Source organism: Pseudomonas cremoris (genome assembly GCF_014230465.1).
Map to the genome: position 1 here is coordinate 1 of NZ_JAAXCY010000013.1, position 54701 is coordinate 54701.

60 protein-coding genes (1 of these 60 running past the window's edge) are annotated in these 54701 nt (G+C 61.7%); 27 read left to right on the forward strand and 33 right to left on the reverse strand.

The annotated features are described in order from the left end of the window. From HF257_RS27270 to trmB, 4 genes are all read left to right on the forward strand, one after another. On the forward strand, positions 1-145 hold a 145-nt coding region (locus tag HF257_RS27270), incomplete at its 5' end, for a DUF423 domain-containing protein (protein ID WP_185712129.1). A gap of 71 nt (positions 146-216) precedes the next feature. Further along, complete coding sequence (gene thiS, locus HF257_RS27275; protein WP_185709125.1) at positions 217-417, forward strand: sulfur carrier protein ThiS; 201 nt, start codon at positions 217-219, stop codon at positions 415-417. Between the two features lie 59 nt (positions 418-476). After that, on the forward strand, positions 477-1271 hold the full coding sequence (locus tag HF257_RS27280) for a thiazole synthase (protein ID WP_181282511.1): 795 nt from the start codon (positions 477-479) through the stop codon (positions 1269-1271). 9 nt (positions 1272-1280) lie between these two features. After that, the gene (trmB, locus tag HF257_RS27285) at positions 1281-2006 is read left to right on the forward strand and encodes a tRNA (guanosine(46)-N7)-methyltransferase TrmB (protein WP_185709126.1); all 726 of its coding nucleotides are present in this window, start codon (positions 1281-1283) and stop codon (positions 2004-2006) included. A 142-nt stretch (positions 2007-2148) separates the two neighbouring features. On the opposite strand, the gene HF257_RS27290 is transcribed toward trmB, so the two are convergent. The 9 genes from HF257_RS27290 to HF257_RS27330 all read right to left on the reverse strand — a co-directional run bounded on the left by HF257_RS27290 (position 2149) and on the right by HF257_RS27330 (position 8740). After that, positions 2149-2472 carry a DUF3392 domain-containing protein gene (locus tag HF257_RS27290; RefSeq protein WP_016972961.1) on the reverse strand — a complete coding sequence of 108 codons (324 nt, stop codon included), beginning with the start codon at positions 2470-2472 and terminating at the stop codon, positions 2149-2151. Positions 2473-2490: 18 nt separating this feature from the next. Continuing rightward, a complete protein-coding gene (gene hemW / locus HF257_RS27295; protein WP_233081515.1) occupies positions 2491-3693 on the reverse strand; it encodes a radical SAM family heme chaperone HemW in 1203 nt (400 codons plus the stop codon). Further along, on the reverse strand, positions 3690-4286 hold the full coding sequence (gene rdgB, locus HF257_RS27300) for an RdgB/HAM1 family non-canonical purine NTP pyrophosphatase (protein ID WP_105697147.1): 597 nt from the start codon (positions 4284-4286) through the stop codon (positions 3690-3692). The genes hemW and rdgB overlap by 4 nt, the downstream gene beginning before the upstream one ends. After that, positions 4283-4717 (reverse strand): DUF4426 domain-containing protein, encoded by a 435-nt coding sequence (locus HF257_RS27305; protein ID WP_159960660.1) that lies wholly within the window; start codon positions 4715-4717, stop codon positions 4283-4285. Before HF257_RS27305 ends, rdgB begins: the two co-directional genes overlap by 4 nt. A gap of 21 nt (positions 4718-4738) precedes the next feature. After that, complete coding sequence (metW, locus tag HF257_RS27310) at positions 4739-5359, reverse strand: methionine biosynthesis protein MetW (protein ID WP_105521094.1); 621 nt, start codon at positions 5357-5359, stop codon at positions 4739-4741. Between the two features lie 7 nt (positions 5360-5366). Further along, complete coding sequence (metX, locus tag HF257_RS27315; RefSeq protein ID WP_185709127.1) at positions 5367-6506, reverse strand: homoserine O-succinyltransferase MetX; 1140 nt, start codon at positions 6504-6506, stop codon at positions 5367-5369. Between the two features lie 95 nt (positions 6507-6601). After that, positions 6602-7192: a YggT family protein gene (locus HF257_RS27320; protein ID WP_185709128.1), complete on the reverse strand. Its 591-nt coding sequence runs from the start codon at positions 7190-7192 to the stop codon at positions 6602-6604. Positions 7193-7201: 9 nt separating this feature from the next. Then, positions 7202-8020, reverse strand: coding sequence for a pyrroline-5-carboxylate reductase (gene proC, locus HF257_RS27325; protein ID WP_185709129.1), 819 nt, complete (start codon positions 8018-8020; stop codon positions 7202-7204). Positions 8021-8053: 33 nt separating this feature from the next. Next, on the reverse strand, positions 8054-8740 hold the full coding sequence (locus HF257_RS27330) for a YggS family pyridoxal phosphate-dependent enzyme (RefSeq protein ID WP_185709130.1): 687 nt from the start codon (positions 8738-8740) through the stop codon (positions 8054-8056). Between the two features lie 57 nt (positions 8741-8797). Between HF257_RS27330 and HF257_RS27335 the strand changes: the two genes are divergently transcribed. Continuing rightward, positions 8798-9832: a type IV pilus twitching motility protein PilT gene (locus HF257_RS27335; RefSeq protein WP_185709131.1), complete on the forward strand. Its 1035-nt coding sequence runs from the start codon at positions 8798-8800 to the stop codon at positions 9830-9832. 44 nt (positions 9833-9876) lie between these two features. Here the strand turns inward: HF257_RS27335 and HF257_RS27340 are convergent, their stop codons facing one another. Continuing rightward, positions 9877-10515: a C40 family peptidase gene (locus tag HF257_RS27340; RefSeq protein WP_185709132.1), complete on the reverse strand. Its 639-nt coding sequence runs from the start codon at positions 10513-10515 to the stop codon at positions 9877-9879. A gap of 250 nt (positions 10516-10765) precedes the next feature. Between HF257_RS27340 and HF257_RS27345 the strand changes: the two genes are divergently transcribed. Continuing rightward, on the forward strand, positions 10766-11194 hold the full coding sequence (locus tag HF257_RS27345; RefSeq protein ID WP_185709133.1) for an NINE protein: 429 nt from the start codon (positions 10766-10768) through the stop codon (positions 11192-11194). A 134-nt stretch (positions 11195-11328) separates the two neighbouring features. Here the strand turns inward: HF257_RS27345 and HF257_RS27350 are convergent, their stop codons facing one another. The 7 genes from HF257_RS27350 to gshB all read right to left on the reverse strand — a co-directional run bounded on the left by HF257_RS27350 (position 11329) and on the right by gshB (position 17244). Next, positions 11329-12600, reverse strand: a complete 1272-nt coding sequence (locus HF257_RS27350) for a dihydroorotase (protein ID WP_185709134.1) — start codon at positions 12598-12600, stop codon at positions 11329-11331. Next, on the reverse strand, positions 12597-13601 hold the full coding sequence (locus HF257_RS27355) for an aspartate carbamoyltransferase catalytic subunit (RefSeq protein ID WP_010207224.1): 1005 nt from the start codon (positions 13599-13601) through the stop codon (positions 12597-12599). Before HF257_RS27355 ends, HF257_RS27350 begins: the two co-directional genes overlap by 4 nt. Before the next feature lie 24 nt (positions 13602-13625). After that, positions 13626-14132: a bifunctional pyr operon transcriptional regulator/uracil phosphoribosyltransferase PyrR gene (pyrR, locus tag HF257_RS27360; protein WP_185709135.1), complete on the reverse strand. Its 507-nt coding sequence runs from the start codon at positions 14130-14132 to the stop codon at positions 13626-13628. Between the two features lie 73 nt (positions 14133-14205). Next, positions 14206-14643, reverse strand: coding sequence for a Holliday junction resolvase RuvX (ruvX, locus tag HF257_RS27365; RefSeq protein ID WP_003195067.1), 438 nt, complete (start codon positions 14641-14643; stop codon positions 14206-14208). After that, positions 14643-15212 (reverse strand): YqgE/AlgH family protein, encoded by a 570-nt coding sequence (locus tag HF257_RS27370; RefSeq protein WP_185709306.1) that lies wholly within the window; start codon positions 15210-15212, stop codon positions 14643-14645. The genes ruvX and HF257_RS27370 overlap by 1 nt, the downstream gene beginning before the upstream one ends. A 95-nt stretch (positions 15213-15307) precedes the next feature. Beyond that, complete coding sequence (locus tag HF257_RS27375) at positions 15308-16213, reverse strand: energy transducer TonB (RefSeq protein WP_185709136.1); 906 nt, start codon at positions 16211-16213, stop codon at positions 15308-15310. A gap of 77 nt (positions 16214-16290) precedes the next feature. Then, positions 16291-17244, reverse strand: a complete 954-nt coding sequence (gshB, locus tag HF257_RS27380; RefSeq protein WP_185709137.1) for a glutathione synthase — start codon at positions 17242-17244, stop codon at positions 16291-16293. 239 nt (positions 17245-17483) lie between these two features. Between gshB and pilG the strand changes: the two genes are divergently transcribed. From pilG to HF257_RS27410, 6 genes are all read left to right on the forward strand, one after another. Continuing rightward, positions 17484-17891 (forward strand): twitching motility response regulator PilG, encoded by a 408-nt coding sequence (gene pilG / locus HF257_RS27385; RefSeq protein WP_026137140.1) that lies wholly within the window; start codon positions 17484-17486, stop codon positions 17889-17891. A gap of 46 nt (positions 17892-17937) precedes the next feature. Continuing rightward, positions 17938-18303 carry a twitching motility response regulator PilH gene (gene pilH, locus HF257_RS27390; protein ID WP_003234583.1) on the forward strand — a complete coding sequence of 122 codons (366 nt, stop codon included), beginning with the start codon at positions 17938-17940 and terminating at the stop codon, positions 18301-18303. Between the two features lie 12 nt (positions 18304-18315). Next, positions 18316-18840 (forward strand): chemotaxis protein CheW, encoded by a 525-nt coding sequence (locus tag HF257_RS27395; protein WP_185709138.1) that lies wholly within the window; start codon positions 18316-18318, stop codon positions 18838-18840. Beyond that, the gene (locus HF257_RS27400) at positions 18837-20888 is read left to right on the forward strand and encodes a methyl-accepting chemotaxis protein (protein ID WP_185709139.1); all 2052 of its coding nucleotides are present in this window, start codon (positions 18837-18839) and stop codon (positions 20886-20888) included. Before HF257_RS27395 ends, HF257_RS27400 begins: the two co-directional genes overlap by 4 nt. Before the next feature lie 160 nt (positions 20889-21048). After that, entirely contained in the window at positions 21049-26868 is a 5820-nt protein-coding gene (locus HF257_RS27405) for an Hpt domain-containing protein (protein ID WP_185709140.1), read from the forward strand. Further along, a complete protein-coding gene (locus tag HF257_RS27410; RefSeq protein ID WP_185709141.1) occupies positions 26861-27316 on the forward strand; it encodes a chemotaxis protein CheW in 456 nt (151 codons plus the stop codon). Before HF257_RS27405 ends, HF257_RS27410 begins: the two co-directional genes overlap by 8 nt. 144 nt (positions 27317-27460) lie before the next feature. Here HF257_RS27410 and HF257_RS27415 read toward each other — a convergent pair whose 3' ends face one another. After that, on the reverse strand, positions 27461-27748 hold the full coding sequence (locus HF257_RS27415) for a HigA family addiction module antitoxin (RefSeq protein WP_105699617.1): 288 nt from the start codon (positions 27746-27748) through the stop codon (positions 27461-27463). A 325-nt stretch (positions 27749-28073) separates the two neighbouring features. Between HF257_RS27415 and mdcA the strand changes: the two genes are divergently transcribed. The 9 genes from mdcA to madM all read left to right on the forward strand — a co-directional run bounded on the left by mdcA (position 28074) and on the right by madM (position 35194). Continuing rightward, positions 28074-29744 (forward strand): malonate decarboxylase subunit alpha, encoded by a 1671-nt coding sequence (gene mdcA, locus HF257_RS27420; protein WP_185709142.1) that lies wholly within the window; start codon positions 28074-28076, stop codon positions 29742-29744. Beyond that, positions 29745-30578 (forward strand): triphosphoribosyl-dephospho-CoA synthase, encoded by an 834-nt coding sequence (locus HF257_RS27425; RefSeq protein ID WP_185709143.1) that lies wholly within the window; start codon positions 29745-29747, stop codon positions 30576-30578. Then, entirely contained in the window at positions 30578-30877 is a 300-nt protein-coding gene (locus HF257_RS27430; RefSeq protein ID WP_025857695.1) for a malonate decarboxylase subunit delta, read from the forward strand. The genes HF257_RS27425 and HF257_RS27430 overlap by 1 nt, the downstream gene beginning before the upstream one ends. Beyond that, positions 30870-31712 (forward strand): biotin-independent malonate decarboxylase subunit beta, encoded by an 843-nt coding sequence (locus HF257_RS27435; RefSeq protein WP_185709144.1) that lies wholly within the window; start codon positions 30870-30872, stop codon positions 31710-31712. The genes HF257_RS27430 and HF257_RS27435 overlap by 8 nt, the downstream gene beginning before the upstream one ends. Beyond that, on the forward strand, positions 31709-32479 hold the full coding sequence (mdcE, locus tag HF257_RS27440) for a biotin-independent malonate decarboxylase subunit gamma (RefSeq protein ID WP_185709145.1): 771 nt from the start codon (positions 31709-31711) through the stop codon (positions 32477-32479). The genes HF257_RS27435 and mdcE overlap by 4 nt, the downstream gene beginning before the upstream one ends. After that, the gene (locus HF257_RS27445) at positions 32473-33060 is read left to right on the forward strand and encodes a malonate decarboxylase holo-ACP synthase (RefSeq protein ID WP_185709146.1); all 588 of its coding nucleotides are present in this window, start codon (positions 32473-32475) and stop codon (positions 33058-33060) included. Before mdcE ends, HF257_RS27445 begins: the two co-directional genes overlap by 7 nt. Continuing rightward, positions 33057-33956: a malonate decarboxylase subunit epsilon gene (gene mdcH, locus HF257_RS27450; RefSeq protein WP_185709147.1), complete on the forward strand. Its 900-nt coding sequence runs from the start codon at positions 33057-33059 to the stop codon at positions 33954-33956. The genes HF257_RS27445 and mdcH overlap by 4 nt, the downstream gene beginning before the upstream one ends. A 67-nt stretch (positions 33957-34023) precedes the next feature. Beyond that, complete coding sequence (madL, locus tag HF257_RS27455) at positions 34024-34428, forward strand: malonate transporter subunit MadL (RefSeq protein ID WP_185709148.1); 405 nt, start codon at positions 34024-34026, stop codon at positions 34426-34428. Position 34429: 1 nt separating this feature from the next. Continuing rightward, the gene (gene madM, locus HF257_RS27460) at positions 34430-35194 is read left to right on the forward strand and encodes a malonate transporter subunit MadM (RefSeq protein ID WP_185709149.1); all 765 of its coding nucleotides are present in this window, start codon (positions 34430-34432) and stop codon (positions 35192-35194) included. Between the two features lie 153 nt (positions 35195-35347). Here the strand turns inward: madM and HF257_RS27465 are convergent, their stop codons facing one another. From HF257_RS27465 to HF257_RS27475, 3 genes are read right to left on the reverse strand one after another with little or no spacing between them, the layout of a single operon-like run. Continuing rightward, positions 35348-36268: a LysR family transcriptional regulator gene (locus HF257_RS27465; RefSeq protein WP_185709150.1), complete on the reverse strand. Its 921-nt coding sequence runs from the start codon at positions 36266-36268 to the stop codon at positions 35348-35350. A gap of 37 nt (positions 36269-36305) precedes the next feature. Next, a complete protein-coding gene (locus HF257_RS27470; RefSeq protein ID WP_185709151.1) occupies positions 36306-36848 on the reverse strand; it encodes a chromate transporter in 543 nt (180 codons plus the stop codon). Next, the gene (locus tag HF257_RS27475; RefSeq protein WP_185709152.1) at positions 36848-37414 is read right to left on the reverse strand and encodes a chromate transporter; all 567 of its coding nucleotides are present in this window, start codon (positions 37412-37414) and stop codon (positions 36848-36850) included. Before HF257_RS27475 ends, HF257_RS27470 begins: the two co-directional genes overlap by 1 nt. Before the next feature lie 155 nt (positions 37415-37569). On the opposite strand from HF257_RS27475, the gene trhA reads away from it, so the two are divergent. Further along, positions 37570-38187, forward strand: coding sequence for a PAQR family membrane homeostasis protein TrhA (gene trhA / locus HF257_RS27480; RefSeq protein WP_178920063.1), 618 nt, complete (start codon positions 37570-37572; stop codon positions 38185-38187). Positions 38188-38205: 18 nt separating this feature from the next. On the opposite strand, the gene HF257_RS27485 is transcribed toward trhA, so the two are convergent. Next, a complete protein-coding gene (locus HF257_RS27485; RefSeq protein WP_185709153.1) occupies positions 38206-39111 on the reverse strand; it encodes a LysR family transcriptional regulator in 906 nt (301 codons plus the stop codon). A 108-nt stretch (positions 39112-39219) separates the two neighbouring features. Here HF257_RS27485 and HF257_RS27490 point away from each other — a divergent pair, with 108 nt between their 5' ends. The 3 genes from HF257_RS27490 to HF257_RS27500 are packed head-to-tail and all read left to right on the forward strand — an operon-like array spanning position 39220 to position 41740. Then, the gene (locus tag HF257_RS27490; RefSeq protein WP_185709154.1) at positions 39220-40452 is read left to right on the forward strand and encodes a D-amino acid dehydrogenase; all 1233 of its coding nucleotides are present in this window, start codon (positions 39220-39222) and stop codon (positions 40450-40452) included. A 10-nt stretch (positions 40453-40462) separates the two neighbouring features. Continuing rightward, on the forward strand, positions 40463-40813 hold the full coding sequence (locus tag HF257_RS27495; protein ID WP_185709155.1) for a RidA family protein: 351 nt from the start codon (positions 40463-40465) through the stop codon (positions 40811-40813). A gap of 24 nt (positions 40814-40837) precedes the next feature. After that, positions 40838-41740 (forward strand): transporter substrate-binding domain-containing protein, encoded by a 903-nt coding sequence (locus HF257_RS27500; protein WP_185709156.1) that lies wholly within the window; start codon positions 40838-40840, stop codon positions 41738-41740. Between the two features lie 140 nt (positions 41741-41880). Here HF257_RS27500 and HF257_RS27505 read toward each other — a convergent pair whose 3' ends face one another. Both HF257_RS27505 and HF257_RS27510 read right to left on the reverse strand, forming a co-directional pair. Next, positions 41881-42600: a 16S rRNA (uracil(1498)-N(3))-methyltransferase gene (locus tag HF257_RS27505; RefSeq protein ID WP_185709157.1), complete on the reverse strand. Its 720-nt coding sequence runs from the start codon at positions 42598-42600 to the stop codon at positions 41881-41883. Positions 42601-42690: 90 nt separating this feature from the next. Further along, positions 42691-44097: an adenosylmethionine--8-amino-7-oxononanoate transaminase gene (locus tag HF257_RS27510; protein ID WP_185709158.1), complete on the reverse strand. Its 1407-nt coding sequence runs from the start codon at positions 44095-44097 to the stop codon at positions 42691-42693. 250 nt (positions 44098-44347) lie between these two features. Between HF257_RS27510 and HF257_RS27515 the strand changes: the two genes are divergently transcribed. Continuing rightward, entirely contained in the window at positions 44348-44899 is a 552-nt protein-coding gene (locus HF257_RS27515; RefSeq protein WP_185709159.1) for a cytochrome b, read from the forward strand. 32 nt (positions 44900-44931) lie between these two features. Next, positions 44932-45510 (forward strand): YceI family protein, encoded by a 579-nt coding sequence (locus HF257_RS27520; RefSeq protein WP_185709160.1) that lies wholly within the window; start codon positions 44932-44934, stop codon positions 45508-45510. A gap of 85 nt (positions 45511-45595) precedes the next feature. Here HF257_RS27520 and HF257_RS27525 read toward each other — a convergent pair whose 3' ends face one another. From HF257_RS27525 to metF, 9 genes are all read right to left on the reverse strand, one after another. Continuing rightward, on the reverse strand, positions 45596-46339 hold the full coding sequence (locus HF257_RS27525) for a hypothetical protein (RefSeq protein ID WP_185709161.1): 744 nt from the start codon (positions 46337-46339) through the stop codon (positions 45596-45598). A 12-nt stretch (positions 46340-46351) separates the two neighbouring features. Next, a complete protein-coding gene (locus tag HF257_RS27530; RefSeq protein ID WP_185709162.1) occupies positions 46352-47167 on the reverse strand; it encodes an acid phosphatase in 816 nt (271 codons plus the stop codon). Between the two features lie 14 nt (positions 47168-47181). Beyond that, positions 47182-48024: a MipA/OmpV family protein gene (locus tag HF257_RS27535; RefSeq protein WP_185709163.1), complete on the reverse strand. Its 843-nt coding sequence runs from the start codon at positions 48022-48024 to the stop codon at positions 47182-47184. 72 nt (positions 48025-48096) lie between these two features. After that, entirely contained in the window at positions 48097-49131 is a 1035-nt protein-coding gene (locus HF257_RS27540) for a DUF1254 domain-containing protein (protein WP_185709164.1), read from the reverse strand. 161 nt (positions 49132-49292) lie between these two features. Continuing rightward, positions 49293-50279 carry an AraC family transcriptional regulator gene (locus HF257_RS27545; protein WP_185709165.1) on the reverse strand — a complete coding sequence of 329 codons (987 nt, stop codon included), beginning with the start codon at positions 50277-50279 and terminating at the stop codon, positions 49293-49295. 148 nt (positions 50280-50427) lie between these two features. Then, positions 50428-52317 (reverse strand): DEAD/DEAH box helicase, encoded by a 1890-nt coding sequence (locus tag HF257_RS27550; protein ID WP_185709166.1) that lies wholly within the window; start codon positions 52315-52317, stop codon positions 50428-50430. 221 nt (positions 52318-52538) lie between these two features. Next, on the reverse strand, positions 52539-53330 hold the full coding sequence (locus tag HF257_RS27555; RefSeq protein WP_185709167.1) for a substrate-binding periplasmic protein: 792 nt from the start codon (positions 53328-53330) through the stop codon (positions 52539-52541). A 63-nt stretch (positions 53331-53393) separates the two neighbouring features. Further along, complete coding sequence (locus HF257_RS27560) at positions 53394-54476, reverse strand: hypothetical protein (protein WP_185709168.1); 1083 nt, start codon at positions 54474-54476, stop codon at positions 53394-53396. An 85-nt stretch (positions 54477-54561) separates the two neighbouring features. After that, on the reverse strand, positions 54562-54701 hold the final stretch of the coding sequence (gene metF / locus HF257_RS27565; RefSeq protein WP_185709169.1) for a methylenetetrahydrofolate reductase [NAD(P)H]. It continues 706 nt past the right edge of the window; the window shows 140 of its 846 coding nt (coding positions 707-846); its start codon lies off the right edge, out of view; it ends in the stop codon at positions 54562-54564.

Genomic DNA, 54701 nt, shown 5'->3' on the forward strand with positions numbered 1-54701 from the left:
TATCCTGTTGTTCTCCGGCAGCCTGTATGTGTTGACGCTGACAGGTTTCAGCAAGCTGGGCATCATCACGCCGTTTGGTGGTCTGGCGTTCCTGCTGGGGTGGTTTTTCCTCGGCCTGGCGGCGTGGCGCCTGCAGACTGCCTGACCAAGGGGCTTGGGCCGGCAACGTCAATCGGGCTAGAATGCGGGCCCCTAAAAACGATGGCGGCCCGTGGCATGCGCATTCAGTTGAACGGCGAATCCTTTGAACTGCCCGACGGTGAAACCGTTGCGGCCCTGCTGACCCGTCTGGACCTGACCGGGCGTCGCGTCGCAGTGGAACTCAACCTGGATATCGTCCCGCGTAGCCTGCACGCCGAGACCACGCTCACCGAAGGTGACAGCGTCGAAGTGGTCCACGCCATCGGCGGCGGTTAGTCCCGCTTTTTCAAGAGCCCCGGATTCTGCAGAACCTCACCCCATTTCGAGGATTTCCAATGAGCATCGTTCGTAGCGACAAGCCCTTCGTCCTGGCCGGTCGTACCTACCAGTCCCGTCTGTTGGTCGGCACCGGCAAGTACCGCGACATGGAAGAAACCCGCCTGGCCATCGAAGCCTCGGGTGCCGAAATCGTCACCTTCGCCGTGCGCCGCACCAACCTGGGCCAGATCGAAGGCGAGCCGAACCTGCTCGAAGTGCTGTCGCCGGATCGCTACACCTTCTTGCCGAACACCGCCGGTTGCTACGACGCCATCGAAGCCGTGCGCACCTGCCGCCTGGCGCGTGAGCTGCTCGACGGCCACAACCTGGTGAAGCTGGAAGTGCTGGCCGACCAGAAAACCCTGTTCCCCAACGTGATCGAAACCCTCAAGGCCGCCGAGACACTGGTCAAGGAAGGCTTCGACGTGATGGTCTACACCAGCGATGACCCGATCATCGCCCGCCAACTGGCCGAAATCGGCTGCATCGCCGTGATGCCACTGGCCGGCCTGATCGGTTCCGGCCTGGGTATCTGCAATCCGTACAACCTGCAGATCATCCTCGAAGAAGCCAAGATCCCGGTGTTGGTGGATGCGGGCGTGGGCACGGCCTCCGACGCGACCATCGCCATGGAACTGGGCTGCGATGCGGTGCTGATGAACTCGGCCATCGCTCACGCCCAGCAACCGATCATGATGGCCCAAGCCATGCAACATGCGATCGTCGCGGGCCGCCTGGCCTACCTCGCCGGTCGCATGCCGAAAAAACTCTACGCCAGCGCCTCCTCGCCGCTGGATGGTCTGATCAAGTAAGAGCCATTGATGACTGAATCAAACGAAACGCCGAACACCCTGGAAGAGGGCGACGAGTCCAAGCACCGCCGCATCAAGAGTTTTGTGATGCGCGCCGGTCGCATGACCGAAGGCCAGCAGAAGGGCCTGGAGCAAGGTACGCCGCTGTTCGTATTGCCCCTGGCCGATGAGCCGGTGGACTATGACCAGGTGTTTGGCCGTTCGGCCCCACGCTCCCTGGAAATCGGTTTTGGCATGGGTCACTCCTTGCTGGAAATGGCGGCGGCCTCGCCGGAGCAGGATTTCATCGGTGTGGAAGTTCACCGCCCAGGTGTCGGCGCGCTGCTCAATGGCGTGCTGACCCAAGGCCTGACCAACCTGCGTGTGTATGACTGCGACGCGATCGAAGTGCTCAACCGCTGCATCGCCGACAACAGCCTCGACCGCCTGATGCTGTTTTTCCCCGATCCGTGGCACAAAGCCCGTCACCACAAGCGCCGCATCGTCCAGGCTTCCTTCGCGGAACTGGTGCGCAGCAAGCTGAAAGTGGGCGGCATCCTGCACATGGCCACCGACTGGGAACCGTATGCGGAATACATGCTGGAAGTGATGAACGTGGCCCCTGGCTACCGCAACATCGCCGAAGACGGCAAATGTGTGCCACGCCCGGCTGAGCGGCCGATCACCAAGTTCGAACGTCGCGGTGAGCGACTCGGGCATGGGGTTTGGGATTTGAAGTTCGAGAAAGTCGACTGACAAGCCACTGGCTTGGAATACGGTCAAAATGTGGGAGCGGGCTTGCTCGCGAATGCGGTGGATCAGTCACACATGTATCGACTGACAACCTGCATTCGCGAGCAAGCCCGCTCCCACATTTGTAACTGTGTTGGGCTTAAGGTCAGCGGCGGTCGGCGACTACGCCAATCAGCACCAATACGACCACCAACACCGGCGCCAGGCTGTAGTTATTGAACTGGCTCAACCCCCGCACAATCCACGGTGTGGCATAGATCAACGCCGCGCCGCTGCCAATCATGCACACCAACGCCATCAGCGGTACGCGCAACGCGCCGGCGATGCTGCCCAGGCGTGCTTCTACCCAGCCCTTGATGTCGGCGCCAAACAGCACCAGCAAACAGCCGACAAGGGCCAGGGAGATTTCCGAAAGGTTGCTGCGGCTCCAGCGGGATACGGTGGCGAGCAGGTCGAGTACCAAATCCATTCGATTTCCTTAGAGCGATCAGCTCAAAAACTTCTGCAACAGGTCATTGAGAAAGAGTTGCCCGCGGTCGGTCGCCGCCAGGCGTGACGGTTCGACCTGCATTAAGCCACTTTGTTCGGCATCCTTACGGCCTTCATCCAGGCTCGCCAGGTCCAGCCCCGTGCGCTCGGCGTAGAGCTTGGCGTCGACGCCATCGGTGAGGCGCAAGGCATTCATCAGGAACTCGAACGGCAGCTCCTCGTTGGTCAGTTCCTTCGCGCCGGCCTGAAAGCTTTTGGCCGGGTTGAGGTAGTCCTTGGGCGCACGGGTTTTCCAGGTGCGCACGATGCGCCCGTCCGGGTGGCTGAGCTTGCCGTGGGCGCCGGCGCCGATACCGATGAAGTCGCCAAAGCTCCAGTAATTCAGGTTATGCCGTGCCGGGCGACCGGGTTGGGCATAGGCCGACACTTCGTATTGCGCGTACCCGTGCTCGGCGAGCAGCGCCTGGCCGGCCTCCTGAATATCCCACAGGGTGTCGTCTTCCGGCAGCGCGGGTGGCTGGTTCCAGAACACCGTGTTGGGTTCCAGGGTGAGCTGATACCAGGACAAGTGCGTCGGCTTGAGGGCGATGGCTTGGCGCAGATCGCCCAGGGCGTCATCCAGGGACTGGTTGGGCAAACCATGCATCAGGTCCAGATTGAAGTTATCAAACCCGGCCTGGCGCGCCATACCGGCGGCGCGCACGGCTTCATCGCCGTTATGGATGCGCCCCAAGGCTTCAAGTTTCTCCTGCTGGAAACTCTGGATGCCGATGGACAGCCGATTGATCCCCAGCTTGCGATACGCCACGAACTTCTCTTGTTCGAAGGTGCCAGGGTTGGCTTCCAGGGTGATCTCGATATCACGGGCAAACACAATGCGTGCTTCCACACCTTTGAGCAAACGCCCCAGCGCAGCGGCGCTGAACAGGCTCGGCGTGCCGCCGCCAAAGAAGATCGAACTCAGCTCGCGGCCGTAGACGGCATGCAGATCCTGGTCGAGGTCGGCCAGCAGGGCGTCCACATACGCTTCTTCCGGCAGCACTTTACTCGCGGTGTGGGAGTTGAAGTCGCAATAAGGGCATTTGCGCACGCACCACGGAATGTGGATATACAGCGCCAGGGGCGGCAGCAGGGGCAGGGCCGCCCGTGGAGTTTGCGCGCCGCCGTGGATCAGCGGCTGCGCAGAGGTGTTTTGGGTCATTTCAGGCTCAGGCGTTGGCGCAGCAAATCCATTGCGCGGGCGCGGTGGCTGATCTGGTTCTTGTCGGCCGGGCTCAGTTCGGCGCTGGAGACATTGCGCTCTGGCACCCAGAACAGCGGGTCATAACCAAAGCCGTGCTCACCGCTGGCTGCGTGCAGGATGCGCCCGTGCCACAGGCCTTCGCACAGGATCGGCAGCGGGTCATCGGCATGGCGCACCAAGGCCAGCACGCAGACGAACTGCGCACCACGCTCGGCGTCCGGCACGTCCTTGAGAGCATCTAGCAGCTTGGCATTGTTGGCCGCGTCGCCCTTGCCATCGGCATAACGCGCCGAATAGATGCCAGGGGCGCCGCCGAGGAAGTCCACCGCCAGCCCGGAGTCATCCGCCAGCGCTGGCAGGCCCGAGATACGCGCAGCATTGCGTGCCTTGAGAATCGCATTTTCGACGAACGACAGGCCGGTCTCTTCCGGCTCCACCTGGCTGAACTCGCCAATGGAGCGCAGTTGCACGGACTCACCGAGCATGGCCTGCAGTTCTTTGAGTTTGCCGGCGTTGTGGCTGGCCAGTACGAGTTGGGTAAGGTTCATCATTCGGCCGGGAACAGTTCTTGGACAAAACTGAAACCGTGGGCCTTGCCGCCGGTTTCAACATTAATGGTGAAGGTTTTGAACTCCTGCTGCGGCACGGAGTAAGGCGCGAGGTAGTTGGTCACGCCTTTTTCGGTGATCTGCTTGAAGGTCAGTACCTCACTCTTGCCGAGCGAGTCCTTGATGGTGCCGGTCACTTGCGCCACCACGGGCGTCACGCCCTTGAACACGGACACGTTGATCAAGCCCTTGTTCTTGCTGCGTACCACACCCACGGCCTGGGCGGTTTCCGGTTGCAGGAAGCTGGAGGTGAAGGTGTTGTAGCGCACCGTGATATCGCCGAATTCCTTCGTGCGATTAGGGTCGATAACGTCGGCGGCCATGGCGTTGGCGCCAAGCAGTGCAGTCAATAGAAAAACAGCCAAACGACTCATGAACGTCCCTCTTGAAAATGATTAGACGGCAATCTTGTGGTCGGTCAGGCCAGGGCTGCTGACCCGGTAAATACCAATTTCGCCCAACAGGTTGGGCCATAGCTTACTCGCCCAGCCGTGGCGATGCTGTTGATCGACGGCCAAGCGGTTGATCACTTTGGCTTCACGCTCGCCACACAGCGCTTCGAAGTCTTCGAAGGTGCAGAAGTGGATGTTCGGCGTGTTGTACCAGGTGTACGGCAAAAAGTCCGACACCGGCATGCGGCCCTTGGTGGCCAGGTACCAGCGGCAGCGCCAGTGCCCGAAGTTGGGGAATGTGATGATGCACTGTCGGCCGACGCGCAGCATTTCGTCGAGAATGCGATCCGGGTAGTGCACCGCCTGCAGGGCCTGGGTCATCACCACGATGTCGAAGCTATTGCTGGCAAAGTTGCCCAGGCCCTTGTCCAGGTCCTGCTCGATCACGTTGATGCCCTTGGCCACGCACTGGGCGATGTTGTCCGGGTCGTTTTCCAGGCCATAGCCGGTGACTTGCTTGTTGTCTCGCAGCCAGCTCAGCAGTTCGCCATCGCCGCAGCCCAGGTCGAGCACGCGGCTGCCGGCGGGGATCCATTCTTGGATGATGTCCAGGTCGGCTCTCATGGCGTTCTCACACAGTAATTCGGTTCATGTAATTGCCGAACGCCTGCAAATAACGCGGGATCGGGATCAGGAAGGCGTCGTGGCCTTGCGGAGCGTCGATCTCCAGGTAGCAGACGTCTTTGCGTGCAGCCATCAGTGCATCCACCAGTTCACGGGAACGGGCTGGCGAGAAGCGCCAGTCGGTGGTGAACGACATCACGCAGAACTTGGCCGTGGCGTGTTCGAAGGTTTTTGCCAGGTCGTCGTTGTGATTGGCCGCCGGGTCGAAGTAGTCCAGGGCCTTGGTCATCAGCAAGTAGGTGTTGGCGTCGAAACGGCCCGAGAACTCCTCACCTTGATAACGCAGGTAGCTTTCGACTTGGAATTCGACGCTGTGGAAATCGTAGTTGAGCTTCTCGCTCTTGAGGCCACGGCCAAATTTTTCGCCCATGGAGTCATCGGACAGGTAGGTGATATGCCCGACCATCCGCGCCAGCATCAGGCCACGTTTGGGAATCACGCCGGCCTCCTGGAACGAGCCGCCATGGAACTCTGGGTCAGTAAGGATCGCCTGGCGCGCCACTTCGTTGAAGGCGATGTTCTGCGCCGACAGCTTGGGGGCCGAAGCGATGGCCAGGCAATGACGCACGCGATCCGGGTAAGTGATGGTCCATTGCAGCGCCTGCATGCCGCCCAGGCTGCCGCCGATCACGGCGGCCCACTGCTTGATGCCCAGCAGGTCGGCGAGACGCGCCTGGCTGTGCACCCAGTCCTCCACGGTAAGCACCGGGAAGTCGGCGCCGAACGGCTTGCCGGTTTCCGGGTTGAGGCTGCTGGGGCCGGTGGAGCCGTTGCAGCCGCCGAGGTTGTTCAGGCTGACCACAAAGAATTTGTTGGTGTCGATGGGTTTGCCAGGGCCGATGCAACTGTCCCACCAGCCGGGTTTTCGGTCGTCGGCGGAATGAAAGCCGGCAGCGTGATGATGGCCGGACAGGGCGTGGCAGATCAGCACAGCATTGTTCGCCGTGGCGTTCAGTTGGCCGTAGGTTTCGTAGATCAGGTCATAGGCAGGCAGCGAACGGCCACAGGCCAGGGCCAGCGGTTCGCTGAAGTGCGCCACTTGGGGCACGACCAGTCCAACAGAATCGGGGGGAAAGGCAGCTGGCATCGACCCTGCTCTCGTTTAAATGAGGCGTAAGTCTAAAGACCGCTGCACCTAGCGGCAAGCAAAGGCGAGGGAGGGGCCTCCCTCGCCTTGGATCGTCAGATCAGCAGGCGCAGGATTTCCGGCATCCCGGTCATGGCGGCCAGGTTGTTGATCACCAGCATGTCCAGCAACTTGAGCACCATGAACGCCAGGATCGGCGAAATATCCAGGCCACCCAGGTTCGGCAACAGGCGGCGGAACGGCGCCAGGGCCGGTTCGCAGATCTGGTTTACCAACTCGGCGCCAGGGTTATGGCTGCCCGGTGCGACCCAGGACAGGATCACGCTGATGATCAGGGCGAAGAAGAAGATCTTCAGGAACAGCGCGGTCACGCCAATGATCGCCCAGATCAGCAACTGTACGAAGTTGCCGGTGGTGCCGTAGGTCAGCAGCAGGGTCAGCGCCATCAACGCCAACTGCACCAGGATCGCCAGTACCAGCGACGACATGTCCAGGCCGAACAGGCTCGGGATGATTCGGCGCAGCGGCTTGAGCAGCGGCTGGGTGGCCTTGACGATGAACTGGCAGAGCGGGTTGTAGAAGTTCGCGCGCACCAGTTGCAGGACGAAACGCAACAGCACGATCAGCAGGTACAGACTGCCGAGGGTTTGCAGCACGTAGACGGCTGCGGTATTCAAACCAATCATGTTGGCTCCTTATTTGCCCAGTTGTTCGGCCATTTCGGCCGAGCGGTGCGCAGCGGCACCCAATGCTTTTTCTACCAGGGCTTCAAAGCCCCCAGCCTGGAACGACTCGATGGCCGCCTGTGTGGTGCCGCCTGGCGACGTCACGCGACGGCGCAACTCGGCTGCGTCCACATCACTGGACACGGCCATGTGCGCGGCGCCCAAGGCAGTCTGCTCGGCCAGTTGTTTGGAGACTTCCGCCGGCAGGCCCAGTTTCACGCCAGCGGCGGTCATGGCCTCGATCAGCAGGAAGAAGTACGCCGGGCCGCTGCCGGACACGGCGGTGACCGCATCCAGTTGCTGCTCCTGCTCCAGCCACAAGGCGATGCCCACGGCGGACAGCAGCTCCTGGGCCTGATCACGTTGCGCGGCGCTGACGGCGGAAGTGGCGTACAGGCCACTCACGCCCTGGCGCAGCAGCGACGGAGTGTTGGGCATGCAGCGCACGATGGGCTGGGCGCCGAGCCACTGGGTCATGCTGGCGCAGGTGATGCCGGCGGCGATGGACACCACCAGTTGGTGCGGCTGCAGGCTAGGGCGCAGGCTTTCGCACACGGCTTTCATGGCCTGTGGCTTCACCGCCAGGACGATCACGTCGACGCCCTGGATGGCCTCGGCGTTGTCGGCAAAGGTTTCAATGCCGTGCTCGGCGCTGACGCGGGCACGGGTGTCGGCACCCGGGTCGCTGGCACGGATCTGTGCAGCGTCCAGGCCCTTGGCCCGCAGGCCACCGATCAGGCTGGCCGCCATGTTGCCGGCGCCTATGAAGGCAATACGCGTGTTGCTCATGACAGGTCCTTACTCAGATGGAAGTCAGCCATTTCATGGCTGGCCGTAGTCGCGGGCGCCAAACAGGGCGGTACCAATCCGCACCCAGGTGGCGCCTTGGGCAATGGCCGACTCAAGGTCATGGCTCATGCCCATGGAAAGTGTGTCCAGTGGCAGGTTCAAACTGGCTTGCAGCTCGCGAACCGTGGCGAAGGCCGCATCTTGCGCGGCGCGATCTTCGGTCGGCTCGGGGATTGCCATCAGGCCACGCAGCTTCAAGCGCGGCAATGCGCTGATGGCGTTGGCCAGGGCCGGCAGGTCGGCGGGCGTACAGCCGGACTTGCTGGATTCGCCACTGACATTGACCTGGATGCAGATGTTCAGCGGGTCCAGGTCGGCCGGGCGTTGTTCGGACAGGCGTTGTGCAATTTTGAGGCGGTCCACGGAATGCACCCAAGCGAAGTTCTCGGCGATAGCGCGCGTCTTGTTCGATTGAATGGGGCCGATGAAGTGCCAACTCAAGGGCAGGTCAGATAATTGCGCCTGTTTGCCCAAGGCTTCCTGCAGGTAGTTTTCGCCGAAGTCGTGCATCCCGGCAGCATAGGCTTCGCGCACGGCTTGTGCGGGTTTGGTTTTGCTCACGGCCAGCAGGTGGATGCTGTTTGCGTCGCGTTGCACGGCGTCGGCCGCGGCGCGGATGCGCTGGCTAACCAGGCCGATGTTGTCTGCTATCGTCGACATTCAAGATGCGCCCGTGGATATGGAGTCCGCGGCATTCTACTGGAAATGGAAAGCCCTATGGATATCACTGAACTGCTGACGGCCAGCGTGCGCCGTGGCGCCTCCGACCTGCATCTGTCCGCGGGCCTGGCGCCGATGCTGCGGGTGGATGGCGAGGTCTGGCCGCAGGATTGGCCGGTACTGTCAGCACCTGAGGTGGCAGATCTGCTCTGCCCTTTGCTGAACAAATACCAACAAAAGGATTTCGAAACATCTCTTGAAACAGACTTTGCCTTCGAACTGCCCGGTGTCGCGCGGTTCCGGGCCAACGTGTTTCAGCAGGATCGGGGCATGGGCGCGGTGTTTCGCACCATTCCCAGCCAGGTGCAGAGCCTGGAAGACCTGGGGCTGGGGGAAGTGTTCCAACGTATCGCCCAACTGCCACGGGGGCTGGTGCTGGTGACCGGGCCCACCGGCTCGGGCAAGTCCACCACCCTGGCGGCGATGATCGATTACCTCAATAGGCATCGCCGCCAGCACATCCTCACCCTCGAAGACCCCATCGAGTTCATCCACACGCCAAAGAACGCGCTGATCAACCAGCGCCAGGTGCATCGCGACACCCATAGCTTTTCGGCCGCTTTGCGTTCGGCGCTGCGGGAAGACCCGGATGTGATCCTGGTGGGCGAGTTGCGTGACCTCGAAACCATCCGCCTGGCCCTGACAGCGGCTGAGACCGGTCACCTGGTATTCGGCACGCTGCACACCACCTCGGCGGCAAAGACCGTAGACAGGCTGGTGGACGTGTTTCCTGCGGGGGAAAAAACCATGGTCCGCTCGATGTTGTCGGAATCGCTGCAGGCCGTGGTGTCCCAGGTGCTGGTCAAGAAACTCGGCGGCGGGCGCGTGGCGGCGCATGAAATCATGCTGGGCACCCCGGCGATTAGGAACCTGATCCGTGAGGACAAGGTGGCGCAGATGGTCTCGGCGATCCAGACGGGTGGGGCGCTGGGGATGAAGACGTTGGATATGAGCTTGAAGGGGTTGGTGAGCGAGGGGGTAGTCAGTCGGGAAGAGGCGCGAGGGCAGGCGAGGGTGCCTGCCGACATTTGAGTTCTTACGGGCGATGAAAACAGATGTGGGAGTTCAGCCCGAAATCAGCGCTGAACGACCCGCAGGTTGTTCTGCTCTTTAGGCAGCACGCGCTTGGCAATTACGTAGTTCTTGTCCCAGAACGGTTTTTTCAGCGTGTCGATGCTCACCGACTTGCCACGACGCGGTGCGTGGATAAAGCGGTCGTTGCCCAGGTAAATGGCAACGTGGTTGACCTGGCGGCTCTTGAGTTTGAAGAACAAAAGGTCGCCCGGCTTCAAGTCCTTGCGGTCAACTTTCAACCCGTGGCCGGCAGCCATGGCATTGGAAGTGCGGGGCAAATCCACTGCTTTGACGTCATTAAACGCATATTTCACCAAGCCGCTGCAGTCGAACCCTTTACTTGGGCTGCTGCCGCCCCAACGATAAGGAGTACCGAGCACGTTAACGGCGCGGCTGAGGACGTTGCTGCTTTGCTTGGTGTTGACGCCGACCAGGCCGGAAACGGCTTTGCCGTTGTGGGCCTTGCTCAGTTGAGTCGGGCGGTTGACGGTCAGCTTGGTCGCCTTGGCAGTACTTGGCGTGCTGTGGACTTTAGGGGTGAAACCGTTGACGTTCGGAAGTCGTTGCTCACGATTGGTGGCGTGGGCGGCCAGTGGCATTAATAGGCAGATGGTTAGCCATGTCTTGAAAAATGGTCGCATTAGGCGTGGCTCTTATGGGTTTGCGCGCAACTTTATAACAGCTTTTTGTGTCGTTCTCAGGCCGTTTGTCGACTGAACCTTGACGTCAAAATCAGGAAAAACGCGACGATTCGCCGCAATTGTCCTACACAAGTCAGGTGGGATAAGGCTTTGAGGGGTGGGAAGATACCATTAGCCGTACGTCGGGCGCCCGTAAAAAAGTCACAAAGAAAATGAAAAAATTTATCTATCGAGGCAAAAGAGGTACGCGATGAACACCTATCGACAGGATTATTCCCAGCAAGACACCCATAGCAAAGTGATCGGTTACCTGCTCTGGATTTTCGGTTTTACCGGGGCGCATCGCTTCTATTACGGCAAGCCCGTCACCGGCACGATCTGGTTTTTCACCTTCGGCCTGCTGGGCATCGGCTGGCTGATCGACCTGTTCCTGATCCCGGCCATGGACCGTGAAGCCGACCTGCGTTTTACCGCCGGGCCCATCGAATACAACGTCGCCTGGATTCTGTTGGCGTTCCTGGGGGTGTTCGGTGTGCACCGTATGTACCAAGGCAAATGGATCACCGGCCTGATCTACCTGCTGACCGGCGGCTTGTTCCTGGTAGGGGTGCTGTATGACTTCTGGACGTTGAATACGCAGATTTCGATTCGTAATGCTGAGCGCAATGGCGGTCGCTGAACATCTAGAGGCCTATGCAAAACCAAATGTGGGAGCGGGCTTGCTCGCGAATTCGGTGGATCAGTGACGAATTTGTCGACTGACACTCCGCATTCGCGAGCAAGCCCGCTCCCACATTTTTTACCGTGCCCGCTTTAGGCCTGGTAGGTGATTCTCCCGTCGACCACGGTGTAGCGCACCGCCGCCGGCAGGCTATGGCCGATGAACGGGCAGTTTTCGCCCTTGGACAACCAATGCTCCCCGGCCACCGTCGAGCTGCTCAGGTCAAACAGCACCAGGTCCGCCGGCGCACCCACCGCCAACTTGCCCGCCGGTAGACGCAAGGCCTCGGCCGGGCCGGCGCTCAAGCGTGCCAGCAGCGTCGGCAAGTCCAACAGACCGTCTTCCACCAAGGTCATCGCCAGCGGCAATAGCAGCTCGACGCTGCTGATGCCAGGCTCTGTCGCACCAAACGGTGCCAGCTTGGCATCCCGCTCGTGGGGCTGGTGATGGCTGGAGATCGCCAATACCACACCCGACTTCACCGCCGCACGCAAACCGTCACGGTCGGCACGGGTGCGCAGCGGAGGCTGCACGTGGTACAGGCTGGAGAAGTCGATCAGCGCCTCATCCGTCAGAATCAGCTGATACAGCGCCACATCCGCCGTTACCGGCAAACCACGGGCCTGGGCCTGGGCGATCAGCGCCACACCGCGTGCGCTGGTCAGTTGGCTAAAGTGCGCGCGTACACCGCTTTGTTCCACTAGCAGTAGGTCGCGGGCCAGGGCCACGGTTTCGGCGGTTTCCGGGATGCCCGGCAGGCCGAGGAAGCTGGCCACGGCGCCTTCATGGGCCAGGCCGCCTTCGGCCAGGTCGCGGTCCTGGGAGTGGAAGATCACCGTCAGGTCGAAGGTGGCCGCGTATTCCAGGGCGCGCAGCAGCGTCCGGGTGCTGCGAAAGCTCTCCAGGCCATTACCGAAAGCCACGCAACCGGCGTCGCGCAGGGCGATCAGCTCGGCGAGTTGTTCGCCTTCCAGGCCTTTGCTCAGGGCACCGATGGGGAACACTTTGCAATTGCCGGCTTCGCGGGCGCGGTCGAGGATCAGTTCGGTCACCGCCGAGGTATCCAGGATCGGCTTGGTGTGCGGCGGGCAGCACAGGCTGGTCACGCCACCGGCAGCGGCGGCGCGGGTTTCGCTGGTGATGTTGCCTTTGCGGCTGTAGCCCGGTTCGCGCAGGGCGACGTTCAGGTCTACCAGGCCAGGCGCGGCAACGAGGCCTTTGGCGTCGATGCTTTCAACTGCGCTGAAACCTGCTGGGGCGGCGCCGATGGCAATGATCTTGCCGGCGTCCAGGTGCAAATCGGTAACTTGATCCAGGCCACTGGCCGGATCGATGACGCGGGCGCCGAGGATGCTGAGCTTCACTGGGCGTTCTCCTGCTCGAATTGACGTTGCGCGGTTTGCCCGCTCATGGCCATGGACAGCACGGCCATGCGTACGGCGATGCCGTAGGTGACCTGGTTCAGAATGACCGATTGCGGGCCGTCGGCTACCGCCGACTCAATCTCCACGCCACGGTTGATCGGGCCAGGGTGCATCACGATGGCGTCCGGCTTGGCGCCGGCCAGGCGTGCGGTGGTCAGGCCGAACAGGCGGTAGAACTCGCCTTCGCTCGGTAGCAGGCCACCGGCCATGCGCTCGCGTTGCAGGCGCAGCATGATCACCACGTCCACATCCTTGAGGCCTTCGGCCATGTCGGTGTAGACCTTCACGCCGTACTGCTCGATACCGATGGGCAGCAGGGTTTTCGGCGCGATCACGCGGATATCCGGGCAACCCAGGGCTTTGAGGGCCAACATGTTCGAACGCGCGACCCGCGAGTGCAGGATGTCGCCGACGATGGCTACCGAGAGGTTTTCAAAGCTGCCCTTGTGCCGACGGATGGTGAGCATGTCGAGCATGCCCTGGGTCGGGTGGGCGTGGCGGCCGTCGCCGCCGTTGATGATTGCGACCTGCGGGCACACGTGCTCGGCGATGAAGTGCGCGGCGCCGGAGTCGCCGTGGCGCACCACGAACATGTCAGCGGCCATAGCCTCCAGGTTGCGCAAGGTGTCGAGCAGGGTTTCGCCCTTGCTGGCCGACGACGTGGACACGTTCAGCGTGATCACGTCAGCTGACAGCCGCTGGGCTGCCAGTTCGAAGGTGGTGCGGGTGCGGGTGGAGTTCTCGAAGAACACATTGCAGATGGTCTTGCCGCGCAGCAGCGGGACCTTCTTCACCGCGCGGCCACCGACTTCGAGGAACGAGTCGGCGGTGTCGAGGATTTCGGTGAGCAGTTCGCGGGGCAAACCGTCGAGGGACAAGAAATGTTGCAACTGACCCTGAGCATTGAGCTGCAGCGGGCGCTTGGCATCTAAAGGCGTCATCGCGGGGACTCTTTACAAGGCGGTTTAAAGGGCGAGGTCTTGCAGTTCGAGTGCGAGCGGCGTTGGACCGAGCAATTTTACCCGCTGGTGGGCTTCCAGCGACAGTGTGGCGCCGACCACATCCGGGCTGATTGGTAGCTCACCCGCGTCCAGGTCCAGCAGGCACACCAGGGTCACGCTGGCTGGGCGGCCGTAGTCGAACAGTTCGTTCATGGCAGCGCGAATGGTACGACCGCTCATCAGTACGTCGTCGATCAGCACCAGGTGCTGGCCTTCGATCTCGAACGGCAGGGCCGAAGGGCGCACTTGCGGGTGCAGGCCGTTTTGGCTGAAGTCGTCGCGGTAGAAGGACACGTCCAGCGTACCCAAGGGTGAATCGCTGCCCAGTGCTTCCAGCAATGCCTGGGCGACCCACACACCGCCGGTGCGAATGCCGATGAAGCGTGGCTCGCTGATGGCGCGGTGTTGCAGATGGGCCGTGAGGCGGGTGGCCATCTGGCTGATCAGTTCGGCGGGGTTCGGCAAGCTCATGGTGGCTCCTTCAAGGCCTTGGCGCAGGCAAGGCCCGGGCTCAAACGTAAAAAGACGCGGCAAGCCGCGTCAGTCAGGATTCAAATAAAGCGGTGTTTTCGTCCAGCCAACCCTGCAATAACAGGGCGGCGGCGATGGCGTCCACGGGGTTGTCGCGGTAGCTGCCTTTCTGGCCGCCACGATCGCGGCGCTCGCCTTTGGCTTCAAAGGTAGTGAGGCGTTCATCGTGGGTATAGAAGGGCAGGTTGTAGCGGCCATTGAGGCGGCGGGCGAACTTTTCGGCGCGCAGGCACATGTCACTGGGGGTGCCGTCCATGTTCAAGGGCAGGCCGACCACCACCGCGTCGGGCTTCCACTCCTTGATCAGGGCTTCGACCTGGTTCCAGTCCGGCACGCCGTTCTGGGCTTTCAAGGTGCACAGCTCGCGGGCCTGGCCGGTAATGACCTGGCCGACCGCTACGCCGATCTGTTTGGTGCCGTAGTCAAAGCCGAGGATCAAACGCAAAGCCATCAGGCGTGCCCCGCCTGGCTGGTGAGCAGGCTGAGGTTGACCCGCAGCTTGGCCGCCGCCGCTTCCAGGCGCAGTTCACTGGGGGTGTTGAACAGGATTTCGGCGTCAAATGGGCAGGTCAACCAGGCATTGCTGGCCAGTTCCGCTTCCAATTGGCCTGCTTCCCAGCCGGCATAGCCGAGGGTGATCACGCTTTGCTCAGGGCCGACGCCGTCCGCGATGGCGAACAACACGTCCTGGGACGTGGACAACGACACGCCTTCAAGGTCGACGGTAGCCTGGAACTTCGGCCCGCTAGGGTGCAACACAAAACCGCGATCCGTCTGCACCGGCCCACCGATGTAGATCGGCACGCCTTGGCAGCGGGCTGGCGGGTCGATTTCGGGACGCAGTTGCTCAAGGATATCCGCCAGGTTCAGCTCTTGCGGGCGGTTGATCACCAACCCCATGGCACCATTGGCCGTGTGCTCGACGATGTAGGTCAAGGTCTGCGCAAAGTTCGGGTCGGCCATATGGGGCATGGCGATCAGGAATTGGTGCTTGAGGTAGGTCGGGCTGACGTTTTTCATGTCCGCTAGTGTGGCGTTGGAGGGGCGAACTGACAAGCCTGATGCTCATCGCAGGGGATCGTTCCCATGCAGAGCGTAGGAACGATCATCACGTATCAGTTGCTGGAAAGGCGATCGCCCTTGGCGAACTTCCAGGTACGGATGATTTCCAGGCGGTCCACGTCGTTCAGGTCGCCTGTAAACGGCGCGAAAGGCGCAGCCAGGCGCACGATGCGTTGGGCGGCCTGGTCCAGCAACGGCTGGCCGGACGACTCCAGTACCTGCACCTCATACAGCGTGCCGTCGCGGTTGATCGACACCAGCAAGCGCAAATTGCCGTAGATCTGCTGGCGCCGTGCTTCGTCCGGGTAGTTGAGGTTGCCGATACGCTCGACCTTCTTGCGCCATTCGTCCTTATACCAGGCACCTTTGTCGCGCATAGTGGAGGCGGCATTCAGCCGGTAGATACGTGGACGTTTGGCGTACAGCTGTTGTTCGTTGGCCAGTTCGGCTTCCAGGCTGGAGATTTCATCGGTCAGCGTCGAACTGTCGAACGTGGGGGCGGGCTTGACGGGCTCGGGTTTTGGCTCGGCCTTGGTTTTTTCGCGCTGGGTCGGGGCTTTTTGCGGCTTGGGCGCGACGGTCGTCACGGTGGCCTTGGGTGTGGCCTGCTTGACCTCAGGCTTGGCTGCCGGCGGCGGGGTTATCTTATTCACCTTGTTGTCCTGGAACGGCGCTACTTCGGTGGTCTTGGGCACGGCTTTTTTGTCGAGGGTGCCGCTGCCCTGCTGGTTGTCCTGGGCGAGAAAGTCAGCCTTCTCGGGCTTTTTTTCGCTCTTGAACGTGGCGAGGGTAATTTCCAGGGTCTTGGTGATCTGCTTGGGCTCGACCATGGTGAAACCCAGGCCGAGGATCAGCGCCAGGTGAATCAATGCAGCCAGGAACAGGGTAAATCCGAGTCGATCAGCCGGGCGCACGCCGCTGTGGGAGAGTTCGGGGGGCAGATCGGACGGGAGTGTCATGACAAGAAAACCAACATCGCGCGTTTCACAGGTGGCGCATGATAACGCAATGTTGGTTTGTGTCCGGCTGTTCTATGTCACTTGGCTTGTAGCTTGCGCTCAATGGCGGCCATCAGCATTTCGCCGATGTTCGTGCCAAATGCGTTGTCGATCTCGCGGATACAGGTCGGGCTGGTGACGTTGATTTCGGTGAGGTGCTCACCAATTACGTCTAGGCCTACAAACAACAAACCTTTTTCCCGCAGGGTTGGGCCAACCTGGCCTGCGATCCAGCGATCCTTGTCCGACAACGGACGCGCTTCGCCACGGCCACCGGCCGCCAGGTTGCCACGGGTCTCGCCCGCTGCCGGGATGCGCGCCAGGCAGTAATCCACGGGTTCACCGTCGATCATCAGGATGCGCTTATCGCCGTCCTTGATTGCCGGCAGGTAGGCCTGCCCCATTATCTGCTGGGTGCCCAAGGCGGTCAGGGTTTCCAGGATCACCGACAGGTTCGGGTCGCCGGCGCGATGACGGAAGATGGAGGTGCCGCCCATGCCATCCAGCGGCTTGAGGATCACATCGCCGTGCTTGGCGGCGAATTCACGCAGCACGTCGGCGCGGCGGCTGACCACGGTCGGCGGGGTGCACTGTGGGAACAGCGTGGCGAACAGCTTTTCATTGCAGTCGCGCAGGCTTTGCGGCTTGTTGACGATCAATACGCCGGCACGTTCGGCCTGCTCCAGCAGGTAGGTGGAGTAGACGAACTCCATGTCGAACGGCGGATCCTTGCGCATCAGGATCACGTCCAGGTCGCTCAGGGGGCTGTCGACTTCGTCTGCCAGTTCGAACCACTTCTCAGGGTTGGCGAACACCTGCAGCGGGCGCATGCGAGCGCGGGCCTCGCCGTCACCCTGGTAAAGGTCGCGCTGTTCCATATAGAACAGGGTCCAGCCGCGGGCCTGGGCGGCCAGGAGCATGGCCAGCGAACTGTCCTTTTTATAGGAAATGCTGGCGATAGGGTCCATGACAATGCCGACGCGAACGCTCATGGGGGATTTCCTCTAGCAAATTAGGGCGCATAAAAGTGGCGTCAGAGTGGCGCTGCGGCTGTTGTGGGTCAAGGAAAAACCACCTGGCCGGTTGCTCGATAGATTGCGCCCGGAGACTGTGCTAAAAAGACTGCCACGGCGCAGCAGCCCTTGAATTCCAAGGCTTGCGGCGCTCATCCTGTGCAACATCAGGCAGTACACACCGAAAACCGATTCGCTGTGGCGATGGTAGAGCAGATATGGAACAGCATTCCAACGCCTTGAGAGTGATGGTGATCGACGATTCAAAGACGATCCGCCGCACCGCCGAAACCCTGTTGAAGAACGCAGGGTGCGAAGTCATCACGGCCATCGACGGTTTCGATGCCCTGGCCCGGATTGTTGATCATCACCCGCACATTATCTTTGTCGACATCATGATGCCGCGCCTGGATGGCTATCAGACCTGCGCCCTGGTGAAGAACAACCCGGCGTTCAAGTCGATCCCGGTGATCATGCTGTCTTCCAAGGACGGCCTGTTCGACAAGGCCAAGGGGCGCATCGTGGGTGTCGATCAGTTTTTGACCAAGCCTTTCAGCAAGGAAGAACTGCTGGGCGCGATCAAGGCCTACGTGCCTGCCTTCGCCGCAGTAGAACAAGCACACTGACACCACCTCACAAGGGCTGGCGTCTACCTAAGTAGTGGGGAAAACCATGGCACGTGTTCTGATCGTCGACGATTCGCCGACCGAAATGTACAAACTGACCGGTATGCTGGAAAAGCATGGTCACCAGGTCCTCAAGGCCGAAAACGGCGCGGACGGCGTGGCCCTGGCCCGCCAGGAAAAACCCGACGCCGTGCTGATGGACATCGTGATGCCGGGCCTCAACGGCTTCCAGGCCACCCGCCAGCTGTCCAAGGAGCCGGAAACCAACGGCATCCCGATCATCATCATCACCACCAAGGATCAGGAAACCGACAAGATCTGGGGCGCCCGCCAGGGGGCCAAGGACTACCTGACCAAGCCGGTGGACGAAGACACCCTGATCGCCACCCTGAACAAGGTGCTGGCCGGCTGACGGCAGGCCATCATGACCGAGTCGCAAACCGCCTTTGAGCTGTTGCTGGACATCGACCGCCGTTGCCGCCTGCTGGCCGCCGACCTGCCGTCGCAGGAAACCCGCCTGCAACGTTGGAGCGGCATCGGCTTTCGCGTGGGGCTGCATTGGTACGTAGCGCCCATGGGCGAAGTCGCCGAAGTCCTGCATGAACCGCGCTGCACCTTGATGCCCGGGGTGAAGGCCTGGGTCAAGGGCGTGGCCAACCTGCGCGGGCGCCTGTTGCCGGTGATGGACCTGGGCGGGTTTCTCGGCCTTGAACTGTCCAGGGCACGCAAGCAACGGCGAGTGCTGGTGGTGGAATACAACGACTTGTTTGTCGGGCTGCTGGTGGACGAGGTGGTAGGCATGCAGCATTTCGCGCAAGACGCATTGCAGGCGAACGCCGTTCCCGGCGCGCCGTTTATCCAGGGCCAGTTCGATGGCGAACCGCTGTGGCAGGTCTTCAGCCCCTTCGCCCTGGCGCAGGCCCCAGGCTTCATGGATGTTGCCGCATGACCACCGTTACCACGCCCAAACCCCAAGCCGCGTCGCGCAGCCGTTCGCAGATCATCGTGCTGTTTATCGCGCTAATCGTGTTCATCATGCTGCTGTTCGCCAACTTTGCGTACCTCAACACCCAGTCCACCTACGACAAGCAGTACATCGGCCATGCCGGTGAGTTGCGGGTGCTGTCCCAGCGCATTGCCAAGAACGCCACCGAAGCCGCCGCCGGCAAGGCTGCGGCGTTCAAGCTTTTGGGCGATGCGCGCAACGACTTCGCCCAGCGTTGGGGCTACCTGAAAAAGGGCGACCCTGAAACCGGCCTGCCCGCCGCGCCCAGTGCGGTACGCGCCGAAATGCGCGCCGTGCAGACCGATTGGGAAGCGCTGCTGAAAAACACCGATGCGATCCTGGCCAGCGAGCAGACGGTCCTGTCCTTGCACCAAGTGGCCGCGACCCTGGCTGAAACCGTGCCGCAATTGCAAATGGAGTCGGAGAAGGTCGTCGACATCCTGCTGCAACGCGGCGCTCCGGCCAGCCAGGTAGCGTTGGCCCAGCGCCAGTCGTTGCTGGCCGAACGCATTCTGGGCGCGGTCAACACCGTGCTCGCCGGCGACGAAACCGCCGCCCAGGCTGCCGATGCCTTTGGCCGCGACGCCAACCGATTCGGCCAGGTACTCAACGGCATGCTGCAGGGCAACGCCGGGCTGCGTATCACCCAGGTCGAAGACCACGATGCGCGAGCGCGGTTGGCGGAAATCGCCGAGCTGTTCGAGTTCGTCTCCGGCTCCGTGGATGAAATCCTCGAAACCTCGCCGCAACTGTTCCAGGTTCGCGCCTCGGCGAGCAATATCTTCAACCTCTCGCAAACCCTGCTCGATGAAGCCTCGCACCTGGCCACCGGTTTTGAAAACCTCGCCAGCGGGCGCACCTTCGATACCATCGGCGGCTATGTGCTGGGCTTGCTGGCGCTGGCCTCGATCATCCTGATCGGGCTGGTGATGGTGCGCGAAACCAACCGCCAGCTGCATGAAACCGCCGAAAAGAACGAGCGCAACCAGAACGCGATCATGCGCCTGCTGGATGAAATCGAAGACCTGGCAGACGGCGATCTGACCGTGACCGCCTCGGTGACCGAAGACTTCACCGGCACCATCGCCGACTCCATCAACTATTCCGTCGACCAGCTGCGCGACCTGGTGGCCACCATCAACCTCACCGCCGGCCAAGTCGCCGGTGCGGTGCAGGACACCCAGGCCACCGCCATGCACCTGGCCCAGGCCTCGGAACACCAGGCCCAACAAATCGCCGAAGCTTCCACGGCGATCAACCAGATGGCCCAGTCCATCGACCAGGTATCGGCCAATGCCGCCGAGTCCTCGGCGGTGGCGGAGCGCTCGGTAGAGATCGCCAACAAGGGCAATGAGGTGGTGCACAACACCATCCATGGCATGGACAACATTCGCGAGCAGATCCAGGACACCGCCAAGCGCATCAAGCGCCTGGGCGAGTCGTCCCAGGAGATCGGCGACATCGTCAGCCTGATCGACGACATCGCCGACCAGACCAACATCCTCGCTCTCAATGCCGCGATCCAGGCCAGCATGGCCGGAGATGCCGGGCGCGGTTTCGCCGTGGTGGCCGATGAAGTGCAACGGCTGGCCGAACGTTCGTCGGCGGCCACGCGACAGATCGAAACCCTGGTGCGGGCGATTCAGGCCGACACCAACGAAGCGGTGATTTCCATGGAGCAGACCACCACCGAAGTGGTGCGCGGGGCACGCCTGGCGCAGGACGCCGGGGTGGCGCTGGAAGAGATTGAAGGCGTATCGAAAACCTTGGCGGCGTTGATTCAGAGCATCTCGAATGCAGCGCAGCAACAGACGAGTTCGGCGGGGCAGATTTCGTTGACGATGAATGTGATTCAGCAGATCACTACGCAGACGTCTTCGGGGTCGACCGCCACTGCTGAGAGCATCGGCAACCTGGCGAAAATGGCGAGCCAGTTGCGCAGGTCGGTTTCGGGCTTCACCCTGCCTGCGGCCAAACAGGCCGATGATTGAAATGCAGTCAAAATGTGGGAGCGGGCTTGCTCGCGAATGCGGTGTATCAGTCAGCTGATCTACTAGCTGACACACCGCATTCGCGAGCAAGCCCGCTCCCACACTGGATCTCCTTCTGGTTCGAGATCCCGGCAACCCATGAATTTTCAGCGGAGCAGTTATGGTTGATCGGCACGACTACGTGGCCCTCGAATGGGTCAAGGGCGACATTGCCGAAACCCTGAAACAGGCACGTTCGGCGCTGGACGCCTTTGTCGAAACTGCTGACGGCGAGGCTATCAGCGAGTGCCTGGCGGGCGTTCACCAAGTGCATGGCGCGCTGCAAATGGTCGAGTTCTACGGCGCAGCATTGTTGGCCGAAGAGATCGAAGAACTGGCCCTGGCGCTCCAGTCCGGGCATGTCAGCCAGCGTGAAGAAAGCATCCGCCTGCTGCAGCAGGCCCTCAGTCAATTGCCGCTGTACCTGGACCGCGTGCACAGTGCCCGCCGCGACCTGCCGCTGGTGGTGTTGCCGCTGCTTAACGACCTGCGCAGCGCGCGCGGTGAAAGCCTGCTGTCGGAGACCAGCCTGTTCAGCCCACAGTTGCTGTCGATTGCGCCTTTGCCGGATGAAGCCCTGGCCCAACGTGCATCCGCCGACCTGCAAGACCAACTGCGCCAATGGCACCAACTGTTGCAACAAGCCCTGGCCGGTTTGCTGCGCGAAGACCATGGCCCCAGCAACCTGGAAGACATGGCGCGGGTGTTCGCACGCCTTGAAGCCCTGTGCCAGGGCGCCCCGTTGCTGCCGCTGTGGCAAGTTACCTCGGCATTGGTCGAAGGCATGCTCACTGGCGTGATCGCCAACAGCCCTGCGCTGCGCAGCCTGCTCAAAGCCAGTGACAAACAGCTCAAGCGATTGCTCGCCCAGGGTATCGGCGGCATCAACCAGCCGGCACCGGATGAGTTGCTCAAAAGCCTGTTGTTCTATGTCGCCAAAGTCACCCGGCCGACGCCGCGCATGCAGAGTTTGAAGGAGCGCTACGGCCTGGACGAAGCCTTGCCCGACAGCGCCGTGGTCGATGCCGAGCGCGCCCGCCTTGCGGGGCCGGACCGCAATGCCATGGGCTCGGTACTCGGTGCGCTGTGCGAGGAGCTGGTGCGGGTCAAGGAGCGTCTCGATCTGTTCGTGCGCAGCGACCGTCAGCACACCAGTGACCTGGATGCGCTGCTGGCGCCGCTGCGACAGATCGCTGACACCTTGGCCGTGCTGGGTTTTGGCCAGCCGCGCAAAGTCATCATCGACCAACTGGCCGTGGTGCTGAGCCTGGTCCAGGGTCAGCGCGAGCCTAATGACGCGGTGCTGATGGACGTCGCCGGCGCGTTGCTCTACGTCGAGGCAACCCTGGCAGGCATGGTCGGCACCGTCGAGCCGGAAAGCCGCGAAGAAAGCCGCTTGCCCACCACCGACCTGACCCAGATCCACCAGTTGGTGATCCGTGAGTGCTGCCAGTGCCTGAAGCAGGCCAAAGAGTTGGTCATCGACTGCATTGAAGCCGATTGGGACCGGCAGCGCATGGAGTCACTGCCCGAAGTGCTGAGCCAGGTGCGCGGTGCACTGGCCATGATTCCCCTGCCACGGGCGGCGAGCCTGATGCGCGGCTGCGCCGATTACGTCGACGAACAATTGATGGTCGAGGGCATCCGCCCGCCCGAGGCGCAGTTGGGGCATTTTGCCGATGTGATCAGCAGCCTGGAGTACTACCTGGAGCGCATGCTCCAAGACCCGGACGCCGATGGCGAGCGTGTGTTGGAACTGGCCACGCAAGGCTTGGCAGCCTTGGGTTACCTGCCGGCTGAAAAGCCGTGGCGCCAGGCGCTGGTTGCGCCGGACGGTGTGCTGTCCAGCGAGGTTGCTCCCAACCAATCCCAGTTCGACGCATTGGCCAGCCCCACATCGCGGCTGAACCCGCCAGCGTTGCAACGCCCCGGCAGCCTGCTGCCGCCACCGGCTGATGAAGCGCCGATTGACGACGAACTGCGCGAAGTCTTCCTCGAAGAAACCGATGAAGTCCTCGAAGTGCTGCACCGCTACTTGCCCGACAGCGCCGACAAAACCGCCCAAGGCGAAATGCGCCGGGCCTTCCACACGCTCAAGGGCAGCGGCCGCATGGTCCGCGCCTTGGTATTGGCCGAGCTGGCCTGGGCCGTGGAAAACCTGCTCAACCGCGTGCTGGAACGCAGCGTAGTCCTGGGCCCCGAGGTACAACAGGTCCTGGATGAAGCCGTAGCCCTGCTACCGGAATTGATCGACGACTTCGCCACCGACGACCAGCATCAACGGGACGAAGTCGATGCCTTGGCCGCTCGCGCCCATGCACTGGCCAGCGGTGCCCAGGTACCGGCCGCCGAAGCCCACGACCCGATGTTGCTGGAGATCTTCCGCAACGAAGCCCAAAGCCACCTGGAAAGTATCAACCACTTCCTGCAACAGGCCGCCGAACACGTGCCGCTGCAAGTCAGCGATGAACTGCAGCGCGCCCTGCATACCCTCAAAGGCAGCGCCTACATGGCCGGCGTGCTGCCCATTGCCGAACTGGCGCGCCCGCTGGATCACCTGACTCGCGAATACAAAGCCCACCGCCTACCGCTGGACCTGGATGAGGTGGAATTGCTGCTGGAGGCCGAGGGCCTGTTCCAGCGTGGGCTGCGTCACCTGAACAACGACCCCTTGGCACCGATCAAAGGTGCGCAAGACCTGATCAACCGCACCCAAAGCCTGCTGGATCAGCAATTGGCTGCGTTGCTCGACGCGCCCAACACCGGCCTGCGCATCAAGCGCGATCCACAGCTGATCGCCAACTTTCTGGCCCAGGGCATGGACATTCTGCTCGACGCCGAAAGCCTGCTGCGCCGCTGGCAACAGCATCCCGGCGAGCGCCAGGAACTCACCGCGTTGCTGGACGAATTGACCACGCTGGGGGAGGGCGCGCACATCGCCGACCTGCACCCCATCGATGAGTTGTGCGAAGCCTTGCTCGACCTGTATGGCGCCGTGGAAGAAAGCAGCCTGGCGGTCAGCGAACGGTTTTTCCATGAGGCCGAACAGGCCCATGAAGCGCTGATCAACATGCTCGATCAACTGGCCGCCGGCCAGGAGATCAGCCCGGCGCCGGCGCGGGTCGAGGCCCTACGCGAGCTGCTGGACGAAGCGCTTGATCCGTCCGCCACCGGCCTGATCAAAAGCGATGGCAGCCGTACGCTGAGCATTTCCGAGTTGGGCGCCGCGACAAAGCAGCTGGATCACGAAACGGCCATGGACGATGAGATCGTCGAGATCTTCCTCGAAGAAGCCGTGGATATCCTCGACAGCGCCGGGCAATCCCTCAAGCGCTGGTTGCTGGAACCCGACAACGCCGCGCCGTTGTCCTCGTTGCAGCGAGATTTGCACACCCTCAAGGGTGGCGCGCGCATGGCCGAAATCGGACCGATTGGCGACCTGGCCCATGAGCTGGAATGTCTGTACGAAGGCCTGGTGGACCGGCGCTACAGCTACAGCGCCGAGCTGTCCCAGGTGCTGATGGCCAGCCACGAGCGGTTGGCGTTGCAGTTGGAAGAACTGCAACACCATCATGCCTTGAGCGACAGCGCCGAACTGGTTGCCAAGGTGCGGGCACTGCGTCAGAACAACCCGCCCGCGACGCCAGCCGTGGTGGAGAAAGCCTCGGGCGCCGATCCGGAGTTGCTGGATATCTTCCTCGAAGAAGCCGCCGATATTCTCGACAGCTCCAGCAGTGCTTTGCTGCGTTGGCAGGCCGAGCCCGGCAACCGCCAAGAGGTGGAAACCCTGCTGCGCGATTTGCACACCCTCAAGGGCGGCGCGCGCATGGTCGAGATCGGGCCGATTGGCGATTTGGCCCACGAGTTGGAATTTCTCTACGAAGGCTTGTCTGCAGGCTTGCTGACGCCTTCGGCGGAATTGTTCGCGCTGCTGCAAGGCTGCCATGACCGCCTGGCGCAGATGATCGATGCGGTGGCGGATGGCTTGCCGGTGGGGTCGGTGGACAAGCTCATCGAGCGCATCAAAAGCCTGGTGCACCCGAGTGACGAACCGGTAGTGCCGGTTGCGCTGCCGGCAGGCAAGGCCGAGGCGGTGGTGGACCCGGCCGCCGACATGGTGAAAATCTCCGCCGACCTGTTGGACGACCTGGTCAACCTGGCCGGTGAAACCTCGATATTCCGAGGCCGTATCGAACAGCAGGTCAACGACGCACGCATCGCCCTCACTGAGGTGGAGACCACGATTGAGCGTATGCGCGACCAACTGCGTCGGCTCGACACCGAAACCCAAGGGCGCATCCTCAGTCGCCAGCAGGCCGAGGCCGAGCGCTTGGGGTATGAAGAATTCGATCCGCTGGAAATGGACCGCCATTCCCAGTTGCAGCAACTGTCCCGTGCACTCTCCGAATCGGTGTCCGACCTGCTCGACCTTAAAGATACCCTCGACAGCCGCAATCAGGACGCCCACGACCTGTTGCAGCAACAGGCGCGTATCAACACCGAGTTGCAAGAAGGCCTGATGCGTACGCGCATGGTGCCATTCGAACGCATGCTGCCGCGCCTCAAGCGCATCGTGCGCCAGGTGGCGGAAGAGCTCGGCAAGGACGTGGAATTTGTCGTCGGCAATGCCGAAGGCGAGATGGACCGCAATGTCCTGGAACGCATGGCGGCGCCGCTGGAGCATATGCTGCGCAACGCCGTCGACCATGGTTTGGAGTCCCGGGAGGCGCGGCTGTTGGCCGGCAAACCGGAGAAGGGGCGTATTACCCTGGACCTGACCCACGAAGGTGGCGATATCGTCTTCGACATGCGCGACGACGGCGCGGGCGTGCCGTTGGAGGCCGTGCGGCGCAAGGCAATCAAGCGAGGTTTGCTCGACCCCCATCAAGAGATCAGCGACCGCGACGTGTTGCAGTTCATCCTGCAGCCGGGCTTCTCCACCGCCGAAAAAATCACGCAGATTTCCGGGCGCGGCGTGGGCATGGACGTGGTGCATGAAGAAGTGCGTCAGCTGGGTGGCTCGATGTTCATTGAGTCGACGCCGGGCATGGGCGTGCACTTTCGCATTCGCTTGCCGTTCACCGTGTCGGTCAATCGCGCACTCATGGTGCAGTGTGCGGACGACCAATACGCGATCCCCCTCAACACCATCGAAGGGTTGGTGCGGGTGCTGCCCCATGAGTTGGCGGGGCATTACCAACAAGACCCGCCATCTTACGAATACGCCGGCCAACGTTACGAGCTGTTTTATCTGGGCGACCTGCTGCACACCGTCAGCCGCCCGAAACTGCTGGGTCAATACCAGCCGGTGCCGGTGCTGTTGGTGCAGTGCAATGAACGGCACGTGGCCGTGCATGTGGATGCCATGGCCGGTACGCGAGAGATTGTGGTCAAGGGCCTGGGGCCGCAGTTTGCCGGGGTTCAGGGGTTGTCCGGTGCGACCATTCTCGGTGATGGCCGCGTGGTGCTGATCATCGACTTGCTGGCGCATATCCGTGCACGTCAACCGGCGTTGCCGGCGCAGGTGGTGGACGCGCCGCTGATCCTCAACGACCCCCTGAAAAAGCGCCCGCTGTTGGTCTTGGTGGTGGACGACTCGGTCACCGTGCGTAAAGTCACCAGTCGTCTGCTGGAGCGCAACGGCATGAACGTGCTCACCGCCAAGGACGGCATCGACGCCATCGCTGTACTCGAAGAACACACCCCGGACCTGATGCTGCTGGACATCGAAATGCCGCGCATGGACGGCTTTGAGGTGGCCACACAAGTGCGCAACGATCCGCGCCTGATGCGCCTGCCGATCATCATGATCACCTCCCGCACCGGCCAGAAACACCGCGACCGCGCCATGGCCATTGGCGTGAATGACTACCTCGGCAAGCCGTACCAAGAGTCGGTGCTGCTGGAAAGCATCGCCTACTGGAGCAAGTCCCATGCTTGACCACCGCACCAGTCAACTGACTGGCCTGCTGTTGCCTCTGGCTGACCGCCACCTGGTACTGCCCAACGTCGCCATCGCGGAGCTGATCGACTTTCAGCGCGGCGAGCCGGCCAGCGACGCGCCACCGTGGTACTTGCGACAAGTGACCTGGCGGGATCAACAACTGCCGCTGATCAGCTTTGAAGCGGTGTGCGGTGAAGCTGCCGTCACCGGCGAGCGCTCGCGCATTGTGGTGCTCAATGCCCTGGGCGGGCGGCCGACGTTGAAGTTCATTGCGTTGGTGATCCAGGGCATTCCACGGTCGTACAAACTCGATAGCCAGCTGAGTTACGTGGACGTGCCGCTGTGCCCGCTGGAGCTGGCGGCGGTGCAGGTGGGGGAGCATGTAGCGAAGGTGCCGGATTTGATGGGGTTGGAAGCGTTGCTGGTGGAGTCGGGCCTGGCCTGACCTTAAGCCTTGTGAAGAGCCAATGTGGGAGCGGGCTTGCTCGCGAATGCGGTGCATCAGTTACAAATATACTGACTGACACTGCGCATTCGCGAGCAAGCCCGCTCCCACATTTGATCTTCAGCGTTGGATAGACCGTGCCCGCTACTCAATCCGCGCAAACCGCTCAATCACCGGCTGCTCCCGATGTTCGGCCTGCCACAAATCATAGGCACTCTGCATCGACAGCCATAACCGTCCTGTACTCACACCCGCGCGTTCAAGCCGCACCGCCAAGTCCGGGCTGACCGGCGCATGCCCATGCAAAATTCTTGAAAACGTCTCACGGGCAAACCCAAGACGGCGGGCCATTTCGGTGATGGTGATGCCCAGTGCTGGGATCACATCTTCAAGCAGGATTTCGCCTGGGTGAGGTGGGTTGTGCATACCCATATCGATACCTCTACTCAATGGTCGCCTTTCAACCGATGGATGCCCGTGGCGAGATTCGGACAGAGAAGCCTAGAGAGGCAGGTTCCGAGCAACAACCTGAAGAGATTGTCGGAAATTTCGCTGAGGTTATCTAGAAATTGACAGACATAAAGCGGTCTCTTTCTGGGACTGCCACCTCCCACATTTTGATCTTCACTTGGCTCGGGCTCAGTGTTTGCTGAATGTCCGTTACTCCAACCGTAATAGTTCATCTCTCAGCTTGATTGATGGCCCCCTGAATCAATCCTAAGGTAAGCCCCACGACAGCAAACCCCGTGGAGCGACCATGACAACAACAACTACCCCCGACTCGCGCTGGACGCGGCGGCGCGACGAGAAGCAGCGGCGGCTCGGGCTGGTCAAAAAGTATGCAGACGGTGCGGTACTGCCCAGTGACAAGATCATCGAAGCACTGGAGGCGCTGATCCTTCCTGGTGACCGCGTGGTGCTGGAAGGCAACAACCAAAAACAGGCCGACTTCCTCTCGCGCTCCCTGGCCAAGGCCGACCCCGCCAAGCTCCACGATTTGCACATGATCATGCCCAGTGTCGGCCGTTCCGAGCACTTGGACCTGTTTGAAAAGGGCATCGCCCGCAAGCTGGATTTCTCTTTCGCCGGCACCCAATCCCTGCGCATCAGCCAGTTGCTGGAAGACGGCCTGCTGGAAATCGGCGCGATCCACACCTACATCGAACTCTATGCGCGGCTGGTGGTGGATCTGACCCCCAACGTGGTGCTCTCCGCGGGTTTCATGGCCGACCGCGCCGGCAACATCTACACCGGTGCCAGCACCGAAGACACCCCGGCGCTGATCGAGCCCGCTGCCTTCAGCGATGGCATTGTCATCGTGCAGGTCAACCAACTGGTCGACGACGTCACCGACTTGCCTCGCGTGGATATTCCGGCCAGTTGGGTGGATTTTGTGGTGGTGGCCGACAAGCCGTTCTACATCGAGCCGCTGTTCACTCGCGACCCGCGCCACATCAAGCCAGTGCACGTGTTGATGGCGATGATGGCGATCCGTGGCATCTACGAAAAACACAACGTGCAGTCCCTGAATCACGGCATTGGTTTCAACACCGCCGCCATCGAATTGATCCTGCCCACCTACGGCGAATCCCTGGGCCTGAAGGGCAAGATCTGCCGCAACTGGACCCTGAACCCGCACCCCACGCTGATCCCCGCTATCGAAAGCGGTTGGGTGGAAAGCGTGCATTGCTTCGGCACCGAACTGGGCATGGAAAACTACATCGCTGCGCGTCCGGATGTGTTTTTCACTGGCCGCGACGGCTCGATGCGTTCCAACCGAATGTTCTGCCAACTGGCCGGGCAATACGCGGTGGACCTGTTTATCGGCGCCACCTTGCAAGTGGACGGCGATGGTCATTCCTCCACCGTGACCCGTGGCCGTCTCGCCGGTTTCGGTGGCGCGCCGAACATGGGCCACGACCCGCGTGGCCGTCGTCACGGTACGCCGGCATGGCTGGATATGCGCCACGACGATGCGCCGGAAGCTTTGCTCGAACGCGGCAAAAAACTCGTGGTGCAAATGGTCGAGACCTTCCAGGAAGGCGGCAAACCGACCTTCGTCGACACCCTCGACGCGGTGGAAGTCGCGCGCAAAAGCGGCATGCCCCTGGCACCGATCATGATCTACGGCGACGACGTCACTCACCTGCTCACCGAAGAAGGCATCGCCTACCTCTACAAGGCGCGTTCTCTGGAAGAGCGCCAGGCAATGATCGCCGCGGTCGCCGGGGTGACCGCCATCGGCATGCGCCACAACCCCAAGGACACCGCGCGCATGCGCCGCGAAGGCTTGATCGCGTTGCCCGAAGACCTCGGTATCCGCCGCACCGACGCCACCCGCGAGCTGTTGGCCGCCAAGAGCGTGGCCGACCTGGTGGAGTGGTCCGGTGGCCTGTACAACCCGCCCGCCAAATTCAGGAGCTGGTAAATGCGCGCCCTCAAACTGCATGAATTGACCCTCGCTGAACGCCTGGCGGACATGGCCGTGGATGCCTTGATCGATGAAGCGGACCTGTCGCCCAAGCCCGCCTTGGTGGACCGCCGTGGCAACGGCGCCCACAGCGATTTGCACCTGGGCCTGATGCACGCCTCGGCGCTGTCTTTGTGGCCGATGTTCAAGGACATGGCTGAAGCCGCGCTTGATATCGGCGAGATTGGTTTGCCGCTGCGCGAAGCCTTGGGGCGGATCGGCCGCGAAGGTGAGCAAGCAATGCTCGTCACCACCAACGGGGTGAATACTCACCGAGGTGCAATTTGGGCCCTCGGCTTGCTCACCGCTGCTGCGGCGCTCGAGCCACGCGCCGTAACGCTGAATGCAGCGAAATTAGCCCTGCTCAACGACCGCTACGCGCCGCAGCCGATGAGTCACGGCGCCCAGGTTGCGCAGCGCTACGGCGCACGCGGTGCCCGTGAAGAAGCACAACTCGGCTTCCCCTCTGTGGTGCAACGCGGCCTGCCGCAACTGCACAAAAGCCGCCAGCAACACACCGGCGAGCAAAACGCTCGGCTGGATGCCTTGCTCGCGATCATGACCGAGCTGGCCGACACCTGCGTGCTCTACCGCGCGGGCCCCGAAGGCATTGCTGCCATGCAACGCGGCGCCCAAGCCGTACTGGATGCGGGCGGCAGCGCGACCCTGGCCGGTCGCCGCCAATTGCACGAATTGGATAACCAACTGCTGGCTCTGAATGCCTCCCCCGGCGGTGCCGCCGACCTGTTGGCCGCCTGCCTGTTTATCGACCGCCTCGACGGAGCGTTGTGATGGAAACCTTATCCTTTGAATTCCCCGCCGGGCAGCCGCCAAAGGGCCGTGCGCTGGTGGGTTGTGTCGGTTCGGGTGACCTGGAAGTGCTGCTGGAACCGGGCACGCCGGGCACGCTGACGATCCAGGTGCAGACCTCGGTGAATGGCGCCGAGCAACGTTGGCAGCATTTGTTTGAACGGATTTTCCAGGAGCAGACGCCGCCAGCCTTGAACATTGATATCCACGACTTCGGCGCGACACCCGGTGTAGTGCGCTTGCGTCTGGAACAGGGCTTTGAGGAGGTTGGCCATGACTGACTTACTCGCCAAACACAGCTTCGTCGAACTGGGCGCACGGCAGCGGGCCAAGGCGTTGCTCGACGCCAGTTCCTACCGCGAATTGATCGACCCGTTCCAGCGCGTCATGTCGCCGTGGCTCAGCCGCCAAGGCGTGGTGCCCCAGGCCGATGACGGCGTGGTGATCACCAAGGGCAGCATCGCGGGTTTACCGGTGGTGATCGCCGCCATCGAAGGCAACTTCCAGGGCGGCAGCCTCGGCGAAGTCGGTGGTGCAAAAATCGCTGGTGCTCTGGAGCTGGCGGCCGAAGACAATCGCAATGGCATCCCCACTCGCGCCGTGCTGCTGCTGGAAACCGGCGGCGTGCGGTTGCAGGAAGCCAACCTGGGGCTGGCGGCGATTGCCGATATTCATGCGGCGATTGTCGATCTGCGCCAGTACCAGCCGGTGATCGGCGTGGTGGCGGGCAGCGTGGGTTGTTTTGGTGGCATGTCGATCGCCGCCGGGCTGTGCAGCTACCTCGTCGTGACCCGTGAGGCGCGCCTGGGCTTGAACGGCCCGCAGGTGATCGAACAGGAAGCCGGCCTTGAGGAATACGACTCCCGCGACCGCCCGTTCATCTGGAGCCTTACCGGTGGCGAGCAACGGTTCAACAGCGGCTTGGCCGACCGCTACGTGGCCGATGATGTGGCCCAGATTCAACAAACCGTCAGCGCGCTGCTGCAACAAGGTTTGCCCACCCAACAACGCAGCCGGCAGGCCGAACACTACCTGGCGCGTCTCGCCGAGCTGGACGCCACGCCGCAAATCGAACCTGCAACGGTGCGCGCGCTGTATCAAGGAGAACGCTCATGAGAGGGCTGCAGTGGTTCAACGCATTGAGTGCCGGCGCAACGCCCGTTGAGGGGTTGCCGGCTTCGCTGAAAGTGGCTGACGGTGTATTGGGCGAACAACCCGTGCGCTTTATCGCCGTGGTCACCGACGCGCAAAACCGCTTCCCGCGTGCACGTAACGGCGAGGTCGGTTTGCTGGAAGGCTGGGGCCTGGCCAAGGCAGTGGATGACGCTATCGCCCGTGGCGACAAGCGCCCGCTGATCGCCATCGTCGATGTGCCGAGCCAAGCCTACGGTCGTCGTGAAGAAGCCCTCGGCATCCATCAAGCCCTGGCCGCCGCCGCCGAGAGCTACGCCCGTGCTCGCCTCGCCGGGCACCCGGTGATTGCGCTGTTGGTGGGCAAGGCCATGTCTGGTGCGTTCCTCGCTCACGGCTACCAAGCCAACCGCCTGATCGCCCTGCGTGACCCCGGCGTGATGGTGCACGCCATGGGCAAGGCCTCGGCGGCGCGGGTGACCCTGCGCAGTGTCGAGGAACTGGAAGCCCTGGCCGCCAGCGTGCCACCCATGGCCTATGACATCGACAGCTATGCCAGCCTCGGCTTGCTGTGGGAGACCTTGTCAGTCAGCCAGATCGAACAGCCAACCGTGCAGGATGTAGAGCGGGTTGGCGATTGCCTGGTCAGTGCGATCAAGGACATCGAAACGCCTGATTTGAGCAGCCGCCTCGGCGCCACCCATCGCGCCGCTTCCAGCCATGTACGCCAACTGCTGCGGGAGCAATGGTGAACGCCCACGACCTGCTCTGGGGCATGAGCCCGGCGCATCTTCCCGCTGACGCTCCGGCGTGGGCGGCGGATGCGTTGGCCGCTGTGGTGGTGCGTCGCGCCATCGTTGCTCCAGGGCTTGTCGCCGTCGGCGTGCGTGGGCGTTTGCGCGAGCAGCGTCTTGGCGCTGTGATGCCGGTTGCTGCCATTCAACGTCGGGTCGCGCCGGAGGCGTTATGCGACGTGATTTCGCCGCGAGATTTACCCGCGTTGCAGGCGCTCGACCAACTGCGCCCGCTGCTGGCGCCGCTGAACTGGGGCGTCACCGGCAGTGCGGGTTTTGAATTGGCCACGGGCATTGAAGCGCTGCATGCCCAAAGCGACCTGGATTTGATTCTGCGCACACCCGAGCCGCTGGATCGCAACGATGCGCGTGACCTGCTGGCGACGCTGGACAAGGCGGTTTGCGCCGTCGACCTGCAACTGCAAACGCCCTTCGGCGCCGTTGCCCTGCGCGAATGGGCGGGCGCATCACGGCGGGTATTGTTGAAAACTGTCAGCGGTGCGCACCTGGTGATTGATCCGTGGCAGGCCGTGGCATGAGCAGCCTTCTGGTGTTCCCGGGGCAGGGCGCCCAACGGCCGGGCATGCTCCAGCCGCTGCCGGTCGAGGTGTTGGAGCACGCCAGCGATGTGTTGGGCGAAGACGCGCGCGCATTGGACTCAGCCGAGGCGCTGGCGGATACCCGTGCAGTCCAACTGTGCCTGCTGATCGCCGGGGTGGCCCACGCTCGCCTGCTGCAACATACCCCGGATTACGTCGCGGGCTTGTCCATCGGTGCCTACCCGGCGGCGGTGATTGCGGGCGCCCTCGACTTTGCCGATGCCCTCAAACTCGTCAGCCTGCGCGGCGAACTGATGCAAAACGCTTATCCACAGGGCTACGGAATGACTGCGATCATCGGCCCCGAGTTATCCACAGTGGAAACGCTACTGGCCGAGATCCACAGCCCGGAAACCCCGGTGTACCTGGCCAATATCAACGCCGACAACCAGACCGTGATCGCCGGTAGCGACGAGGCCATGAAACGCGTCGCTCAACGTATCAAGGGCAACGGCATCGCCAAACGGCTGGCCGTCAGTGTGCCGTCCCATTGTGCACTGCTGGAGCAACCTGCCCAGGCATTGGCGCAAGCCTTCGTGCCGCTCAAGGCACCGCGCATCACCTACTTGAGCAGCACCCGCGCGCGACCTGTCCACAACCCCGAGCAGCTGCGCGACGACTTGGCTTTCAACATGTGCCGCGTCGTCGACTGGCGTGGCACCGTGCAAAGCGCCTATGAGCGCGGCGTGCGCCTGCAAATCGAACTGCCGCCGGGCGCGGTGCTCACTGGCCTGTCACGCCGCGTGTTTGAACAAGGCACGGTGATCGCCTGCGAAGGCGCGCGCCTGGACACCTTGCAGGCCCTGCTGCAAGAGGAGGAGCGCCGCCACCGATAAAGCACCACCCAAGGCTTTCGAAGCACAAAAACAACAATTTCGATCGAGCACTTTGAGGACAACAACAATGATTATCTACGGTGTGGCATTACTGGCGATCTGCACGCTTGCGGGCGTGATCATGGGCGACATGCTCGGCGTGTTGCTGGGCGTCAAATCCAACGTGGGCGGGGTGGGTATCGCGATGATCTTGCTGATTTGCGCGCGCCTGTGGATGCAAAAGCGCGGCGGCATGACCAAGGATTGCGAGATGGGCGTGGGCTTTTGGGGCGCCATGTACATCCCGGTTGTTGTAGCGATGGCTGCGCAACAAAACGTCGTGACGGCCTTGCACGGCGGCCCGGTGGCGGTACTTGCGGCTATCGGTTCCGTGGTGGTGTGCGGATGCACGATTGCCCTGATCAGTCGCACCCACAAGGGTGAGCCGCTGCCCGCCGAAGAGCCGGTGATCGCCGCTGCGGGAGGTCGCTGATATGTGGGATCTCATCGAGAAAGGTTTGGAACATAACGGCCTGGTCACAGCGTTTGCCTTCGTTGGCGTAGTGATGTGGATTTCGGTGGTGCTGTCCAAACGCCTCACGTTCGGGCGCATTCATGGTTCGGCAATTGCCATCGTTATCGGCCTGGTATTGGCCTGGGTGGGCGGCACGATTACCGGCGGGCAAAAGGGCCTGGCGGACCTGGCGCTGTTCTCCGGCATTGGGTTGATGGGCGGCGCGATGCTGCGGGACTTCGCCATCGTGGCCACGGCGTTTGAAGTGCAAGCCACCGAAGCGCGCAAGGCCGGGATGATCGGCGTGATCGCATTGCTGCTGGGCACGGTGCTGCCGTTTATTGTGGGCGCCAGCATGGCCTGGGCATTTGGTTATCGCGATGCGATCAGCATGACCACCATCGGTGCGGGCGCGGTGACTTACATCGTTGGGCCAGTGACCGGTGCGGCGATCGGCGCGACGTCGGATGTGATGGCGCTGTCGATTGCCACCGGGTTGATCAAGGCGATCCTGGTGATGGTGGGCACGCCAGTGGCGGCGCGTTGGATGGGCCTGGATAACCCGCGTTCGGCGATGGTGTTTGGTGGGCTGGCCGGCACGGTCAGTGGTGTGACCGCCGGGCTGGCGGCGACGGATCGGCGGTTGGTGCCGTATGGCGCGTTGACGGCAACCTTTCACACCGGGCTTGGGTGTTTGTTGGGACCTTCGTTGTTGTACTTCATTGTTCGTGGGTTGGTTGGGTAAGTTTTTGAATTCTTGTTGTTAGTTCGGGCCTCTTCGCGAGCAAGTCGAATCGTCGCACCGCCGCTCCCACAGTTGAACGAGTTTCAGCATAAGAATGCGGTCGAATGTGGGAGCGGCGGTGCGACGATTCGACTTGCTCGCGAAAGCGGTGTGTCAGGCTGCCCCCTGCCGATTGGCATACATCCGACACTCGGCCAACAGCGCCAACAAGTTCGGGTCGCGCTCCTTGGCCTTCAAGAACACCACCCCGATATGCTGCTGCAACCGATACTTGGGTTGCAGCGGTATCAGCTTCACGCGGTTCTCATACACCGCCGCAATCCGCCCCGGCAGCAGTGCATATCCCACCCCTGAGCTGACCATGCTCAGCAGGGTGAAGATGTCATTCACCTGCATCGCTACCTTGGGCTCAAACCCCGCCTGCTTGAACACACGGTTGCCGTCCTGGTGAGTGGCGAAGCCTTGGGTGAGGGTGATGAAGGTGGCGTCGCGCACATCCGCCAGGTCGATTTGTTGCTCGCGGTCGAACGGCGAATCGGCCGGGGTGGCCAGGAAAATGTCGTCGGAGAACAGCGCGATCTGCTCGCAGTCGGGGTCGTTGGCGCGCTCGTCGAGGGAGATGAGGATCGCGTCCACTTCCATGTTCTTGAGCTTGTAGAGCAGGTCGAAGTTGGAGCCCAGGATCAGGTCGATGTTGAGTTCGCTGCGGCGGATCTTCAGGCCCATGATCAGTTGCGGTACGGTCTTCACCGTCAACGAATACAACGAGCCCAGCTTGAAACGCTCGGCGGAGAAACCGGCGGCTTCGCGGGTGAGGCGCACGCTGTCGACCACGTCGGCCACCAGTTTCTGCGCACGCTCTTCCAAGACATACGCGCTTTCCAGCGGCGTGAGGTTGCGCCCTTCATGTTTGAACAGCGGGCAGCGCAGGGCGTTTTCCAGGGAGTGGATGGCGCGGTGCACGCTGACATTGCTGGTTTGCAACTCGGATGCGGCGCGGGCCAGGTTGCCGGTGCGCATGAACGCCAGGAAGATTTCCAGCTTCTTGAGGGTGAACTCTTCGTCGATCAGCATGGCCGTGGCTCTTATTCGAATGCTGTCGATTGTGCCCCTAAAACCCGTTCACTCCCAGCCATGCGCTGCCCAGGCCCAACAGCACGCCGAGGATGATCAGCCAGATCGCATTCAACCGTGTGTAATACACCACGGCGGCGCTGGCCAAGGTCAGCACCAGGCTGGTGGCGTTGTTTTCCAGGCTGTTCATCAGGATGTAGGTGGAGGCGAGGATCAGTCCGATGGAAATGGGCAGCAGGCTGCGCTTGACCCGTTGCACCCACGGCGTGCGGGTGTGGCGCTCCAGCCAGCCGGCGCCGACGTAGGTGAGCACCGAGCACGGCACCAGCTTGGCCATCAGCGCCACCAGCGCACCAGGCAACCCGGCGGCCTGTTGGCCAATGAACACCAGAAACATGCCGTTAGGGCCGGGCAGCGCCTGGGACAGTGCAAAGAACGCGACAAATTGTGCGTCGGTGATCCAACGCATATCGACCACGGTGTAGCGGTGGATATCACCGATGGCCACGGTGTTGCCGCCAATCGCCATCAATGACCACAGCGCGCATTGGATCATCAGGTGCAGCAGGACGGTTTGCATCAGCTGGCCACCGCTTTCGCAGGGATAAAGCTCAAGGCCAGGGAACTGGGGATGCAGACCAGCAGCACCATCCACAGCGGCAGCACCAGCACGGCCATCAACACAAAGGTGAGCAGGAAGGCACTGTAATTGGCGACGGTCCTGGGCATCGCCTTGAGCAGCCGCAAGGTCGTGCCGAGCATCAACCCCGTGGCAATCGGCATCACCGCGCCGAAGATTTGCTGCACCACGTCATGGCTCCACCATTTTGCGTAGGCGAAACCGGCGAACACGGTGATCAGCGAGGGGAACAGGTACAGCCCGCACACGGTCACAACCGCACCCGGCAAACCATGCAGGCGCCGGCCGTAGATGATGCCGACGTTGGCGATGTTCGGGCCTGGGAAAAATTGGCCGGTGGTGAGCAGTTCGTTGAAACCCTGCTCGCTGACCCACTGCCGGCGGTCAACCATCATCTGGCGCGCCCAGGGCATCACACCGCCGAAACCGAACAGGCCGACCATGGCGAAGTTGTAAAACAACTGCCATAGGCTGGGGTGGGGCGAGGTGGGTTCAAGCTCGGGCATGGGGGGCGTTCCGGGGCGACGGCGGTTGGGGCAATCATCGTTTGCCGATAACCTTTGGGCAAATGAAGAAAAGCCGGTTACCTGCTCAGGCGCCACAGGCGTCAGAATGCAGGTGGCCAAACCATGTGGTAACGGTTATTCGAGGTGAGTGACACATGTATCACGGGGAACGATTCAACGCCTGGAGCCATTTGCTCGGGGCGGTCGCGGCCTTTGCGGGCGCGGTGTGGATGTTGGTGGTGGCGAGCCTGGATGGAAGCCCCTGGAAGATCGTCAGCGTTGCGATTTATGGCTTCACGCTGCTGGTGCTGTACAGCGCGTCCACCGTGTACCACAGCGTGCGTGGCCGGCGAAAAGAGATCATGCAGAAGGTCGATCACTTTTCGATCTACCTGTTGATTGCCGGCAGCTACACGCCGTTTTGCCTGGTGACTCTGCGGGGGCCGTGGGGCTGGACGCTGTTCGGGATTGTGTGGGGGCTGGCGGTGATCGGCATATTGCAGGAGATCAAGCCGCGCTCCGAGGCGCGGGTCCTGTCCATCGTGATCTACGCGGTGATGGGCTGGATCGTGCTAGTGGCGGTCAAGCCGTTGATTGCTGCACTCGGCACGGCGGGGTTCACCTGGTTGGCGGCGGGTGGTGTGTTGTACACCGTGGGCATCATCTTTTTTGCCCTGGAGGATCGCCTGCGACATTCCCATGGGATCTGGCATTTGTTTGTGATCGGCGGGAGCCTGCTGCACTTTGTGGCGATCATGCATTACGTGCTGTAGGAGCGAGCAAGCTCGCTCCTACAGGAGGTTGGCCAACTGCTCTTGAGCCCAGCGGCCTGAAATGCTCAGTAAATGGGCCAACATATGCGGCGGCGGCTCGTCGGCGCGAGTCAGCGCGTACAACGTGATCGGCAGCGGTGGCGTGAGCGTGCGGATACAGGTGGTGGCCGTCGAGGCACCCAGCGCGGTGAAGGGGTCGATCACCGTAAGGCCTGCGCCAGATTCCACCATGGCACGGGCCAAAGAATAGGTTTGCACGGAGATCGTCACCCGAGGCGGTGGGTCGACGTTTTCCAGGTAGCTGTCGAGTTTGGCCGCTAAAGGGTCGGCGCTGGAAAGGCCAATCAGCGGCGCGCCAGCGAGGTCGGCCAAGGCCAGTGGTTTGCTTAAATCAGACTCGGCCCAATAACCCTTGGATGCCAACGCCACCAACACACCGTTGGCCAACACCTGCGTGGTCAGCCCCGGATGGCCGGAGAAGTTGAGCGTCAGCGCCAGATCGATTTCGCGCATCAACAGCTTCTGTACCAACTCGCGGCTATGGTCGCTGGACAGCTCGCAGGCCATGGCCGGGTAGTCGCGTTTCCATTCCAGTATCGCCGGTGGTAGCAGCGACAGGGCCAACGCCGGAATCGCACCAATGCGTACACTTTGGCCAGGCTCACGGCGCAAGCTCTTGGCCAGGCGCCTTACGCCTTGCAGGCTTTCGGTGACTTTCTCGACTTCGCCTTCCAGCGCCAGGGCTTCCGGCGTGGGCTGCAATTTGCCGCGCACGCGCAGAAACAGCGGGAAACCCAGTTGCAACTCCGCGTGCTGCAACACCTTGGTCACCGCCGGTTGCGACACGTGCAGCAACTGCGCGGCTGCGCTGACCGAGCCGGTCTGGCGGATGGCCTGGAAGATTTCGATATGACGCAGGCGCATGGCAAGTCCATAACCTTTGTTTATAGGTGACCCATCTTTATTCATTGTCGGTGGCCTGTCACCTGCCCCTAGGCTTGAAGCCTGTTAATTCATTGACTGGGGGCTGGGATGGCCAAGCAGGTTTGCATCATTGGCGGTGGGGTCATCGGCTTGGCCAGTGCGTATGCGTTGGTGCGGGCGGGCCATGAAGTGACGCTGATCGACGCCCGCGACACCTTGGGCAGCGAAACCAGTTTCGCCAATGGCGGGCAGTTGTCCTACCGCTATGTTGCGCCGCTGGCGGATGCCGGTGTGCCGCTGCAAGCCATCGGATGGCTGCTGCGCGGCGACTCGCCGCTCAAGCTGCGCCCGCGCCTGGACCCTCAGCAATGGCGTTGGATGGCGTCGTTTCTCGGCGCTTGCCGTGGCTCGGTCAACACACGCAATGCCGCCCATTTGCTGCGCCTGGCGTCGCTGAGCCAGTCCACGTTGCAGCGGTGGCGTGAAGACGATCACCTGGACGGTTTCGACTGGCGGCGCAACGGCAAGCTGGTGACTTTCCGCAGCGCCCAGTCGTTTGAACATGCCCGCAGCAAGGTCACCGATATCCTGCAGCAACAGGTGTTGTCGGCCGACGATTGCGCGCGTCTGGAACCGGCGCTCACCGGCGGTGGCTTTGTGGGGGGGATCTATACGCCGAATGAAGAAGTGGCCGATTGTCATGCCTTCTGTCAGCGCATGGCGGCGCGGCTTGAAGCGTCGGGACACTGTCGCTTTTTGCTGGGACGCAAAGTCACGGGGCTTCGTCATGCCGACGGTGCGGTACAGGCCATTGAGCTGGGTGACGAGGTGATGCCTGTGGAAAACCTGGTGCTGGCAGCTGGGTACCGTAGCACCGAGCTGGGCGTTTCGTTGCCGCTGTATCCGCTTAAGGGGTACAGCCTCAGCGTGCCGATTGGCGCGCAGCACCAGGCGCCGAACGTAAGTATCACCGACTATGACCGCAAGATCGTCTACGCCCGTATCGGTGAGCAACTAAGGGTGGCCGCCATGGTGGATATCGTCGGCTTTGACGCCAGTCTCGAACCTAAACGACTGGCCCTGATGAAACGCCAGGCGTTGGAGACATTCCCTATGGCGGGCGACTACGCCCATGCGGTGGAATGGGCCGGCATGCGCCCGGCCACCCCGACCGGCGTGCCGCTGATCGGCGCCAGCGTCTATCGCAACCTGTGGCTGAACCTGGGTCACGGCGCCCTCGGTTTTACCCTGGCGTGCGGCAGCGGCCAATTGCTCGCGGAGTTGATCGATCAACACGCCCCTTCCATTGATATGCAGGGCCTGACGCCCCGCGCCGCTTGAGGATGCATTGATGACCATCACCCGAATCAGCAGCAACGACCGGCTTTCTGGCGCCGTGACCTTTAAGGATCTGGTGTTCCTGTCGGGCCAGGTACCGGGCGACGGTCAGGACGTGACGACCCAAACCCGGGAAGTTCTGGCCAAGATCGACGCGCTGCTGGCCCAGGCGGGCAGTGACAAGGACCACCTGCTCAACGCGACGATTTACCTGAAAGACATCGATGATGGCTTTGCGCCGATGAACGAGGTGTGGTCTGCGTGGCTGTCACCGGGCATGGCGCCCACCCGCACCACCCTGCAAGCGGCACTGGCGCGGCCGAGTGTGCTGGTGGAAATCAGCGTGATCGCGGTACGTAAATAACTGCAAGACCAACGGAGAATAACAATGAAAAAGATCCTGTTGACCGGCTGCACCCTGGGGCTTTTGCTGGGGGCGCACGCGCATGCAAACGAAGCTCCACTGACGGGGGCGTTAGGCAAGATCGCCAGCGCCAAGTCCATCACCTTGGGCTATCGCGATGCGTCGGTGCCGTTTTCCTATGTGGGGGATCACAGTGGCAAGCCCATGGGCTACTCGGTGGAGCTGGCGAACAAGATCGTCGAGCGCATCCAGCAGAAAACCGGCGTGGCCAACCTCAACGTGAAATACAACCTGGTGACCTCCCAAACGCGCATTCCGCTGGTGCAGAACGGCACCGTCGACCTGGAGTGCGGCTCCACCGGGGTGACGGCTGAGCGGCAGAAACAGGTGGCGTTTTCCTACGGGTTTATCTACGTGAAGGGCCAACTGCTGACGGCGAAGGACAGCGGTATCAACGGTTTTGCCGACCTTGCCGGCAAGAATGTGGTGACCACCGCTGGCACCACCAATGAGCGCTTCCTGAAAAGCTACAACGCCGAGCACAAAGCCAATATGTTCGTGATCAGCGCCAAGGATCATGGCGAGGCGTTCAAGATGCTCGAAACCGGTCGCGCGGCTGCGTTCTACATGGATGATGCGCTGCTCTACGGCGAGCGCGCCAAGGCCAAGGACCCGCACAACTGGGTGGTCGTCGGCCAAGAACAGTCGCGGGAAATCTACAGCTGCATGCTGCGCAAGGACGACCCGCAGTTTCTGGCGGTGGTCAACGAGACGCTCGGCGACCTGTACCGCTCGGGGGAGATCAACGGGATTTACCAGCGTTGGTTCGAACAGCCGATTCCGCCCAAGGGCTTGAACCTGGAGTTCCCGATGACCAGCGAGCTGAAGGCGATTATCGCCAAGCCGGTGAGTGATCCGGTGGAGTAGTTGCCTGGTAACCCAATCCAAATGTGGGAGCGGGCTTGCTCGCGAATGCGGTGTGTCAGTCACAGATAAGCTGACTGATCCGACGCTTTCGCGAGCAAGCCCGCTCCCACATTTTTGATTGGGTTTGCAAAGGGAGAGGGTTAGAAATCGCCCCACAATTGTTGCGCGACCGCCAGCGCTACCACCGGCGCGGTTTCGGTGCGAAGCACGCGCGGGCCGAGACGCGCGGCGTGGTAACCGGCCGCTTGGGCAGCCCCTACTTCACCGTCGGTCAACCCACCTTCAGGCCCGATCAAAAACGCCAGGCTGGCAGGCTTGGCATGGCTGACCATCGGCTCCGCCACCGGGTGCAGCACCAACTTCAGATCCGCCTCGGCCTGTTTCAACCAGTCCGCCAGCAACAGCGGTGGGTGAATCACCGGCACCGTCGAACGCCCACACTGCTCGCAGGCGCTGATCGCCACCTGGCGCCAGTGCAGCAGGCGCTTGTCGGCGCGTTCATCCTTGAGGCGGACTTCGCAGCGGTCGCTGAAAATCGGCGTGACCGCATTGACGCCCAGCTCGGTTGCCTTCTGGATCGCCCAATCCATCCGCTCGCCCCGGGACAGGCCCTGGCCGAGGTGAATGTGCAGCGGTGATTCGGCCTGGCCGTTGAAGGTTTCCGTGAGTTGCACGGTGACGCGCTTCTTGCCGACTTCCAGCAGGCTGCCCAGGAATTCCTGGCCGGAGCCGTCGAACAATTGCACGGCATCGCCTTCGCCCATGCGCAGTACGCGGCTGATGTAATGCGCCTGGGCCTCGGGCAATTCGTGGTCGCCGAGGCTCAGCGGGGTGTCGGTGAAAAAGCGGGACAGTCTCATTTCTGTTCTCTGGAAAAATACAAAACCTGTGGGAGCCGGGCTTGCTGGGGATGACGGTAGCCCGGCAGCCGATCAGTTGAGTGAACTCAATCAGCCCGGGTCACGGAAACCCGGGTGGAAGTCCTTCGGCACCGCAACGCTGACGCTGCTGTTGGTGGCGATATCGATGCCTTCGCTGGCAACTTCTGCCAGGAAGTCGATCTGCTCCGGGGTAATCACATAAGGCGGCAGGAAATACACCACGCTGCCCAAAGGCCGCAACAGCGCGCCGCGTTCCAGCGCGTGTTCAAACACCTTCAAACCACGGCGTTCCTGCCAGGGGTAGGCGGTCTTGGTGGCCTTGTCCTGGACCATCTCGATTGCCAGCACCATGCCGGTCTGGCGCACTTCCGAGACGTGAGGATGATCAACCAGATGCGCGGTGGCGGTGGCCATGCGCTGGGCCAGGGCCTTGTTGTTTTCGATGACGTTATCTTCTTCGAAAATATCCAGGGTCGCCAACGCGGCCGCACACGCCAGCGGGTTGCCGGTATAGCTGTGGGAATGCAGGAAGGCACGCAGGGTCGGGTAGTCGTCGTAGAACGCGTCGTACACGTCATCAGTGGTGACCACCGCCGCCAACGGCAGGTAGCCGCCGGTGAGGGCCTTGGACAGGCACAGGAAGTCCGGGCGAATGCCGGCCTGTTCGCAGGCGAACATGCTGCCGGTGCGACCGAAGCCAACGGCGATTTCGTCGTGGATCAGGTGCACGCCGTAGCGGTCACAGGCTTCGCGCAGCAGCTTGAGGTACACCGGGTGGTACATGCGCATGCCGCCGGCACCCTGGATCAGCGGTTCGATGATCACAGCGGCGACGGTGGCGTGGTGCTCGGCGAGGGTTTGTTCCATCACCTGGGCCATCGTGCGCGAGTGGTCTTCCCAGCTCACGCCCTCGGGGCGCAGGTAGCAATCCGGGCTTGGTACTTTAATCGTGTCGAGCAACAGCGCCTTGTAGGTCTCGGTAAACAGCGGCACGTCGCCCACCGACATCGCGGCGATGGTTTCACCGTGATAGCTATTGGTGAGGGTGACGAAGCGCTTTTTATTCGGCAGCCCACGGTTGAGCCAGTAGTGAAAGCTCATTTTCAGCGCGACTTCGATGCAGGACGACCCGTTATCGGCGTAGAAGCAGCGTGTCAGGCCTTCTGGCGTCATCTGCACCAGACGCTCGGACAGCTCGATTACCGGCTGGTGGCTGAAACCGGCGAGGATCACGTGTTCCAGTTGGTCGACCTGGTCCTTGATGCGCTGGTTGATGCGCTGGTTGGCGTGGCCGAATACGTTGACCCACCAGGAACTGACGGCGTCGAGGTAGCGTTTGCCTTCGAAGTCTTCCAACCACACGCCTTCACCGCGCTTGATCGGGATCAGCGGCAGTTGCTGGTGGTCTTTCATTTGGGTGCAGGGATGCCACAGCACGGCGAGGTCGCGTTGCATCCACTGGTTGTTCAGGCCCATCTTTCGTCTCCTCGAAGCAACAATCGCGCAAGCCTATGCAATGGGCGGCGGTGTCACAACCCATTACACGTGAATTGAAGGTAAACGTAGGACGGTCTGTCACGTTTCTTCGGGATAGTCCTTAATCCAAGGTTAATTTAGGCTTCATACCCTCAAGATCGCATTTCTTGATATTTCAAAGCGAAATTTTCCGCTTTAAATCGATAGGTAACACGCTAGTCTTGGGCGCAGCTCTTACGGGATTAAGTACATGCAGCTACGTAACTCACCGGCCCGTTATGGCTGGGTCAGCATCGTTTTACACTGGGGCGTGGCCCTGGTGGTGTTCGGTTTGTTTGCGTTGGGCCTGTGGATGGTCGGTCTCGATTATTACAGCGCATGGCGCAAAGACGCACCGGACCTGCACAAGAGCATCGGCATCACGCTGTTCGCCGTCATGCTGGTACGTATCGTCTGGCGCTTGGTCAGCCCGCCACCACCACCGCTGGCGAGCTACAGCCGCATGACCCGTATCGGTGCCGCATTTGGCCACGCGTTCCTTTATCTCGGGCTGTTTGCGGTGATGATCGCCGGTTACCTGATTTCCACCGCAGACGGTGTCGGTATCCCGGTGTTTGGCCTGTTTGAGATTCCTGCCGTGGTTTCCGGGCTACCGGACCAGGCAGACACCGCAGGCGTGGTGCATTTGTACCTTGCCTGGGTGTTGGTGGTTTTCGCCGGCTTGCACGGCGTGGCTGCATTGAAACACCACTTTATTGATCGTGATGTGACCCTGACGCGAATGCTGGGGCGCAAAGCCTGATGTTCAACCTCGACTCACAAGGAATAGAAAGCATGTTGAAAAAGACTCTCGCCGCTCTGGCAATTGGTTCTGCTCTGCTGTCCGCAGGTTCGGCGATGGCTGCTGACTACAAGATCGACAAAGAAGGCCAGCACGCCTTCATCGATTGGAAAATCAGCCACCTGGGCTACAGCTTCATTCACGGCACGTTCAAGGATTGGGATGGCACGTTCAGCTGGGACAAGGCCAAGCCAGAAGCCAGCAAGATCTCTGTCGAAGTGAAAACCGCCAGCCTGTGGTCCAACCACGCTGAACGTGACAAGCACATCGCCAGCAAAGACTTCCTGGACGTTGGCAAATTTGCCGATGCCAAGTTCGTATCGACCGCAGTCAAGCCTACCGGCGAGAAAACCGCTGACGTGACCGGCGACCTGACCTTGCACGGCGTTACCAAGCCTGTGACCTTCAAGGCGACTTTCAACGGTGAAGGCAGTGATCCATGGGGCGGCCAACGTGCTGGCTTCAACGCCACCACCACACTGAACCTGAACGACTTCGGCATCAAAGGCCCAGGCCCGACTTCCCAGACGGCTGACCTGGACATTTCGCTGGAAGGTGTAAAACAGAAGTAACGCTTCATGCCTGACAAAAAGCCCCGACTGGTTCGGGGCTTTTTTGTGTCTGGAAAACACCCTGGATTACCGGTGAAAGGGGGCTTTAGAACCGCCCACTGATACCCAGCAACGGGCCCTTCTGCACGATGTCGTAGACAAAACCATCGTGCTGGTAATTGACCCCCATGGCCCGGTAACCGGCCACGGCCGAAAAACCGGGCAGGAACTCCCAGCCTGCCAACGCTGCCAGGTCCCAGTCTTCCCGAGACTGCCCGGCGCCTGCCATGCCCCAGGCTGACAACCAGAACCGGTCGTTCACTGCATAGTGCCCACGCAGGCCTGCCATGGCGTCTGCCCACGTCGCGTTGTCAGAACCCGACCGCCCACCCAGTGGTCCGCCATGGAAACTGAGGGTGGTGCCGCTGTACCAGACACGCATGCCGCCGGCGATATCCAGCCGACGACTGTCATCCCCCAACACCGTGTAACCACCTCCCAGGAACCCGGACGCTGTCTTGCTTTCGACCTCCAGCTTGGCGCCGCCCGGCAAGCGGTTGCGGGTGTCGGTGTCGATGTACATCAAGTCGGCGAGTACGCTGTAGGGGCCTCGGCGTGCCTCGCCCATCAGCATCACCGACATATCGACCGTCTTGGCGATGTCGGAAAAGTCTGACTTTATGAACTGGGTTCCGGTACTGCTATGGCCTACGTGGCCTCGGATGCCGGCGCCCCATACATAAGGTCCGCCGTTGAAGGTCCAGTCATCGTTGTCGGCCGCCATGGCGGGTCCAGCGACGAGAAAGGCGCCGGCCAGCAGGGCCAGGCGCCGTAAAGAGGAGTCAGTCATGCTTTCTCTCGATCAGTGCTGGGTCAGCGAGAGCGCCACGCCCTCGGCCGCACAGTCCTCGGTTGGCTTCAAGCCAGCTTTTTGCGCGGCCTTGACCTCTTCCTTCGCCACCGCAAGGTCCGCCAGGAACGCCGGGTTGCTATGCAAGCTCGCCACGGTCGCGGCGCCCATGATGCGGCCTGCGTCCACATCGCTCTGCCAGTGGGCATTGCAGATGACCCGGCTCTGGCCGAATGACAACCCGCGAGTCATCAGTTCAGTCGCGCGTGCAGGCTGAACCTCAGCCAGCAACAGCCCCCACGCCCAACCGGCAGCGGAGTGGCCCGACGGCCATGAACCATCGGTGCGTAGCAGCGGCTCCATGTCGGCACGGCAGGTGCCTTCGTTATGAGCCACGAAGGGGCGGGTGCGGTTGTAGGCGTTTTTTCCGGCGTAGGTAGAGCCGCCGGCATCCGATAGGGTGCGTTGCATCAAGGTGTACAGATGCGGTGTGGTTTTTTCGGTGATGGGTGTGCCCATTGCGCAGGAGAACGCCTGGGCCGGGCCTGGGAATTGCAGTTCAGCATCCGTGGCCGCGAGCTTTTCCCGGGCCGTACCCCGTAGCGCCAATGCTGCTCGCCGCGCCTCCTCGTCCCGCGCAAACGCCGCAGAGTCAGGCTTGGGCGGCGCGCCCAGCAATGCCAGGCGCAGGGGCAAGTCCTTCGAATCTAGATAGCCGGGGGCCAGCTTGAAGTGCGGGTCGGTGACCTTGGGTGACGCATCGTCGGCAAGCACCAGCCCTGACCAGAGCAGGCCGACCAGCCCCAGCTGCTTATGCACTGTTTTCATCGAGTGTTCCCTCATCAAAACCGGTACAGGGCATTCAGATAGGCGCCTGCGCCCACGTTTTCACCCGTCAGCGGGCTGTTGCGAGCATCGGAGACCAAGGCGTAGGTCTTGATGCCGCCTTCCAATGCCAGCTGCGGCTGCCATTGCCAGGTGAGGCCCAGCTTCAAGGTCACGTCGCGCATCCCGCCGCCCGGGTGGTATTCCTCGAAACCGGTACGCGCCGCTTGTTGGGCGGTGACGCCGAAGCGCGCCATCATGTCTTTGTCATTGCTCCAGGTGCCGTACACGGTCGAGTCCAGGGTCAAGGTCGAAGACAGTGCGTAGGCGGTGGCGTAGCCGGCTTCCAGGTACGCGGTACGCCCCAGGCTCTCGCCACCGTAATCGCGGCTCTGGCTGGCTTGCAGGCCGCGCACGAACAGGCGGCCGGCCGGTAACATCCAATACGCTTCGGCTCCCACCAGAGCAGTGCTGTCCAGATTGCCCATGCCCTTCAAGTAGTCGTCACGACCGCCCAGGGTGTGGATTCTCTCTTTGCGACCCTGGTCGTACCCAAGCAGCAGGGCCACGCCGAATGGCGAGAGCCCAGGCAAGTCCCAGCGCAGGCCTTCCGGGAAAGAGGCGGTGAACTTGCCCCAGCTTTCGGTTGGCATGACCGCTTTGAGTTTCAGCGATGGGAACGCGGCGTAGTGCGAAGAACCTTCGTACAACGGGCCAACGGCGAGCCCGCCGCCGACGGTCACGGACGGCTCATTGGAGTCGTCTGCGTGTACCGGCAATGTCATCGCCAGTGCCAGCGTCGCACCGGTAATGAGTGTCACGGGATGCTTGAGGAAGTTTGAACCACCGATGGTTGTCATTGCTTATTTCCTTGGGTGTAAAACCAAACTTATTGGCGTATGTGCTGAGTGATAAACGGGCGCAGTGGTTAATCAGCGTGCGACGGGCTGCGGCTTTGGAAAGCTCCATTGGCCATTCAGGATTTGTTCGCTCGGCTGATAAAGTCTGACGGTGTAGTTCCAGCCAGGAGTTGTAGGCAGGCAGTTGGCGATCTTTCCATCGCACCCGCCGAACTGGATGGCGATGCTGCCGTCCGCACTTTTCTTGGCCGTGAGGTTGTTCAACGAATAGGCGTCATAGGGGTTCTTTTCGAAGTAACCGTCGGCGTTATAAACACTGACGGACCAGAAACTATTGACCGGGACATCACCCACGTTGAGTCGGTAAACGGTTTTCCCGTCGTTCTTGGGCATCACACCGCCGAGGTAGATAGCGTCCTTGGCCGGGTTGCCACCCCACCCTGTTGCTGTGCCGATCAGGTGATGGATCGGGTTGACCGCGCTCTTGAGGCCAAAAGACTGGTTGTAGTCGGGAATGGTCGAACCCAGGACTTCCAGGGCTTCACGCACCTTTGTCTGGCTGGCCTGGTCCCACTTGGGGACTACGAATTCGCCGACTTTGGCCTGGCTGACGGTGATTGCGTCCTGCAGCGCATGCACTGTTTCAAGGTCTTTGCGGTCTGCAGGGTCGAAGAACGTGCGCACCGCGACAAATACGTAGCGTGTGCCAACTGCCTGTTTCGTTAATGTCCGGCTGCCAGCGCCGTAAGTAACGATGGGCACGTAGTGGTCTTCATTGATGACCGCCATCGACATGAACCGCCCACCGGCCTCAGGCAAGTTGATCGTGACGGGGCCGGCATCCAGATCGAATACCGCTGATGAATAGAGTGTGTCCCGATTCATGCGAACCACGTTTTGGGCATCGATGGGCACGGCTTCGCGGCTATGAACAAAGCGGCCCAAGCTGCCGGTGGCGACCATTTTTCCTAAATAGAGGTCGGATTCGGCACGGGCAAAGTTGTCCACACCCACCGGTATTGTTGCCTCCGGGGAGGACTGGGCGTATGCACTTCCAAAAGTTGCCAGCGCCATGGCGAAGATGCAGGCCGTGGATGAGTGGGACATTTAAACCTCAGGGTTCTATAAGTTGGCGTTAACTTTTTGACTGTATAAGAACGCCCTCGCGCGAACTTGCCATTTGGTGCCAAAAGCAAGGCGAGCGCGCACGCGAACACCGCCCATGAGCGGGGCCGCGCGGTTGGAGAGGGGAGGGTCAGGCGGGGTGTTTAGTGATCTTGTTGCAACAAAATGGAGCGAAAGCGCGACGGCGGTGTGCCCGTCCAACGCTTGAAGGCACGGGTAAAGTGTGCGGGATCGCTATAGCCGACCATATAGGCAATTTCGGTCGCGCTGTACTTGCCGGTGGCGATGAGTTGAAGGGCTTCGCTGCGCCGTGTCTCGTCACGCAGGGCGTCGAAATCGATACCGCAATGTTCGAGGCGGCGCTGCAAGGTTCTGGCAGACAGCCCGATCTTTCTTGAAATAGTAAGCAGTTTGGATTGTTCCTGATCCGATATCTGCCGGGCGAGCACGTCAGCTGCGTCAGAGGTCGACTTCAAGGCCTGGGTAGTTTTCCAGGCAATATCCCGAACCGGTTGCAGGGGGATCTCGAGCAACTCACGATCGAATTCGATCATGTTGTACTCGGCGTTCATCACCAGGTTGGGCCCCAGGTACTCTTCAAGGGCCTCGTCGCCTTTTTCTCGCGGGTTTTTCAGGTGAACCCGGATGGCGCCAGGCGCGCCGGCCATCAGCGGTACTTTCCTGAGCACGGCCAGGGTGCCGAAAATGACTTGCTTGGGATCAGCACCGTGCTGGCCGGTGAAGTGTTGGATCAGTCTCGTCGTACGGCCTTCGGTGAGGATTTTTACTTCGCTGCCTTGATGCACCAAACCCGTATGAACCGCCGCCGCCGCACAGGCCTGGGCGAGATTGGTCGAGCCCAATATCAATTCGCCCCATATGCCGGTTGAGCGCACTTCGGTCAGGTGCCCGATGGTCGCACCGCCGAACGGATCCTGGGCGGCGGCGGCCATTTCGTTGGCGATGTGAAAGCAGGCCTCGCGGGGTACCCAGGCCTCGGGGTTTTGAAACACGTGGGGGGAAATACCAAAGCGCCGGAAGAACTCCAGCGGCGACACTCCACGCATGCTCAGGTAGGGGGCGATTTGCCGAAGCGTACTGAGTTTGATCGCTGGCGCGGCATTCGTCATGAGTATCGTCCCAGCCATTCGGGGTCAGTGATGGCACTGTTGGTGGCCAAGTAAACACGATGGTTGCGCCAGTGACAAGGTGATCTCTGGCGTCAAATGACATGCACAAAAAAGCCCCGACTCCTGCGAGCCGGGGCTTTTTGTTCAACTAGCGGTTGCGTGTCAGCAGCGCTGGCTTCTCACCACGAGGACGGCCTGGCAGTTGATCCAACTGCTCGGGTGTCGGGAAACGATCCGCTTTCGACTCCTTGTGGATGATCTTCGGCGCCGGGCCGCCGCGCGGGTTTTGTACCGCTGGCTCGGACGAACGAGGCTGGTCGTCACGGGCTGGGCGGCGGTTGTTGCTGCGCGAGTCTTCGCGACGAGCCTGGCCATCACGTGGCGCGCCATTGCGCGGGCCGTTGCGCTTGGCAGGCGGAGTACCGGTGGTACCGCCGCTGCTGTTACGCGGGCCGTTCTGGCGACCGCCTTGTGGCTGGCCACCGCGTGGTGCGCCAGTACCGGCGCCCGCGCCCTGTGCCGGAGCACCTGGACGACGGCCACGGCCTTGGGCCGGCTTGGCCTGGGGCACGTAGTCAACGCGGTTACCGAAGTTATCCACGTCGTCGTCGAGGAACTCGTCCGGGGCACGGTCGGCGGCGCGTGGTGGCTGGCTCGGCTGGCGCTGTTCGCGGGCCGGGGTACCTTCACGTGGCTTCTGTTCGCGGGCTGGGCGTTCGCCACGGCCGTTGGTAGGCGCTTTTTCCTTGCCGCCTTTGTCTTTGCCCTTGTCGCGACGACCACCGCCACCACCGCCGCCGTTCGGGCCATCGCCCTTCGGACCGCGCGGGTTGCGTGGATTACGCACGTCAGGACGCTCGCGTGCTTCTGGCTTCTCGGCCTCTACAGCGCTGGCATCGAAGCCCATCAGGTCGCCGTCGGCGATTTTCTGCTTGGTCATGCGCTCGATGCTTTTCAGCAGTTTTTCTTCGTCCGGTGCAACCAGGGAAATGGCTTCACCCGAACGACCGGCACGGCCAGTACGGCCGATACGGTGCACATAGTCTTCGTCGACGTTTGGCAGCTCGAAGTTGACCACGTGCGGCAATTGGTCGATGTCCAGGCCGCGGGCGGCGATATCGGTGGCAACCAGGATACGCACGGTGCCGGCCTTGAAGTCGGCCAGGGCTTTGGTGCGCGCGTTCTGGCTCTTGTTGCCGTGGATGGCAACGGCGGTGAGGCCGTGCTTGTCCAGGTACTCGGCCAGGCGGTTGGCGCCGTGCTTGGTGCGGGTGAACACCAGCACCTGTTCCCAGGCGCCTGCGGTGATCAGGTGGGCCAGCAGCGCACGCTTGTGGCTGGCGGCCAGGCGGAAGACGCGTTGCTCGATACGCTCGACCGTGGTGTTCGGCGGCGTGACTTCAATGCGTTCCGGGTTGTGCAGCAGCTTGCCGGCCAGGGCGGTGATGTCTTGGGAGAACGTTGCCGAGAACAGCAGGTTCTGACGTTTGGCCGGCAGGCGCGCGAGGACCTTTTTCACGTCATGGACAAAGCCCATGTCGAGCATGCGGTCGGCTTCGTCCAGTACGAGGATTTCCACGTGGGACAGGTCGACGCTGCCTTGGCCGCACAGGTCGAGCAAGCGACCCGGGCAAGCCACCAGCACGTCCACACCGCGGGACATGGCCTGAACCTGTGGGTTCATGCCAACGCCGCCGAAGATGCAGGCACTGACGAACTTCAAGTCGCGGGCATACAGCTTGAAGCTGTCGTGCACTTGGGCGGCGAGTTCGCGGGTAGGAGTCAGGACCAGGACGCGCGGTTGGCGCGGGCCGTGACGCTGGGATTTGTCCGGGTGACCGTTGGGAAACAACCGCTCCAGAATCGGGAGGGCGAAGCCGCCGGTTTTACCAGTACCTGTCTGAGCCGCAACCATCAGGTCGCGACCTTGCAACACGGCGGGAATGGCCCGCTGTTGCACCGGAGTAGGCTCGGTATAGCCCGCTGCCTCGATGGCGCGGACTAAAGCCTCGGAGAGACCGAGGGAAGCAAAGGACATGAGTAATCCTGTTTTAGTTAGGGCTTGGCCCAAAGGGATAATCTTGCCGGGCGTGAATGACGCTTAGGGGAGCGTTATCCCGTCCGGTCCTGCTGCGTCTGGCGGGCACTCCACCGGCTCGCGCGGGCTGAAAGCTGCGCAGTAGCTGGGTTGGGTGCCTTTTTCAAGACTTCAGCGGCCGGGCGTAAGCCTGGCGGAAAGGCCGGAGTATAACAGAGCAATCACGGCGCGCTGCTTTCCTGCTGCTCAACGGTGTGTCCGGAGGCCGTATTTGCTTGAAATCCACCGTATTTGGCGCTCAAGGCTGCGTAGGCTGGCTCTTGTTTGAAGCGCTTGAGTTCAGCGGCAAAGCGTTGCACCAGCAGGTCCATGCCGGCGCCACGGCGTACCGCCAGGAATTGCTGCTGCCGACTGACCACGACGGGTGCTTGGCTGACTTTGTCTTCCAGGCCCATTTCCTTGAGCACATGCTGACCTACGCGGCGGTCGGTGATCACCAGGTCGATACGTCCGAGCAGCAATTTGCCGAAGTTGGCTTCGTGGCTGGGTGCTGGCTCGCGGTGGAACAGGGTGGAATCGGCGAAGGGTGAGCCGTACAGATAGCCCGGCGAGGTGCCGACGGTCAGGTTGTGCAGGTCTTCGAGGGTTTGGGCGGGGTGTGGGCGTTCGTTGGCGTAGTACAGCACGAACTCCACTTCCGACAACGGTTCGCTGGGATACAGCAACAGGGTGTCGCGGTCGTGGCTGTGGAAAATATCCAGCGCGCCGTCGGCGTTGCCTTGGTCGAGCATCGCCAGGCAGCGCTTCCAGGGCAGGAACTGCCATTCAACGTCCACGCCCAGGCGCTGGAACACCGTCACCGTGGTTTCGTAATCCAGACCGCGCATCGTGCCGTGGTCATCGTAGACGTAGGGGGCCCAGGGCTCGGTGACAATGCGCAATTTCTCGCCATAAGCGGCCAGGCTCAGGCAAGTAAAAAGCGCAGCGGTCAACAGCTTCAAAAGGGCGGGCATGCCCTGAGGTTACGACGCTCCTGCATGAAAGAGAAGCTCTGGCACGCGTATCCGCAGGCGGTGCTATTTAGCCCCTGAGGTCATCAGGTGTTCGTAGATGGCAGCGCGCCGCTCGCCCAGAATCATGCGCACCAGGGGGTTGGCGAACCAGTGCTCCAGTTGATGGGCGTCGACCGGGCTTTTCTGGCGCTCTTCCTGATTTTGCCGAGCCTTGTCCCACCAAACCGGGCCACAGGCTTGGTCGAACTCGTTTTCGTGTTCGTAGCAACCGTAGAGAATTTCGCGGATGAACTGCTGCTTGCGCTTGGGCAACGCCAGGGTAATCAGCTTGTACATCAGGCGCTGCAGGCGTGGCGGGCGGGGCAGGTGGGCGGAGACCTTGCGGGTGTCTGCCAGGGCGGCGGCGTTGACTGGGTCGGCCGCGTGCTTGTTGATCCACGCTTTAACCTTGGCGCGAAACAACTGCTTGCGGCTCCAATAGTGGTGGATCAGGTCTGGGCACTGGCGCACGTTGACTGTGCGGTAGGCCGCGACCGACAGGCAGAACTCTTCCAGGGTGTAGGCGCCACCCGCGAGCAGATACAGGTCGTCCATCAGTTGGATGGAGTGATCCAGCAGGTGCGCATCCTCTCGGGCCAGGCCCATGACGCCGGAGTTGAGCAGCGACATGTTGTCATCGGCCAGGCCCTTGTCTGCCAGCACCTTGGCCAGCGCGCTGTACAGCACGCTTTCACGGTTGTCGCCGTACTTGGCGTGGAACGCGTTACAAAGCACGGTGCCGGGTGACACGCGTTCGAACAGCGCCATGGGTGAGTCATGGAAAAACGTGTCGGTGTCGATCAGCAGCGCGCGTTCCGAGGTTTCAAGCACCTGGCGCAACAGCACGTGTTTGGTCCGGAAATGATAGCCGTGGGGCTCGCTCCAGCGTTTGCGGGTGGCTTCATCCAGCGTGTGGACCTGCACCGGCAAGCCGCGGTAAGGCTCGGGGTTGTCGCTGAATACCTGGATGTCGAGTGGCAGGTTCTGGGTGCCGCCCAGATGCGCCAGGGCACTGGCGATGCTGAATACCGCTTCCTGATGGTAAGTCTCGGCGCCAAAAACCAGGTAAACCAGTTGCGGGCGTTGAGTCGTGGACGCTGTATTCATTTACTGCTGGCTTCCTTTCCGGTGGGGATAAAAACAAAAAAAGGCCCCCGTATAAACGAGGGCCTGGATGCTGCTTGAACAAACCTCAGCGTGGCAGCTTGAGATTGTTCCAGATTGCGAGGCTCGGCTCAGCCTGGTTCAGGGTATAGAAGTGCAACCCTGGCGCGCCACCTTGCAACAAACTTTCACACATTTCTGTGATGACCTGCTCACCGAACGCCTGGA

What these genes read in the sequence shown, in the direction of transcription:
- thiS (WP_185709125.1), top strand. Translation starts at nt 217, where the DNA reads ATGCGCATTCAGTTGAACGGCGAATCCTTTGAACTGCCCGACGGTGAA.
- HF257_RS27280 (WP_181282511.1), top strand. Translation starts at nt 477, where the DNA reads ATGAGCATCGTTCGTAGCGACAAGCCCTTCGTCCTGGCCGGTCGTACC.
- trmB (WP_185709126.1), top strand. Translation starts at nt 1,281, where the DNA reads ATGACTGAATCAAACGAAACGCCGAACACCCTGGAAGAGGGCGACGAG.
- HF257_RS27290 (WP_016972961.1), bottom strand. Translation starts at nt 2,472, where the DNA reads ATGGATTTGGTACTCGACCTGCTCGCCACCGTATCCCGCTGGAGCCGC.
- hemW (WP_233081515.1), bottom strand. Translation starts at nt 3,693, where the DNA reads ATGACCCAAAACACCTCTGCGCAGCCGCTGATCCACGGCGGCGCGCAA.
- rdgB (WP_105697147.1), bottom strand. Translation starts at nt 4,286, where the DNA reads ATGATGAACCTTACCCAACTCGTACTGGCCAGCCACAACGCCGGCAAA.
- HF257_RS27305 (WP_159960660.1), bottom strand. Translation starts at nt 4,717, where the DNA reads ATGAGTCGTTTGGCTGTTTTTCTATTGACTGCACTGCTTGGCGCCAAC.
- metW (WP_105521094.1), bottom strand. Translation starts at nt 5,359, where the DNA reads ATGAGAGCCGACCTGGACATCATCCAAGAATGGATCCCCGCCGGCAGC.
- metX (WP_185709127.1), bottom strand. Translation starts at nt 6,506, where the DNA reads ATGCCAGCTGCCTTTCCCCCCGATTCTGTTGGACTGGTCGTGCCCCAA.
- HF257_RS27320 (WP_185709128.1), bottom strand. Translation starts at nt 7,192, where the DNA reads ATGATTGGTTTGAATACCGCAGCCGTCTACGTGCTGCAAACCCTCGGC.
- proC (WP_185709129.1), bottom strand. Translation starts at nt 8,020, where the DNA reads ATGAGCAACACGCGTATTGCCTTCATAGGCGCCGGCAACATGGCGGCC.
- HF257_RS27330 (WP_185709130.1), bottom strand. Translation starts at nt 8,740, where the DNA reads ATGTCGACGATAGCAGACAACATCGGCCTGGTTAGCCAGCGCATCCGC.
- HF257_RS27335 (WP_185709131.1), top strand. Translation starts at nt 8,798, where the DNA reads ATGGATATCACTGAACTGCTGACGGCCAGCGTGCGCCGTGGCGCCTCC.
- HF257_RS27340 (WP_185709132.1), bottom strand. Translation starts at nt 10,515, where the DNA reads ATGCGACCATTTTTCAAGACATGGCTAACCATCTGCCTATTAATGCCA.
- HF257_RS27345 (WP_185709133.1), top strand. Translation starts at nt 10,766, where the DNA reads ATGAACACCTATCGACAGGATTATTCCCAGCAAGACACCCATAGCAAA.
- HF257_RS27355 (WP_010207224.1), bottom strand. Translation starts at nt 13,601, where the DNA reads ATGACGCCTTTAGATGCCAAGCGCCCGCTGCAGCTCAATGCTCAGGGT.
- pyrR (WP_185709135.1), bottom strand. Translation starts at nt 14,132, where the DNA reads ATGAGCTTGCCGAACCCCGCCGAACTGATCAGCCAGATGGCCACCCGC.
- ruvX (WP_003195067.1), bottom strand. Translation starts at nt 14,643, where the DNA reads ATGGCTTTGCGTTTGATCCTCGGCTTTGACTACGGCACCAAACAGATC.
- HF257_RS27370 (WP_185709306.1), bottom strand. Translation starts at nt 15,212, where the DNA reads ATGAAAAACGTCAGCCCGACCTACCTCAAGCACCAATTCCTGATCGCC.
- HF257_RS27375 (WP_185709136.1), bottom strand. Translation starts at nt 16,213, where the DNA reads ATGACACTCCCGTCCGATCTGCCCCCCGAACTCTCCCACAGCGGCGTG.
- gshB (WP_185709137.1), bottom strand. Translation starts at nt 17,244, where the DNA reads ATGAGCGTTCGCGTCGGCATTGTCATGGACCCTATCGCCAGCATTTCC.
- pilG (WP_026137140.1), top strand. Translation starts at nt 17,484, where the DNA reads ATGGAACAGCATTCCAACGCCTTGAGAGTGATGGTGATCGACGATTCA.
- pilH (WP_003234583.1), top strand. Translation starts at nt 17,938, where the DNA reads ATGGCACGTGTTCTGATCGTCGACGATTCGCCGACCGAAATGTACAAA.
- HF257_RS27395 (WP_185709138.1), top strand. Translation starts at nt 18,316, where the DNA reads ATGACCGAGTCGCAAACCGCCTTTGAGCTGTTGCTGGACATCGACCGC.
- HF257_RS27400 (WP_185709139.1), top strand. Translation starts at nt 18,837, where the DNA reads ATGACCACCGTTACCACGCCCAAACCCCAAGCCGCGTCGCGCAGCCGT.
- HF257_RS27405 (WP_185709140.1), top strand. Translation starts at nt 21,049, where the DNA reads ATGGTTGATCGGCACGACTACGTGGCCCTCGAATGGGTCAAGGGCGAC.
- HF257_RS27410 (WP_185709141.1), top strand. Translation starts at nt 26,861, where the DNA reads ATGCTTGACCACCGCACCAGTCAACTGACTGGCCTGCTGTTGCCTCTG.
- HF257_RS27415 (WP_105699617.1), bottom strand. Translation starts at nt 27,748, where the DNA reads ATGGGTATGCACAACCCACCTCACCCAGGCGAAATCCTGCTTGAAGAT.
- mdcA (WP_185709142.1), top strand. Translation starts at nt 28,074, where the DNA reads ATGACAACAACAACTACCCCCGACTCGCGCTGGACGCGGCGGCGCGAC.
- HF257_RS27425 (WP_185709143.1), top strand. Translation starts at nt 29,745, where the DNA reads ATGCGCGCCCTCAAACTGCATGAATTGACCCTCGCTGAACGCCTGGCG.
- HF257_RS27430 (WP_025857695.1), top strand. Translation starts at nt 30,578, where the DNA reads ATGGAAACCTTATCCTTTGAATTCCCCGCCGGGCAGCCGCCAAAGGGC.
- HF257_RS27435 (WP_185709144.1), top strand. Translation starts at nt 30,870, where the DNA reads ATGACTGACTTACTCGCCAAACACAGCTTCGTCGAACTGGGCGCACGG.
- mdcE (WP_185709145.1), top strand. Translation starts at nt 31,709, where the DNA reads ATGAGAGGGCTGCAGTGGTTCAACGCATTGAGTGCCGGCGCAACGCCC.
- HF257_RS27445 (WP_185709146.1), top strand. Translation starts at nt 32,473, where the DNA reads ATGGTGAACGCCCACGACCTGCTCTGGGGCATGAGCCCGGCGCATCTT.
- mdcH (WP_185709147.1), top strand. Translation starts at nt 33,057, where the DNA reads ATGAGCAGCCTTCTGGTGTTCCCGGGGCAGGGCGCCCAACGGCCGGGC.
- madL (WP_185709148.1), top strand. Translation starts at nt 34,024, where the DNA reads ATGATTATCTACGGTGTGGCATTACTGGCGATCTGCACGCTTGCGGGC.
- madM (WP_185709149.1), top strand. Translation starts at nt 34,430, where the DNA reads ATGTGGGATCTCATCGAGAAAGGTTTGGAACATAACGGCCTGGTCACA.
- HF257_RS27465 (WP_185709150.1), bottom strand. Translation starts at nt 36,268, where the DNA reads ATGCTGATCGACGAAGAGTTCACCCTCAAGAAGCTGGAAATCTTCCTG.
- HF257_RS27470 (WP_185709151.1), bottom strand. Translation starts at nt 36,848, where the DNA reads ATGCAAACCGTCCTGCTGCACCTGATGATCCAATGCGCGCTGTGGTCA.
- HF257_RS27475 (WP_185709152.1), bottom strand. Translation starts at nt 37,414, where the DNA reads ATGCCCGAGCTTGAACCCACCTCGCCCCACCCCAGCCTATGGCAGTTG.
- trhA (WP_178920063.1), top strand. Translation starts at nt 37,570, where the DNA reads ATGTATCACGGGGAACGATTCAACGCCTGGAGCCATTTGCTCGGGGCG.
- HF257_RS27485 (WP_185709153.1), bottom strand. Translation starts at nt 39,111, where the DNA reads ATGCGCCTGCGTCATATCGAAATCTTCCAGGCCATCCGCCAGACCGGC.
- HF257_RS27490 (WP_185709154.1), top strand. Translation starts at nt 39,220, where the DNA reads ATGGCCAAGCAGGTTTGCATCATTGGCGGTGGGGTCATCGGCTTGGCC.
- HF257_RS27495 (WP_185709155.1), top strand. Translation starts at nt 40,463, where the DNA reads ATGACCATCACCCGAATCAGCAGCAACGACCGGCTTTCTGGCGCCGTG.
- HF257_RS27500 (WP_185709156.1), top strand. Translation starts at nt 40,838, where the DNA reads ATGAAAAAGATCCTGTTGACCGGCTGCACCCTGGGGCTTTTGCTGGGG.
- HF257_RS27505 (WP_185709157.1), bottom strand. Translation starts at nt 42,600, where the DNA reads ATGAGACTGTCCCGCTTTTTCACCGACACCCCGCTGAGCCTCGGCGAC.
- HF257_RS27510 (WP_185709158.1), bottom strand. Translation starts at nt 44,097, where the DNA reads ATGGGCCTGAACAACCAGTGGATGCAACGCGACCTCGCCGTGCTGTGG.
- HF257_RS27515 (WP_185709159.1), top strand. Translation starts at nt 44,348, where the DNA reads ATGCAGCTACGTAACTCACCGGCCCGTTATGGCTGGGTCAGCATCGTT.
- HF257_RS27520 (WP_185709160.1), top strand. Translation starts at nt 44,932, where the DNA reads ATGTTGAAAAAGACTCTCGCCGCTCTGGCAATTGGTTCTGCTCTGCTG.
- HF257_RS27525 (WP_185709161.1), bottom strand. Translation starts at nt 46,339, where the DNA reads ATGACTGACTCCTCTTTACGGCGCCTGGCCCTGCTGGCCGGCGCCTTT.
- HF257_RS27530 (WP_185709162.1), bottom strand. Translation starts at nt 47,167, where the DNA reads ATGAAAACAGTGCATAAGCAGCTGGGGCTGGTCGGCCTGCTCTGGTCA.
- HF257_RS27535 (WP_185709163.1), bottom strand. Translation starts at nt 48,024, where the DNA reads ATGACAACCATCGGTGGTTCAAACTTCCTCAAGCATCCCGTGACACTC.
- HF257_RS27540 (WP_185709164.1), bottom strand. Translation starts at nt 49,131, where the DNA reads ATGTCCCACTCATCCACGGCCTGCATCTTCGCCATGGCGCTGGCAACT.
- HF257_RS27545 (WP_185709165.1), bottom strand. Translation starts at nt 50,279, where the DNA reads ATGACGAATGCCGCGCCAGCGATCAAACTCAGTACGCTTCGGCAAATC.
- HF257_RS27550 (WP_185709166.1), bottom strand. Translation starts at nt 52,317, where the DNA reads ATGTCCTTTGCTTCCCTCGGTCTCTCCGAGGCTTTAGTCCGCGCCATC.
- HF257_RS27555 (WP_185709167.1), bottom strand. Translation starts at nt 53,330, where the DNA reads ATGCCCGCCCTTTTGAAGCTGTTGACCGCTGCGCTTTTTACTTGCCTG.
- HF257_RS27560 (WP_185709168.1), bottom strand. Translation starts at nt 54,476, where the DNA reads ATGAATACAGCGTCCACGACTCAACGCCCGCAACTGGTTTACCTGGTT.